General features: G+C 70.9%; 58 protein-coding genes, 2 tRNA genes and 1 pseudogene (1 of these 61 running past the window's edge). 31 read left to right on the forward strand and 30 right to left on the reverse strand.

Going from position 1 to position 54731, the window contains the following annotated elements; all coding sequences use genetic code 11:
- The 3 genes from FXF65_RS45245 to FXF65_RS12490 all read left to right on the forward strand — a co-directional run.
- Nucleotides 1-1728: MinD/ParA family ATP-binding protein (locus tag FXF65_RS45245; RefSeq protein ID WP_425458747.1), on the forward strand; the 1728-nt coding region annotated here is incomplete at its 5' end.
- A gap of 85 nt (nucleotides 1729-1813) precedes the next feature.
- A tRNA-Ser gene (locus FXF65_RS12485) sits at nucleotides 1814-1902 on the forward strand.
- Nucleotides 1903-2002: 100 nt separating this feature from the next.
- The gene (locus FXF65_RS12490) at nucleotides 2003-2167 is read left to right on the forward strand and encodes a hypothetical protein (protein WP_187412251.1); all 165 of its coding nucleotides are present in this window, start codon (nucleotides 2003-2005) and stop codon (nucleotides 2165-2167) included.
- Nucleotides 2168-2233: 66 nt separating this feature from the next.
- Here FXF65_RS12490 and FXF65_RS12495 read toward each other — a convergent pair whose 3' ends face one another.
- A complete protein-coding gene (locus FXF65_RS12495) occupies nucleotides 2234-2986 on the reverse strand; it encodes a M15 family metallopeptidase (protein ID WP_148349988.1) in 753 nt (250 codons plus the stop codon).
- A 161-nt stretch (nucleotides 2987-3147) separates the two neighbouring features.
- Between FXF65_RS12495 and FXF65_RS12500 the strand changes: the two genes are divergently transcribed.
- Nucleotides 3148-3564 (forward strand): hypothetical protein, encoded by a 417-nt coding sequence (locus FXF65_RS12500; RefSeq protein WP_148349990.1) that lies wholly within the window; start codon nucleotides 3148-3150, stop codon nucleotides 3562-3564.
- Nucleotides 3565-3600: 36 nt separating this feature from the next.
- Here FXF65_RS12500 and FXF65_RS12505 read toward each other — a convergent pair whose 3' ends face one another.
- Nucleotides 3601-4062, reverse strand: a complete 462-nt coding sequence (locus FXF65_RS12505) for a MarR family winged helix-turn-helix transcriptional regulator (protein ID WP_148349992.1) — start codon at nucleotides 4060-4062, stop codon at nucleotides 3601-3603.
- A gap of 162 nt (nucleotides 4063-4224) precedes the next feature.
- On the opposite strand from FXF65_RS12505, the gene FXF65_RS12510 reads away from it, so the two are divergent.
- The 3 genes from FXF65_RS12510 to FXF65_RS12520 all read left to right on the forward strand — a co-directional run bounded on the left by FXF65_RS12510 (nucleotide 4225) and on the right by FXF65_RS12520 (nucleotide 7615).
- On the forward strand, nucleotides 4225-5232 hold the full coding sequence (locus FXF65_RS12510; protein ID WP_148349994.1) for a pirin family protein: 1008 nt from the start codon (nucleotides 4225-4227) through the stop codon (nucleotides 5230-5232).
- A gap of 349 nt (nucleotides 5233-5581) precedes the next feature.
- Entirely contained in the window at nucleotides 5582-6769 is a 1188-nt protein-coding gene (locus FXF65_RS12515; RefSeq protein ID WP_425458749.1) for an ATP-binding protein, read from the forward strand.
- A 414-nt stretch (nucleotides 6770-7183) separates the two neighbouring features.
- Nucleotides 7184-7615, forward strand: coding sequence for a hypothetical protein (locus tag FXF65_RS12520; RefSeq protein WP_148349996.1), 432 nt, complete (start codon nucleotides 7184-7186; stop codon nucleotides 7613-7615).
- Here the strand turns inward: FXF65_RS12520 and FXF65_RS12525 are convergent.
- Nucleotides 7581-8438, reverse strand: a complete 858-nt coding sequence (locus tag FXF65_RS12525; RefSeq protein ID WP_148350589.1) for a MauE/DoxX family redox-associated membrane protein — start codon at nucleotides 8436-8438, stop codon at nucleotides 7581-7583. The genes FXF65_RS12520 and FXF65_RS12525 overlap by 35 nt on opposite strands.
- On the reverse strand, nucleotides 8432-9442 hold the full coding sequence (locus FXF65_RS43690) for a hypothetical protein (protein ID WP_246198529.1): 1011 nt from the start codon (nucleotides 9440-9442) through the stop codon (nucleotides 8432-8434). Before FXF65_RS43690 ends, FXF65_RS12525 begins: the two co-directional genes overlap by 7 nt.
- 280 nt (nucleotides 9443-9722) lie before the next feature.
- Here FXF65_RS43690 and FXF65_RS12530 point away from each other — a divergent pair, with 280 nt between their 5' ends.
- The 15 genes from FXF65_RS12530 (at nucleotide 9723) to FXF65_RS12600 (ending at nucleotide 25867) form a co-directional block, all read left to right on the forward strand.
- The gene (locus FXF65_RS12530) at nucleotides 9723-10223 is read left to right on the forward strand and encodes a SigE family RNA polymerase sigma factor (protein ID WP_246198531.1); all 501 of its coding nucleotides are present in this window, start codon (nucleotides 9723-9725) and stop codon (nucleotides 10221-10223) included.
- A 155-nt stretch (nucleotides 10224-10378) separates the two neighbouring features.
- A complete protein-coding gene (locus FXF65_RS12535; protein ID WP_187412252.1) occupies nucleotides 10379-11992 on the forward strand; it encodes an RNA polymerase sigma factor in 1614 nt (537 codons plus the stop codon).
- A gap of 237 nt (nucleotides 11993-12229) precedes the next feature.
- Entirely contained in the window at nucleotides 12230-13792 is a 1563-nt protein-coding gene (locus tag FXF65_RS12540) for an N-acyl-D-amino-acid deacylase family protein (RefSeq protein ID WP_187412253.1), read from the forward strand.
- Between the two features lie 79 nt (nucleotides 13793-13871).
- On the forward strand, nucleotides 13872-14927 hold the full coding sequence (locus FXF65_RS12545) for an ABC transporter substrate-binding protein (protein WP_148350002.1): 1056 nt from the start codon (nucleotides 13872-13874) through the stop codon (nucleotides 14925-14927).
- 2 nt (nucleotides 14928-14929) lie between these two features.
- Nucleotides 14930-16543 (forward strand): sugar ABC transporter ATP-binding protein, encoded by a 1614-nt coding sequence (locus FXF65_RS12550; RefSeq protein WP_148350004.1) that lies wholly within the window; start codon nucleotides 14930-14932, stop codon nucleotides 16541-16543.
- Nucleotides 16536-17480: an ABC transporter permease gene (locus tag FXF65_RS12555; RefSeq protein ID WP_148350006.1), complete on the forward strand. Its 945-nt coding sequence runs from the start codon at nucleotides 16536-16538 to the stop codon at nucleotides 17478-17480. Before FXF65_RS12550 ends, FXF65_RS12555 begins: the two co-directional genes overlap by 8 nt.
- Nucleotides 17480-18424 (forward strand): ABC transporter permease, encoded by a 945-nt coding sequence (locus FXF65_RS12560; protein ID WP_148350008.1) that lies wholly within the window; start codon nucleotides 17480-17482, stop codon nucleotides 18422-18424. Before FXF65_RS12555 ends, FXF65_RS12560 begins: the two co-directional genes overlap by 1 nt.
- Before the next feature lie 29 nt (nucleotides 18425-18453).
- Nucleotides 18454-19557 carry a M20 family metallopeptidase gene (locus tag FXF65_RS12565; RefSeq protein WP_187412254.1) on the forward strand — a complete coding sequence of 368 codons (1104 nt, stop codon included), beginning with the start codon at nucleotides 18454-18456 and terminating at the stop codon, nucleotides 19555-19557.
- Nucleotides 19554-20297 (forward strand): MBL fold metallo-hydrolase, encoded by a 744-nt coding sequence (locus tag FXF65_RS12570; protein WP_148350012.1) that lies wholly within the window; start codon nucleotides 19554-19556, stop codon nucleotides 20295-20297. Before FXF65_RS12565 ends, FXF65_RS12570 begins: the two co-directional genes overlap by 4 nt.
- Nucleotides 20294-21244 carry an IclR family transcriptional regulator gene (locus FXF65_RS12575; protein ID WP_148350013.1) on the forward strand — a complete coding sequence of 317 codons (951 nt, stop codon included), beginning with the start codon at nucleotides 20294-20296 and terminating at the stop codon, nucleotides 21242-21244. The genes FXF65_RS12570 and FXF65_RS12575 overlap by 4 nt, the downstream gene beginning before the upstream one ends.
- Nucleotides 21241-22461 carry an alanine racemase gene (locus tag FXF65_RS12580; protein ID WP_148350015.1) on the forward strand — a complete coding sequence of 407 codons (1221 nt, stop codon included), beginning with the start codon at nucleotides 21241-21243 and terminating at the stop codon, nucleotides 22459-22461. The genes FXF65_RS12575 and FXF65_RS12580 overlap by 4 nt, the downstream gene beginning before the upstream one ends.
- 46 nt (nucleotides 22462-22507) lie before the next feature.
- A complete protein-coding gene (locus FXF65_RS12585) occupies nucleotides 22508-23191 on the forward strand; it encodes a bifunctional 4-hydroxy-2-oxoglutarate aldolase/2-dehydro-3-deoxy-phosphogluconate aldolase (RefSeq protein ID WP_148350017.1) in 684 nt (227 codons plus the stop codon).
- A gap of 146 nt (nucleotides 23192-23337) precedes the next feature.
- Nucleotides 23338-24327 carry a sugar kinase gene (locus FXF65_RS12590; protein ID WP_148350019.1) on the forward strand — a complete coding sequence of 330 codons (990 nt, stop codon included), beginning with the start codon at nucleotides 23338-23340 and terminating at the stop codon, nucleotides 24325-24327.
- A gap of 8 nt (nucleotides 24328-24335) precedes the next feature.
- Nucleotides 24336-24719: a RidA family protein gene (locus tag FXF65_RS12595; protein ID WP_148350021.1), complete on the forward strand. Its 384-nt coding sequence runs from the start codon at nucleotides 24336-24338 to the stop codon at nucleotides 24717-24719.
- Nucleotides 24719-25867, forward strand: a complete 1149-nt coding sequence (locus FXF65_RS12600) for a hypothetical protein (RefSeq protein WP_148350023.1) — start codon at nucleotides 24719-24721, stop codon at nucleotides 25865-25867. The genes FXF65_RS12595 and FXF65_RS12600 overlap by 1 nt, the downstream gene beginning before the upstream one ends.
- 70 nt (nucleotides 25868-25937) lie before the next feature.
- Here the strand turns inward: FXF65_RS12600 and FXF65_RS12605 are convergent, their stop codons facing one another.
- The 5 genes from FXF65_RS12605 to FXF65_RS12625 all read right to left on the reverse strand — a co-directional run bounded on the left by FXF65_RS12605 (nucleotide 25938) and on the right by FXF65_RS12625 (nucleotide 29204).
- Nucleotides 25938-26399 carry a MarR family winged helix-turn-helix transcriptional regulator gene (locus FXF65_RS12605; RefSeq protein WP_148350025.1) on the reverse strand — a complete coding sequence of 154 codons (462 nt, stop codon included), beginning with the start codon at nucleotides 26397-26399 and terminating at the stop codon, nucleotides 25938-25940.
- A 67-nt stretch (nucleotides 26400-26466) separates the two neighbouring features.
- Nucleotides 26467-27426 (reverse strand): sigma-70 family RNA polymerase sigma factor, encoded by a 960-nt coding sequence (locus FXF65_RS12610; RefSeq protein WP_148350027.1) that lies wholly within the window; start codon nucleotides 27424-27426, stop codon nucleotides 26467-26469.
- Nucleotides 27427-27439: 13 nt separating this feature from the next.
- The gene (locus FXF65_RS12615; RefSeq protein WP_148350029.1) at nucleotides 27440-27823 is read right to left on the reverse strand and encodes an SgcJ/EcaC family oxidoreductase; all 384 of its coding nucleotides are present in this window, start codon (nucleotides 27821-27823) and stop codon (nucleotides 27440-27442) included.
- Nucleotides 27824-27876: 53 nt separating this feature from the next.
- On the reverse strand, nucleotides 27877-28233 hold the full coding sequence (locus tag FXF65_RS12620; protein WP_148350031.1) for an MmcQ/YjbR family DNA-binding protein: 357 nt from the start codon (nucleotides 28231-28233) through the stop codon (nucleotides 27877-27879).
- Nucleotides 28234-28286: 53 nt separating this feature from the next.
- The gene (locus FXF65_RS12625) at nucleotides 28287-29204 is read right to left on the reverse strand and encodes an RNA polymerase sigma-70 factor (RefSeq protein ID WP_148350033.1); all 918 of its coding nucleotides are present in this window, start codon (nucleotides 29202-29204) and stop codon (nucleotides 28287-28289) included.
- 172 nt (nucleotides 29205-29376) lie between these two features.
- Between FXF65_RS12625 and FXF65_RS12630 the strand changes: the two genes are divergently transcribed.
- Nucleotides 29377-29862 (forward strand): carboxymuconolactone decarboxylase family protein, encoded by a 486-nt coding sequence (locus tag FXF65_RS12630; RefSeq protein WP_148350034.1) that lies wholly within the window; start codon nucleotides 29377-29379, stop codon nucleotides 29860-29862.
- 19 nt (nucleotides 29863-29881) lie between these two features.
- Here the strand turns inward: FXF65_RS12630 and FXF65_RS12635 are convergent, their stop codons facing one another.
- On the reverse strand, nucleotides 29882-30409 hold the full coding sequence (locus tag FXF65_RS12635; RefSeq protein ID WP_148350035.1) for a DUF6624 domain-containing protein: 528 nt from the start codon (nucleotides 30407-30409) through the stop codon (nucleotides 29882-29884).
- A 32-nt stretch (nucleotides 30410-30441) separates the two neighbouring features.
- Entirely contained in the window at nucleotides 30442-30957 is a 516-nt protein-coding gene (locus FXF65_RS12640; protein WP_148350037.1) for a VOC family protein, read from the reverse strand.
- 49 nt (nucleotides 30958-31006) lie between these two features.
- Here FXF65_RS12640 and FXF65_RS12645 point away from each other — a divergent pair, with 49 nt between their 5' ends.
- Entirely contained in the window at nucleotides 31007-31687 is a 681-nt protein-coding gene (locus tag FXF65_RS12645; RefSeq protein WP_148350039.1) for a TetR/AcrR family transcriptional regulator, read from the forward strand.
- On the opposite strand, the gene FXF65_RS12650 is transcribed toward FXF65_RS12645, so the two are convergent.
- Nucleotides 31632-32042, reverse strand: a complete 411-nt coding sequence (locus FXF65_RS12650; protein WP_222868538.1) for a cupin domain-containing protein — start codon at nucleotides 32040-32042, stop codon at nucleotides 31632-31634. The two genes, FXF65_RS12645 and FXF65_RS12650, sit on opposite strands and share 56 nt — an antisense overlap.
- Before the next feature lie 23 nt (nucleotides 32043-32065).
- Here FXF65_RS12650 and FXF65_RS12655 point away from each other — a divergent pair, with 23 nt between their 5' ends.
- Nucleotides 32066-32659: a TetR/AcrR family transcriptional regulator gene (locus FXF65_RS12655; RefSeq protein WP_148350040.1), complete on the forward strand. Its 594-nt coding sequence runs from the start codon at nucleotides 32066-32068 to the stop codon at nucleotides 32657-32659.
- 17 nt (nucleotides 32660-32676) lie between these two features.
- On the opposite strand, the gene FXF65_RS12660 is transcribed toward FXF65_RS12655, so the two are convergent.
- The 4 genes from FXF65_RS12660 to FXF65_RS12675 all read right to left on the reverse strand — a co-directional run bounded on the left by FXF65_RS12660 (nucleotide 32677) and on the right by FXF65_RS12675 (nucleotide 37528).
- Nucleotides 32677-34536, reverse strand: coding sequence for an elongation factor G (locus FXF65_RS12660; protein ID WP_148350042.1), 1860 nt, complete (start codon nucleotides 34534-34536; stop codon nucleotides 32677-32679).
- A 218-nt stretch (nucleotides 34537-34754) separates the two neighbouring features.
- Nucleotides 34755-35804, reverse strand: coding sequence for an LLM class flavin-dependent oxidoreductase (locus FXF65_RS12665; RefSeq protein ID WP_148350044.1), 1050 nt, complete (start codon nucleotides 35802-35804; stop codon nucleotides 34755-34757).
- Nucleotides 35805-36130: 326 nt separating this feature from the next.
- Nucleotides 36131-37036, reverse strand: a complete 906-nt coding sequence (locus FXF65_RS12670; RefSeq protein ID WP_222868539.1) for an MFS transporter — start codon at nucleotides 37034-37036, stop codon at nucleotides 36131-36133.
- 72 nt (nucleotides 37037-37108) lie between these two features.
- The gene (locus FXF65_RS12675; protein ID WP_148350047.1) at nucleotides 37109-37528 is read right to left on the reverse strand and encodes a Dabb family protein; all 420 of its coding nucleotides are present in this window, start codon (nucleotides 37526-37528) and stop codon (nucleotides 37109-37111) included.
- 152 nt (nucleotides 37529-37680) lie between these two features.
- Between FXF65_RS12675 and FXF65_RS12680 the strand changes: the two genes are divergently transcribed.
- Nucleotides 37681-38304 carry a TetR/AcrR family transcriptional regulator gene (locus FXF65_RS12680; RefSeq protein WP_148350049.1) on the forward strand — a complete coding sequence of 208 codons (624 nt, stop codon included), beginning with the start codon at nucleotides 37681-37683 and terminating at the stop codon, nucleotides 38302-38304.
- A 77-nt stretch (nucleotides 38305-38381) separates the two neighbouring features.
- Here the strand turns inward: FXF65_RS12680 and thiL are convergent, their stop codons facing one another.
- Together thiL and FXF65_RS12690 are read right to left on the reverse strand one after the other, a co-directional pair.
- Nucleotides 38382-39455: a thiamine-phosphate kinase gene (gene thiL / locus FXF65_RS12685; protein WP_148350051.1), complete on the reverse strand. Its 1074-nt coding sequence runs from the start codon at nucleotides 39453-39455 to the stop codon at nucleotides 38382-38384.
- A gap of 33 nt (nucleotides 39456-39488) precedes the next feature.
- Complete coding sequence (locus FXF65_RS12690) at nucleotides 39489-40106, reverse strand: HIT family protein (protein ID WP_148350053.1); 618 nt, start codon at nucleotides 40104-40106, stop codon at nucleotides 39489-39491.
- A gap of 212 nt (nucleotides 40107-40318) precedes the next feature.
- Here FXF65_RS12690 and FXF65_RS12695 point away from each other — a divergent pair, with 212 nt between their 5' ends.
- Together FXF65_RS12695 and FXF65_RS12700 are read left to right on the forward strand one after the other, a co-directional pair.
- Nucleotides 40319-41086 (forward strand): hypothetical protein, encoded by a 768-nt coding sequence (locus FXF65_RS12695; RefSeq protein ID WP_148350055.1) that lies wholly within the window; start codon nucleotides 40319-40321, stop codon nucleotides 41084-41086.
- The gene (locus FXF65_RS12700) at nucleotides 41079-41714 is read left to right on the forward strand and encodes a class I SAM-dependent methyltransferase (protein WP_187412255.1); all 636 of its coding nucleotides are present in this window, start codon (nucleotides 41079-41081) and stop codon (nucleotides 41712-41714) included. The genes FXF65_RS12695 and FXF65_RS12700 overlap by 8 nt, the downstream gene beginning before the upstream one ends.
- Before the next feature lie 6 nt (nucleotides 41715-41720).
- On the opposite strand, the gene FXF65_RS12705 is transcribed toward FXF65_RS12700, so the two are convergent.
- From FXF65_RS12705 to FXF65_RS12720, 4 genes are all read right to left on the reverse strand, one after another.
- Nucleotides 41721-42233: an HIT family protein gene (locus tag FXF65_RS12705; RefSeq protein WP_222868540.1), complete on the reverse strand. Its 513-nt coding sequence runs from the start codon at nucleotides 42231-42233 to the stop codon at nucleotides 41721-41723.
- Nucleotides 42234-42564: 331 nt separating this feature from the next.
- The gene (locus FXF65_RS12710) at nucleotides 42565-44052 is read right to left on the reverse strand and encodes a hypothetical protein (RefSeq protein WP_148350059.1); all 1488 of its coding nucleotides are present in this window, start codon (nucleotides 44050-44052) and stop codon (nucleotides 42565-42567) included.
- Between the two features lie 823 nt (nucleotides 44053-44875).
- Nucleotides 44876-45538, reverse strand: a complete 663-nt coding sequence (locus FXF65_RS12715) for a response regulator (RefSeq protein ID WP_148350061.1) — start codon at nucleotides 45536-45538, stop codon at nucleotides 44876-44878.
- Nucleotides 45526-46689 carry a sensor histidine kinase gene (locus tag FXF65_RS12720; RefSeq protein WP_246198533.1) on the reverse strand — a complete coding sequence of 388 codons (1164 nt, stop codon included), beginning with the start codon at nucleotides 46687-46689 and terminating at the stop codon, nucleotides 45526-45528. Before FXF65_RS12720 ends, FXF65_RS12715 begins: the two co-directional genes overlap by 13 nt.
- Before the next feature lie 132 nt (nucleotides 46690-46821).
- On the opposite strand from FXF65_RS12720, the gene FXF65_RS12725 reads away from it, so the two are divergent.
- From FXF65_RS12725 to FXF65_RS12735, 3 genes and pseudogenes are all read left to right on the forward strand, one after another.
- The gene (locus FXF65_RS12725) at nucleotides 46822-47229 is read left to right on the forward strand and encodes a DUF6069 family protein (protein WP_148350063.1); all 408 of its coding nucleotides are present in this window, start codon (nucleotides 46822-46824) and stop codon (nucleotides 47227-47229) included.
- A gap of 139 nt (nucleotides 47230-47368) precedes the next feature.
- Nucleotides 47369-47488: pseudogene (locus FXF65_RS12730) on the forward strand (response regulator transcription factor); the annotation flags it as partial.
- 38 nt (nucleotides 47489-47526) lie between these two features.
- A complete protein-coding gene (locus tag FXF65_RS12735) occupies nucleotides 47527-48615 on the forward strand; it encodes a sensor histidine kinase (RefSeq protein WP_281288902.1) in 1089 nt (362 codons plus the stop codon).
- Nucleotides 48616-48755: 140 nt separating this feature from the next.
- Here FXF65_RS12735 and FXF65_RS12740 read toward each other — a convergent pair whose 3' ends face one another.
- The 8 genes from FXF65_RS12740 to FXF65_RS12775 form a co-directional block, all read right to left on the reverse strand.
- Nucleotides 48756-49886 carry a UDP-N-acetylglucosamine--N-acetylmuramyl-(pentapeptide) pyrophosphoryl-undecaprenol N-acetylglucosamine transferase gene (locus FXF65_RS12740; protein ID WP_148350065.1) on the reverse strand — a complete coding sequence of 377 codons (1131 nt, stop codon included), beginning with the start codon at nucleotides 49884-49886 and terminating at the stop codon, nucleotides 48756-48758.
- A complete protein-coding gene (locus FXF65_RS12745; protein ID WP_148350066.1) occupies nucleotides 49886-50494 on the reverse strand; it encodes a hypothetical protein in 609 nt (202 codons plus the stop codon). Before FXF65_RS12745 ends, FXF65_RS12740 begins: the two co-directional genes overlap by 1 nt.
- Before the next feature lie 34 nt (nucleotides 50495-50528).
- A complete protein-coding gene (gene vanX, locus FXF65_RS12750) occupies nucleotides 50529-51137 on the reverse strand; it encodes a D-Ala-D-Ala dipeptidase VanX (protein WP_148350068.1) in 609 nt (202 codons plus the stop codon).
- Nucleotides 51134-52174 (reverse strand): D-alanine--(R)-lactate ligase, encoded by a 1041-nt coding sequence (gene vanA / locus FXF65_RS12755; RefSeq protein WP_148350070.1) that lies wholly within the window; start codon nucleotides 52172-52174, stop codon nucleotides 51134-51136. Before vanA ends, vanX begins: the two co-directional genes overlap by 4 nt.
- Nucleotides 52171-53151 (reverse strand): D-isomer specific 2-hydroxyacid dehydrogenase family protein, encoded by a 981-nt coding sequence (locus FXF65_RS12760; RefSeq protein WP_148350595.1) that lies wholly within the window; start codon nucleotides 53149-53151, stop codon nucleotides 52171-52173. The genes vanA and FXF65_RS12760 overlap by 4 nt, the downstream gene beginning before the upstream one ends.
- A gap of 274 nt (nucleotides 53152-53425) precedes the next feature.
- Nucleotides 53426-54001: a GNAT family N-acetyltransferase gene (locus FXF65_RS12765; RefSeq protein WP_148350072.1), complete on the reverse strand. Its 576-nt coding sequence runs from the start codon at nucleotides 53999-54001 to the stop codon at nucleotides 53426-53428.
- A 337-nt stretch (nucleotides 54002-54338) separates the two neighbouring features.
- A tRNA-Ser gene (locus tag FXF65_RS12770) sits at nucleotides 54339-54430 on the reverse strand.
- Nucleotides 54431-54574: 144 nt separating this feature from the next.
- Nucleotides 54575-54731 carry the 3' portion of a hypothetical protein gene (locus FXF65_RS12775; protein ID WP_148350074.1) on the reverse strand. It continues 275 nt past the right edge of the window, so 157 of the gene's 432 nt are visible here — the last part of the coding sequence; the start codon falls outside the window, past its right edge; its stop codon occupies nucleotides 54575-54577.

The raw sequence follows: 54731 nt of genomic DNA on the forward strand, positions 1-54731 counted from the left end.
TTCCCGCCGATGGACCCGAACGCGGGCCAGCCGCCGTTCCAGCCCGGCGACCCGAACACCGGACAGCCGCAGTTCTCCCCGGGCGACCCGAACGCGGGACAGCCGCAATTCCCGCCGATGGACCCGAACGCGGGCCAGCCGCCGTTCCAGCCCGGCGACCCGAACACCGGACAGCCGCAGTTCTCCCCGGGCGACCCGAACGCGGGACAGCCGCAATTCCCGCCGATGGACCCGAGCGCGGGCCAGCCGCCGTTCTCGCCAGGCGACCCGAACGCCGGACAGCCGCAATTCCCGCAGGGTGATCCGAGCGCCGCCGGGCAGGCGTACCAGCCGCAGGACCCGAACGCGGGCATGCAGCCGTACCCGTTCGCCGACCCCAACACCGGCCAGCCCTACCCGCCGGTCGACCCCAACACGGGTCAGCTCTACCAGCACCACCCGAACTCCACAGCGGCCCAGCAGCAGCAGTTCCCGCCGATGCTGGACCCGGCCGCGGGCCCGCCCTACCAGCAGGACCCCAACGCCGCTCCGCAGCAGCAGTACGCCACCCCGATCGACCCCAACACCGGTCAGCCGTACCAGCAGGACCCGAACGCGGCCCCTCAGCAGCAGTACGGCCCCCCGATCGACCCGAGCACGGGCCAGCCGTACCAGCAGGTCGACCCCAACACCGGGCAGCCGTACCAGCCCGTCGACCCGAACACCGGGCAGCCGGCGCAGGGGTACGGGTACCCGCAGCAGCAGGGCTACCCCGGCCAGGCGCCGCAGCAGCCGCCGATGGACCCGCAGAACGCCGACAGCCTCAGTTCCGAGAACCTGCTCGGCGAGCGCCGCATCGCGCCGTCCTCGGGCTGGCGGCGGGCCGTCTACAAGGCGACGGCGGGCAACATCCACCCCGGCGAGTCGCAGGGCGACCTGCGCCGCAAGGACCTCATCGCCCGCGCCCGCACCGCCGTGGCGGGCGGCCACCACCGCGTCGCGGTCATGTCGCTGAAGGGCGGCGTCGGCAAGACGACCACGACGACCGGGCTCGGCTCGATGCTGGGCTCGCTGCGCGGCGACACCGTCATCGCCGTCGACGCGAACCCCGACCGCGGGACGCTCTCCGACAAGGTCAAGCTGGAGACCGCCGCGACCGTCCGCGACCTGCTGAACAACCGCGACCAGATCCACCGGTACGCCGACGTCCGGGCGTTCACGTCGCAGAACAACGCGCGGCTCGAAGTGCTCGCGTCCGACCGCGACCCGGCGGTCAGCGAGGCGTTCAGCGCCGAGGACTACGCCGCCGTGGCCGTCGTCCTGGAGCAGTACTACTCGATCTGCATCACCGACTGCGGGACGGGCCTTCTGCACTCCGCGATGGCGGGCGTGCTGAGCCTCGCCGACCAGCTCGTCCTGGTCAGCTCCCCGTCCGTGGACGGCGCCCGCTCCGCGAGCGCCACCCTGGACTGGCTGGAGGCGCACGACCACGGGCACCTCGTCCGCAACGGCGTGGTGGTGCTGTCGATGGTCCGCAACCGCACCCGCAGCCAGGTCGACCTGGACAAGCTCCAGGCGCACTTCGAGAGCCGCTGCCGCGCGGTCGTCCGCATCCCCTACGACGACCACCTGGAAGAGGGCGCGGAGGTCGACCTGGAGCAGCTCGCGCTCGCGACCCGCGAGGCGTACCTGAACCTGGCCGCCGTGGTCGGTGACGGATTCGCGTACCAGCGTCCTACATCGTCCTGAGTTCCGGCGGCCGAGGGCCGACCGAGCCGCGTTATGCGGTCGAACCCACCGCGCCGTGCCCGCTATCGTTGGCGATGGTCACCCTGGAGAGTTCGCATAGTGGACTAGTGCAGGCGCCTTGAAAGCGCCCAGGGCTGGGGACAGTCCTCGTGGGTTCGAATCCCACACTCTCCGCTCGAACGCGGTCGACCGCCGCCGCTTGAACGCCGGGGGCGGTATGTCCACCCGTCAAACCGCCCGTCTCGGACGAATGCCATCCGTTACCCTCGTCCGCATGTCAGAGACGCCCCAAGATCCGGCCGGTACCACGCACCAGTTCCAGAACTTCGCCAACCAGGCCCAGCCGCAGAAGTCCGGGCCGAACATGGCGGTCATTGTCGGCGTCGCCGCCGTGGTGGCCGTCGTCGTGATCCTCGTCGTCGCCATGGTCGCGCTCTAGCGTCCGGTTCGTACGCGGCCGGCGTCCCGGGCCGTCCGCGTCACGGGCCCCGCGTTCCCGCCCGCCCTAGCGGCCCGAGCTGGAGAAGTGCTGGTAGTCGCGGGCGCCGCTCCACACGCCGCCCCAGCCCCAACCGATCGAGGCGAACGCCTTGACGACCTTGTCGCCGCGATGGATGACGCCCGGGTCGTCGTTGCTGCGATCCTTGTATTTGGCGCATTTCTTGTGGGCGACGTGTCCGTCCGCGTAGACGTACGGGTTCTGGCACGGGTTGATGTCGATGGCCAGCCCGTAGGCGTGCTGGGAGAACGAGGTCGACCCCGTCGCGGGACGGCAGTTGAACGCCGACGTGTTGTTGGCCTCGATCGAGTCGAAGTCGCTGCCTTTGTACTTGTCGACCGGCTCCATGCGCTCGATCGGGTAGCGCATCTTGTACAGCTTGCGGAACACGGAGACGAGGTCGTCCGCGGCCTTCGCGTTGACGACGAGCCGCCCGCCCGTGTGGGTCTTGTCGTCCATGCCCCAGTAGGACATCTCGATCATCCGCAGCCCGGACGGCGAGACCGGGCAGCCGCGCCGCCACGAGTACTTCAGGTCGCCCGCCGTGACGCGCTTGACCGTCGCCTGGAGCTCCTGCTTCGTCGGCGTCGCGGACGGGCCGGACGGTGACGCGGCCGTCCCGGACGGGGTCGCGGGCGGCGACGACTCGCCGGGCTCGCCCCCGCCGCCGCAACCGGCTGCCGCACCCGCCACGACGAGGGCGAGCGCTACCGGCAGCGCACGGGGCGCGGGTCGGCGTTCAGGCGTTCTACCTGGCATATTCCCAAGCATGGCATGCCGTGCGCCGTGCGCGTGCGACCCTGGATTCGCTACCGTGCGTTTGACGGCGCGCCCGCCGGAAAGGGGCCGGGACGGACGGGCCGTGAACTCATCCGTCCGCCGGGCATGTCGCCCGCGGTGACCGGCCCCAGGGAGCCGGCATGGCGGAACGTCAGGAGCGGGACCTTCCTAGCCTCGAAGACGAGATCTTCGCCGTGGCGCACAACGTGGAGGTCGAGCAGGGGGCGGGCGCGCAGGCGGGCCCGGACTGGGCGCAGGCCGCCGCCGAGCGCGGCCGCGCGTTCCTCGGCCGCGACGTCCGGTCGCTGGTCGCGGGGTTCGGGATCTTCCTGCTGGTGGACGCGGTGATGATGTACGGGCCGCTGATGACGAGCAGCCGCCCGAGCCTGCTGCCGCAGTTCATCACGCTGATCATGCTGGCGTTCGGGCTCGGCGGCCTGCTGGTCTGGAAGGTCGGCGGCCGCTGGCGGACGTTCGGCCACGGCATGATGCTGGCCTGGGTGTTCCTGACCCTGGTGTCGGTGGGCTTCCTGACGGGGGTGACCGTCCCGCTGTGAGGGTCGGCCGCGCGCTACGGTCTCAGCTAGTCGGGCTCAGCTCGTCGGGCCGAGCCGTTTGAGGACGAGGTTGAACGCCCGTCCGATGGCGGCCAGGTCGTCGGGCTCGATGACGTCGATGAAGAAGTTCCGGACGGTCTCGACGTGGTCGCGGGCGGCCCGGTCGAGCGCCGCGAAGCCCTCGTCGGTGAGGTGCGCGTAGACGCCGCGCTTGTCGTTGGGGCAGCTGTCCCGTTTGACCAGGCCCTTGGACTCCAGGCGCGAGCAGGTGTGGGACAGCCTGCTGCGCGACTGGCTGGCGTTCTCGGCGAGCTCGGCCATGCGCAGCCGCCGCTCGGGCGCCTCGGAGAGCCGGACGAGGATCTCGTACTCCGAGACCGACAGGCCGTGCTTGGTCTTGAGGTCGCGGTCCATGATCTCGGTGAGCCGGACGCTGCCGTCGACGTATGCCCGCCAATCGCGCTGCTGGGTGGCATCGAGCCAGCGAGGTTCACTCATTCTCACGAGTATAGAGTATGTTGAACGTTCAACTAACTCTCGCTGTTTCCACGGTAGCAGGGGGTCGCGTACGCTCGTGGAAATAGTTGAAGCATCAACTATGTTGTGGGGTACGGCGCACCGCCCGACGCGCGGACGGGCGCCAGAGAGATGGAGGTCCCCATGCCCGCCGTGATGGCCGACCCGCTGACCCTTCCCCGCCTGCCCGTGCCGTCCGCCACGGACACCGACTGGCGCCGGGTGGCGAAGGTCGTGACCGCGAACCGCCAGCTCGAGGGCGAGGGCTTCGAGGTAAGGCGTCCGTTCCCCGGGATGGACCTGTCTCTGGCCGACCCGTTCCTGCTCCTCGACCACATGGGCGCCGTCGAGTACGCGCCCGGCGAGGCGCGCGGCACCCCCTGGCACCCGCACCGCGGGTTCGAGACCGTCACCTACATCATCGACGGCGCGTTCCAGCACCAGGACACCACGGGCGGCGGCGGGCTCATCTCCGACGGCGCGACCCAGTGGATGACGGCCGCGTCCGGTATCCAGCACATCGAGCAGCCGCCGCCGGAGCTGGTCGCCAAGGGCGGCCTGTTCCACGGCGTCCAGCTCTGGGTGAACCTGCCGCGCTCCCAGAAATGGGTGCCGCCGCGCTACCAGGACATCAAGGCGCAGGACGTCACGCTGCTGGCCTCGGACGACGGGTCGTCCCTGGTGCGCGTCATCGCCGGGTCGGTGGCCGGACACGACGGGCCGGGCGTCACCTACACGCCGATCAACTACCTGCACGCGACGGTCGCGCCGGGCGCGCGGCTCGCGCTGCCCTGGCCGCGCGACTTCAACGCGCTGGTGTACGTCCTGTCCGGGCGCGGGACGGCGGGCGTCGAGCAGGCCGGGCTGGACGAGGGGCAGCTCGCCGTCTTCGCCGGTTCGCACCATCGGGGCGAGACGGACGGGCTGGTCGTCCAGGCCGCCGAGCGCCAGCCGGTCGCGAGCGCGAACGGGTGGGAGATCCTCGTCCTCGGCGGGCTGCCGATCCGGGAGCCGATCGCGCGGTACGGGCCGTTCGTGATGAACACCCGGGACGAGATCGTCCAGGCGTTCGAGGACTTCCAGGCCGGACGCATGGGGACCGTCCCGGCGGAGCAGGTCCCGCACCGCTCGGCCGCCGACGAGAGCCTCTGAATCACGTCATGACGTGCGCGGACAGCCGCGCTCCCGGTCGGCTGCCGGGGGCGCGGTCCGCCGCGTCGCGGGATCGTCGCGGGTTCGTCGCGCGAAGTTCCGGGGTTCGGATGACGGGCGCGGAGCCATGCGCTAGTGTGTTCGAATAGTCGAACAGAAGTTCGACCGTTCGCTCGAACACGCGCTCGCCCGGGGAGGCGACATGGTCGCGACGATGGCCACGAGGGGGGTGCAGAGCCCCGCGCACCGCGTCCGGCGGCACGAGCCGCACGCGACACGCCGCAGCGGTTTCTACGCAAATCTACGGCCGCAGCTATATCGCCTCATAGAGTCCGACAGCGTGGACCCCGTGCGCAATCCCTACGCCCCTGGCGCCGGGCAGCGTCCCCCGGAGCTGGCCGGCCGCGACCGTGAGCTGCGGCAGTTCGAGGTCGTGCTCGAACGGGTGGCCCGCGGCCGCCCCGAGCGCAGCATGATCGTCACCGGGCTGCGCGGGGTGGGCAAGACCGTGCTGCTCAACGCGTTCCGGTCGATGGCGATCCAGCGCCTGTGGGGGACGGGCAAGATTGAGGCCCGGCCCGACCAGTCAATCCGGCGGCCGGTCGCGTCGGCGCTGCACCGGGCCGTCCGCGAGCTCGCACCCCGGCACCGCGCGCCCGACCGCATCGAGGAGTTCCTCGGCGTGCTCAAGGCGTTCGCGCAGTCCGAGCCCGAGCCGCCGTCCGGCAAGGCGAAGGCGCGCGCGCACCGCTGGCAGCCCGGCATCGACGTGCCCGCCTCGCGGGGCCGCGCCGACTCCGGCGACCTGGAGATCGACCTCACCGAGCTGTTCGTCGACGCCGCGTCCGTCGCCACCGACGTGGGCGCCGGCATCGCCCTCTTCGTCGACGAGATGCAGGACGTCCCGGCCGACGACGTGTCCGCGCTGTGCGCCGCGTGCCACGAGCTGTCGCAGGTCGGCGGCCCGCTGATCGTGGTCGGCGCCGGGCTGCCGCACCTCCCGGCGGTCCTGTCGGCCAGCAAGTCCTACTCCGAGCGGCTGTTCCGCTACGCCCGCATCGACCGGCTCGACCGCGAGTCCGCCGACCACGCGCTGCTCGCCCCCGCCGAACGCGAAGAGGTCACCTTCACCGAGGAGGCCCTCGACGCGCTGTACGGCGCGGCCGACGGATATCCGTACTTCGTGCAGGCGTACGCCAAGGTCGTCTGGGACGTCGCGCCCGACACCCCGATCACCGCCGACGACATCAAGGTCGCCGCCCCCGAGGCGGAGAGCGAGCTAGCGGTCGGCTTCTTCGGCAGCCGCTACGAACGCGCCACCCCCGCCGAACGCGACTACATGCGCGCCATGGCCATGCTCGGCGACGACCCGGTCCCGACCGCCTCGGTCGCGGACGAGTTGGGCCGCAAACCGTCCAGCCTGTCGCCCGCCCGCGACGGCCTCATCAAGAAGGGCCTCATCTACAGCGCCGAACGCGGCATGGTCGCCTTCACCGTCCCACACTTCGGCAAGTTCCTTCGTTCCCAACCCGCCTAACCCATTTCAGCCCACTCCAGGGCCCGGCTCTCCGCCGATGCCCGCCCAACGTCCGCCGTCCACCTGTCTGCCGTCCGCCTGTCTGCTCGTCCGTTCGACGGGCGTTGGCCAGCGCGTTCGGCCGTCGCGCGGGCTGCGCTTTGGTTTTCTGGGACTGTCTAGCGTGATGGCTAGAGAGTCGTAGAGAAGCGCATGCGGACGTGATGTCCGCCGAGTATTCGGCTTTCTAGCCGTGATTCTAGAAAGCCGTAGATTTCACTTGCCTGTCTTCTGGGGCTTTCTATTTCTCTCTAGGATTTTTGGTAGAGAGTTGTAGAGAGGTGAAGCCGGTGTCCTCGGGGCCATCTGGGTATGACCGGTCCGGCGCGTCCGGACGGACGTGACTCCGACTCGGACTCCGTTCTCGGGGGAGAGATGAGCGACGACGACCGCTTCCGTGGCCAGGACGTCTACGACGAGCACGGCGACGACGATGACGATCTGTCCGCGATGCAGCAGGACCAGGGCGGACGAGTGCCCGACCGCGAGTCCGGCCCCGACTACGCCTACACCCCCGGCTGGGAGGACCACCCCTCCGACGTGGGCGGCGGCGCGCCGCCCCCGCGTCCCGAAGAAGACCCCGAAGACGCCGACCTCGATGCCGAGGACGAACTCGCCATCTACGACGACCAGTTCCCAGAGGACGACGCCCCCCGACTCCGACTGGTGACCCGGCCCCGTCTCAGGAGGCGGAGGAAGGGCCGTCTCCGCGGCGAGGACGGCCAAGCGGACGGTCTTGGTCCCCGAACCCAACTGGTGAACCGGGCCGCCTCTACGAGGTGGACGAAAGGGCCGTCTCTGCGGTGAGGACGGATGAGCGGACGGTTCTGTCGCGGTCGGCGGTGGAGACGGCGAACACGATCTCTACGTCGCGTTCGTCCAGGCGGGCCGGGAAGACCACGAAGCGCCAGCAGCCTTCGCGCCACACGTCCAGCGGCACGGCGCTCGCGATGAGGTTCTCGTGTTCGGTCCACGCCTGGCTGTCGTAGAGCGTCGCGTAGGTCTCCTGGATGGGGCTGCGCCGCCGCTCGCACGGCGTCGCCGGACGTCCCGGCCCGTGCGGCAGGCCGCCCCCGCCGAGCAGCCCGCGCCGCCGCAGCAGCGTCGACAGCTCCGGGGACAGCGCCGCGAACAGGCCGAGTTCCACCACGAGGACGAGGCCCACCTGCGCCTGGACGTCAAGCAGCACGTCGAACCCGGCGAGCGGCGCGCCGAGCGACCCGACGGCGGCGGCGGTGAACAGCAGGGCGCGGAGCACGCTGCGCCGCCCGACCTTCTTGCCGCTCAGCCCGCCGAAACAGCCGCACCCTGCGTCGGGGCGACGCACCCGCAGCTCGCTGACCACCCACGTCGCCGCCGCGAACACGACCGTCGTCGCCAGCCGCACCGACAGGTGCGAGGTCAGCAGCAGCGCGAGGCCGAGCATCCCCTCGCCGACCCCGACCCCGACCGTCATCCGGCGGCCGCCGTGCGCCGTCGTCAGCCGGGCCAGCCCGGCGGGCACCGGCACGCCGTGCACGTGGTCGGGCGCGCCCGGCACCTCCTCCCGGACGGTCAGCTTCGCGAGGCACGCGATCAGCAGCACGGCCGCGAGCAGCAGCACCTGCGTGTTCTGGAACACGGTCACCATGACACGGCCCTCCCAGCCGTCCCGACCGGCCGGACGGCGGCGTTGAAGCACCCGGACTCCAGGTCGCCGCCGAGCCCCGCGAACGCGGCGGGGGTCAACTCGACGATCCGCCCGCGCGGCGTGGCGTCGCAGTCGGCGCACCGGTCGCAGAAGCGGGCCGCCGCGCAGCCGCACTCGACGACCGGCACCGCGGCGGCGCGCCCGCCGCACTCGTTGTGCACGACGATCTCGCTGCCGATGGACAGGTACGGGAACGCGACGCAGCCGGACGGGGCGTCCGCGCAGCCCCCGGCGTCCCCCTCCGGGTCGACCGCCGGGTAGGCCGCGCCGTCCGCCGGGTCCGGGACGTCCGTTCCCCGCTCGTCCGCGCCGCCGAACCAGGTCGCCGTGCCGCGCAGCACCTCGGGCACCGGCGCGGTGACCTCCGGCGCGGCGAGGTCGTCGGCCCGGTAGCCGGGCTGGGACGTGCCGGGACGCACCGCCCGCGGCCCGTCCGGCGACCCGACGCAGATCACGTCGATCAGGTAACCGGGCTCCAACCGCGGATGCCGAACGAGAACCCGTTCCAGGGCGTTCGGGGGGATCGCGACCCGGGTGCGGCCGCGGTGCGGCCCCATGTCGACGTCGACGGAGTCTCGCCCGCACGCCAGGATCGTCCCGGTCACGCGGCTGATGCCCAGCCAAACCCGATCAGCCCCGTACCCACCACCCCCGGCGTCGCCGGTGGCTTTCAGACGGACTATCGCCGGGCGCCCCGGCCGGAGGGCGGCCAGACCGGTGCGGCCGCCGTGCCAGACGGCCGTCGCGTCGCTCATCGCGACGCGCGTCTCGCCGCCGCCGGGGGCGCCCAGGACGAGCAGATGCGGGCTCGCGTCCAGGACGATTCCTGTCACGACGCGCAGTGGACGTCCGGCGCCGTCGGGGATCCCGCCGCCCGCGGACGCGCCGAGCACGGCCGTCCGGTATCTGCGGCGGTTCGCTCCACGGCGGTGGGGTGGCTGCATCGCGGGGGCTCCGGGGATCGATCATCACTCAGGGCGACTGCTGTTAGGACAGTGAGTCAAGAGTCACGCGCGGTGACCAGAGCTGTCGACGGATTTGTCGCGATAAGTCAGCCGGTGGAGGAAGTTCGATGCACCTCGGTTGAGGATTATAAACTGGTTGACCCGGAAATATTCAATCTGTAGGACCGAAATTACGATCCGCATGCGATCGTCGAACGTATCGGAGTGCGCTCGGCTCGCCGGTCCGGAGCGGCTCCCGACCCCTGGTTCCGGTGGTGAGGTGAACGCGACACGGCAGGAAGAGTTCCACGCGTACGTCGCGGAACGCCGTCCCGTGCTGCTGCGCGCCGCGCGGCGGCTGACCGGCGACCGGGCCGAGGCGGAGGCCGAGGACCTGCTCCAGGCCGCGCTGGCCAAGACCTACCTCGCCTGGGACCGCATCGAGGACCGCGCCGCCGTCGACGGCTATGTCCGCCGCGCCATGGTCAACACGCAGATCTCCTGGTGGCGGCGGCAGAAGCTGGACGTCTACCCGACCGACCGGCTGCCCGACCGTCCCGCCGACGACGACCACGCCGGCCGCAGCGAGACCCGCGACGTGCTCACCCGCGCGCTGCGCCGCCTCCCCGAGCGGCAGCGCCTCGCCGTCATGCTCCGCTACTACGAGGACATGTCCGAGCGCGAGATCGCCGAGACGCTCGGCGTCAGCGTCGGCACGGTCAAGTCCACCGTCTCCAGGGCGATGACGAAACTTCGGGAGTTCCTCGCCATCACCCCCTGATGCCCGCACCTCCCCCCAATTCGGGCGTTCAACTGGTGCGGACGGGGTCCGGGGGTGTATGCAAGGTGGGCTGAATGTCCGGACGATCCCATGGTGGCGGACGCCCCATGCCGGTGCCGGGAGCGTGGATGCCAAGGTTGTCGCCCTCCGCACACGTGGCCGACCGAAAGCTGGTCAAAGGGCTGAACGAGGGGGACGAGGCGGCGCTCGCCGCGCTCTATGACGAGTACGGTGAGCGCATTCACGACTACGTTCTGTCAATGTCCGGCGATGAGAAGGTCGCCGCGGACATCGTGCACGACACGTTCATCGACGCCGCCCGGCGCGCGCCTCGGATGCGCGACCACCTGCAGCTCGGCTCGTGGCTGTACGGGGCGGCGCGGCGGCGCTGCGTCCGGCGCGGCCGGGTCAAGATCCTCTTCTGGGACCGGAGCGCCGAGTTCTCCGACGTCCCGTTCCTGAGCCGCGGGGAGCCGGAGGGGCCCGTCGGAGACTGGCCGCCGTCCGACGAGCTGCACGGCCTGCTGCGCGCGGGCCTGGCCCGGCTGGAGCCGGTCGACCAGGAGGTGTCGCTGCTGGCGTTCCGGCACGGGCTGCGCCCGTCCCGGCTCGGCGCGGCGCTCGGGCTGTCCCCCCGGCGGGCCGCGCTGCGGGTGCGGCGGGCCCGGACGGAGCTGGAGACCGCGCTCCAGAAGGAGGTCGACCGCGCGAACCGGGCGTGCGCGGTGTCGGGCGCGTCCGACGCCTCGGGGGCGACCGCGTCGTCGGGCGAGCGGGAGGACGCGCGGTCCACGGCGGTCGCCGTCCTCGCGGCCCGTCCCCCGACGCGCGGCGACCGGGAGGAGCCGCTCGACCCGCCCCCGCCGGAGCGGCCCATCGAACGGACGCTCCCGCGCCTCCTGCGTCGGCGCGCGGAGGCCGTGCCGGTCGACCCGGCCACGGAGCGGCATGCCGCGGGCTGCCCGGCCTGCGTCCGGCGCGGCCGGGTGACGGCCGCCGCGCTGCTCGGCCGCGCGCCCGCCCCGATGCTGCCCGCCGCGCTGCGGCACCGCGTCATGCACACCGCGACGGACCCGGAGCTCGCGGGCTACCGGGCCGACATCGCCGCGCGCGGCGGCGCGCTCACCCCGGCCGGGCTGCCGAGCCAGCCGGACGTGCCGTCCGCGTTCACCCGCCGCTGGCTGGTCACCGGCGGCGTGATGGCGGCCGCGCTGGCCACCGCGATCGTCGCCGTCCTGATGATGAGCCCCGGCCTCGGCGCCTGGACGCCGTTCCGCCCCGCCCCGCAGCCCGACGTCACGCACGAGCGGCCGCCGGACGCGCAGGGCCGCGGCGGCGACCCGACCGGCGGGCCGGGCGGCGGCGGCGGAGGCACGCCGGGACATCCCGGCCAGCCGCCCGTCGTCCCGCAGACGGACGACCGCACGAAGAACCCGTCGCACTCGCCGCGGCCGCCGTCGTCGCAGGCCCCGGCGGGGCCGGGCACGCTCGTCGTGAACCCGGCGAAGGTCGAGCTGTACGGGACGAAGACCGCCCAGGTCACCCTCGCGGCGAAGAGCGGGCCGGTGACGTGGACGGCGGTGACGTCGACGAACCAGCTCGCCCTGTCCGAGACGCGGGGCGACATGCGCCCGGACGGCACGACCACGCTGACGCTCACGCTCCGCACCGCGATCATCGGCCTGCCCGGCAAGGGCAGCCTCACGTTCACCGACTCCGAGGGCGCCCGGCACACGGTGAACGTCGTCTGGGGCACGACGATCCTCTAGCCGCTCGCCCCGATCCTCCGGCCGCTCACCCTCTGATCGTTTCGCGGGGCGGCTCCGCGCTGCCTGGACACGCGCCGCTCCGCCCCTTGGACAAGGCGCTCACCTGCGGATATACGCTGGTTGTGCAATGCAAAATCATGTGTTGCAAAACTGGCGCCGGTCTTGGGAGTCCGCATAACCTCCGGGGCAACCGGCATGGATGTCCGGTTACCTGCTCTGTGGGGTTAATGAGGTCCAATGTACGATCTGCTGGTTCGCGGGGGGACGGTGCTGGACGGCGCCGGCGGTCCCGCGCGCCGTGCGGACGTCGCGGTCTCCGGGTCCCGGATCGCCGCGGTCGACGTCCTGCCGGACGCGGCGGCGGCCACGGTGATCGACGCGACCGGCCGGTACGTCATGCCGGGCTTCATCGACACCCACGTGCACGGCGACGCCGCCGTCCTGGACGCCGACGTGCAGCTCGCGGCCCTGCGGCAGGGCGTCACGACGTTCGTCCTCGGGCAGGACGGCGTCTCCTACGCACCCGCGAGCCCCGCGACCCTCCGGTACGTCAGCCGGTACTTCGCGCCCGTCAACGGCACCCACCCGGGGCTGGACGGCGGGCCGGTGTCGGTCGCCGACCTGCTCGGCACCTACGACCGCCGGACCGCGCTCAACACCGTCTACCTGCTCCCCCACGGGACGATCCGGCACGGCGTCATGAGCACCGACCGCCGCGCGCCCGAGCGGGACGAGCTCGACGCGATGCGCGCACTGGTCGAGCGGGGCCTGGCCGAGGGCGCGGCCGGGCTGTCGACCGGCCTGGAGTACGTGCCCGGCGCCTACGCCAAGGCCGACGAGGTCGCGGCGCTCTGCGCGCCGGTCGGCGCGGCCGGGCTGCCCTACGTCACGCACATGCGCGGCTACGAGTCGCTGGCCGCGACCGCGATGGCCGAGGTTCTGCGGATCGCCCGCGCCGCGGGCGTCGCCCCGCACGTCTCGCACTACCACGGCCCCGGCGAGGAGCTGGTCGCGCTCGTCGACGGAGCCCGCGCCGAAGGCATCGACCTGACCTTCGACAGCTACCCCTACCTGCGCGGATCGAGCACGCTGACGCTGGTCACGCTGCCGTCCTGGCTGCCGATCGCCGACCTCGACGCGACGCTGGACGCGCTCGCCGACCCCGGCATCCGGGGACGGCTGGAGCGCGAGTGGGACGAGGCGCCGATCTGGCACCGGATCACGCTGTCGCACGTCCCGGCCGACGAGTACCGCTGGACGGAGGGCCTGACGCTGCCCGCCGCCGCCGAGCGGGCCGGGCAGCATCCCGCCGAGTTCTGCTGCGACCTCCTCGTCGCCACCCGGCTCGAGGCGGGCTGCGTGTTCGCGCAGCCGCCGACCAACAGCGAGGAGTCGGTCCGGGCGCTGCTCAGGCACCCCGCGCAGACGACCGGCTCCGACGCCATCTACCAGGGCGGACACCCACACCCGCGCGGCTGGGGCGCGTTCGCCAGGATGCTCGGCCGGCACGTCCGCGACCTCGGGGACTGGACGTGGGAGCAGGCCGCCGTCCACCTCTCCGGCCGCGCCGCCGACCGGTTCCGGCTGCGCGACCGCGGCCGGGTCGAGCCGGGCCGCGCCGCCGACCTGGTCGTCCTCGATCCCGAGACGGTCACCGACCGGGCCACCTACGAACGTCCGCGGACGCCCGCGGACGGCGTCGGGCACGTCGTCGTCAACGGCGTGCCCGTCCTCAGCGGCGGCGCCCTCACCGAGGACGCCACGCACCATCCTCCGGGCCGGGCGCTCAAACCCGCCTGACCTCGAAGGACACCGAACTCCCCCCGCCCATCTCGCCGGAGCCCGCCCCGGGTTCCGGACAGTCACAAGGAGAACCCCCATGAACGGTAGGTTCACGCGCGCCGTCGTGGCCATCACGGCGGTGGGCGCGCTGGCCGCGACCGCAGCGTGCGGCGTCGACTCCGGCGACGGCAAGTCCGACGACAAGTCGGGCGGCAAGGCCAAGGCGCTCAAGGTCGGCTGGTCCACGATCTACCTGACCCCGTCCTGGATGCAGCAGACCGACAAGATGATCAAGGACGACGTCGCGAAGCTGAAGGGCGAGGGCAAGGTCGCCGACTACCAGGTGTTCAACGCCAACGGCGACACGTCCCAGCAGATCGCCCAGATCAGGGCCATGATCCAGCAGAAGTACGACGTGATCCTGGTGGACGCGGGCTCCTCCACGGCGCTGAACCCGGCGCTGGAGCAGGCCGTCAACGCGGGCATCACCGTCGCCAACTTCGACAGCCTGGTCACCTCCGAGAAGGTCGTGCGCGTCGGCACCGACCAGAAGGAGTGGGGCCGGATGATGGGCGAGTGGCTCGGCGAGAAGCTGGGCGGCAAGGGCAAGATCATCGCCTTCAACGGCCCGGCCGGCGTCGCGGTCAGCGAGGAGCGCTGGCAGGGCGCCCAGGAGGGGCTGAAGAAGTACCCGGGCATCAAGGTCGCCGCGAACGTGCACAGCGAGTACAACCTCGCCCCGGCCGCGCAGGCGTTCGCCTCGGCGTACTCCGCGAACCCCGACATCGACGGCGTGTTCTCGCAGGGCGGCGCCCTCTCGGCCGCCGCGCTGCAGACGCTGATCAAGCAGAAGAAGAAGCTCGTCCCGATCACCGGCGAGAACTACAACGGGTTCCTGAAGCTGTGGAAGGACAACAAGGCGGGCGGGTTCTCGTCGCTGTCCACCGCGCAGCCGAACTACCTCGGCGTGATCGCGCTGCGCGCGGCCGTCGCCAAGGCCGGCGGCGACACGGTGCCGAACCAGATCACGGTCCCGCTGCCCAAGATCACGGACGACACCCTGGACCAGTACGTCAAGCCGGACCAGCCGGACGACTCCTACCCGATCCAGGATCTGCCGCAGTCCGAGATCGACAAGCTGATCGGCAAGTAGCGATGACGCTCCTGGCCGTCGAGCGGGTCTCGAAGTCCTTCGCGGGCAACCGGGTCCTCAACGAGGTGAGCTTCGACGTCCGCGCGGGCGAGGTGCTCGCCCTCGTCGGGGAGAACGGCGCGGGCAAGAGCACGGTGCTCGGGCTGATCACCGGTTTGCTGGCGCCCGATTCCGGACGTGTCGTGTATGACGGAGACCCCGTCACGTCCTGGTCGCCGCACCGCGCCCGCGAGGTCGGGATCGGCTCGGTGCACCAGGAGCTCAGCCTCAACCCGCACCAGACCGTCGCCGAGAACGTGTTCCTCGGCCAGTGGCCGTCGCGGCGCGGGTTCGTCCTGCGCCGCGACCTCGCCCGGCGGGCGCGGCCGCTGCTGGAGCGCGTCGGGCTGGACGTCGACCCGATGACCCGGGCCGGACGCCTCCCGCTCGGCCGCCAGCAGCTCGTCGAGCTGGCCAAGGCGCTGGCCTCGAAACCGCGCCTGCTGATCCTGGACGAGGCGACGTCCGCGCTGGACGACGACCAGGTGAAGGGCGTCTTCACGGTCGTGGACGAGCTGCGCGCGGCCGGCTCGTCCGTGATCATCGTGAGCCACCGGATGGGCGAGCTGTTCGCCGTCTCCGACCGGCTCACCGTGCTCAAGGACGGCGAGGTCATGGCGACCCGCGAACGCGCGGAGACGGGCCACGACGACATCGTCCACCTGATGATCGGGCGCGAGCTGTCCGACCTGTTCCCGCCGAAGGCGGGCGAGGTCGCGGCGCCGGTGGAGGGCGAGGACGCGCTCGCCATCCCGTCCGAGGAGGCCATCGCCTCCGACAAGGCCGCCGCCGAGGAGACCCCCGCGGCGCCGCCCGTCCCGGCGGGCAGGCCGGTGTTGAGCGCGCGGGGGCTGACCGTCCCCGGCGCCTGCGCCGACGTCGACCTGGACCTGGAGCCCGGCCGGATCATCGGCCTCGGCGGGCTCCAGGGGCAGGGCCAGCGGGCCGTGCTCCGCGCCCTGTTCGGCCTGGTCAAGCACACCGGGCGGATCGAGCTCGACGGCCGTCCCGCGCGCCTGGCGTCCCCGCGCGAGGCGATCCGCTCGAAGATCGCCTACGTGCCCGAGGACCGCAAGGTCGAGGGGCTGCACGTGGCGCAGACCGTCCGGGCGAACCTGTCCCTCACCAACCTGGACGTCGTCACGCCCGCGAGGCGGCTGACCACCGTCGACCGCGGCGCGGAGGCGCGGCTCGTCGACGACCTCGTCGAGCGGATGCGGATCAAGGTGACCGGCCCGGACCAGGAGGCGCGCCGGCTGTCCGGCGGCAACCAGCAGAAGGTCGCGCTGGCCCGCTGGCTGCCGTCCAGGCCGCGCGTGCTGCTGCTCGCCGAGCCGACCCGCGGCATCGACGTCGGCACCAAGCGGGAGATCTACCACCTGCTCCGCAGGCTCGCCGACAGCGGCGTCGCGGTGCTGGTCACGTCGGGAGACACCATGGAACTTGTCGGCCTCTGCGACGAGGTCGCCGTAATGTACGAGGGCGCCGTCGTCGACCGGCTGGCGGGCGCCGACCTCACCGAGGAGCGGCTCGTCCGCGCCTCCGTCACCGGCACGGAGGCGGGAACGAATGTCTGAACGCCTGACCGGCGCTCTGCGCGGAAACCTTGACGTGGCGGGCCTCGGCGCGCTGCTGGTCGTCCTGCTCGCCGCGTACAGCCACTACGACTCGGAGCTGTTCACCCCGGCGTCGATCACGATCCTGTCGGCGCAGTTCCTGCCGCTGATCCTGGCCGCGATGGGGCAGAGCACCGTCATGCTGGCGGGCGGCATCGACCTGTCGCTCGGCTCGGTGCTGGCGCTCGCGATGGCGGTGTTCGCCGTCCGCGCCGAGGACGGCGTCGTCGTCGCCGGTGCGCTCGCGCTGGCAGCCGCCGCCTCGACGGGCGCCGCGAACGGCGTGCTCGTCGCCTATGCCGGGCTGCCGCCGATCATCGTGACGCTGGCGGCGTCGTTCCTGTGGGGCGGGGTCACGCTGGTGGTCCTGCCGCAGCCGGGCGGGCACGTCCCGTCCGGGCTGGTCGACGCCTACAACAACGGGTGGAACGGGCTCGCGCTGCCCGTCCTCGTGATCGTGGCCGTCCTGGTGCTGTGGAAGGCGGTCCGGACGACCCGGTTCGGCCTCTCGCTGTACGCGGTCGGCGGCAACGAGCACGGCGCGTACGCGAGCGGCATCGGCACCCGCAAGGTGAAGATCGCGGCCTACGCGCTGGCGGGCGTGTTCGTCGGCCTCGCCGGGATCGGCCTCGCGATCCAGACCGGGTCCGGGGACGCGACGATCGGCGCCCCGTACACGCTCAACTCGATCGCCGCGTCCGTGCTCGCCGGGGTCAGCTTCTTCGGCGGCGTCGGGCAGATGCGCGCGACCGTGCTGGCCGCGCTGCTGATCGGGCTGCTGACGAACCTGCTGCTGTTCACCGGCCTGTCGCCGTTCTACCAGCTCATCCTGCAAGGGGCGGTGCTGATCGTGGCGATCGCCGTCAAGACGTTCGCGACGCGGGAGAGGACGGACTGATGACCGCGATCACCCTGCCGCGGGGGCTCCGCGACAACCGGGCCGCCTGGGCGTTCGGCGTCCTGCTCGTGACGTGGATCGGCGCGATCCTGTTCGCGAAGGGCTTCGACAGCGTGTCGAGCGTCCGGTACCTGGTGCAGACGGCCGCGTTCCTCGGCATCGTCGGCGTCGGGCAGACGCTCGTCGTCATGATGAGCGGGATCGACCTGTCGGTGTCCGGCGTCGTCGCCTTGTCGGCGGTGGTGTGCGCGCAGGTCGCGTCCGGCTCCGGCGGGACGACCGGCGTCGTCGTCGCGCTCGTCGCGAGCGTCCTCGTCGGCATCGCGAACGCGGCCGGGGTGACCTGGCTGCGGGTCCCGCCCATGGTCATGACGCTCGCCACCGGGACGATCGTCGCGGGCGCGCTGCTCGTCTACACGAACGGGTCGCCGAAGTCGGCGAAGGTGCCGCTGCTGGCGTCGCTCGCCAACGACCGCGTGGTCGGGATCCCGCTCGCGTTCCTGCTCTGGCTCGGGATCACCGCGGTCGCCGTGTGGCTGCTGCACGCCTCCCGGATCGGCCGGTACGTGTTCGCGCTCGGCAACGGGGAGCGGGCGTCGCGGGCGTCCGGCGTGCCGCTCGCGCGGACCGCGTTCGTCGCCTACGGGGCGTGCTCGCTGCTCGCCGGGGTGGCCGGGCTGGTGCTGCTCGGGTTCACGTCCACCAGCTCGCTCACGATGGGCAACCCGTACCAGTTGCTGTCGATCGCGTCGGTGGTGCTCGGCGGGACGTCCATCCTCGGCGGGCGCGGCCACGTGCTCGGCACGGTCGCGGGCGCGCTGATGCTGACGCTGCTCACGGCTCTGCTGGCGTCGTGGAACATCTCCGAGGGCGTGCGGCAGATCGTGCTGGGCCTGCTGATCATCGGACTGCTGCTCGCCTACGCGCGGGAACGGCGGTCCTGATGTCGAACTCGGGGGAGCTTCTCAGGGACATGATCGGCATTCCCAGCATTAACCCGCGGGGCGGGTCGGGTGCTGGGGAGGCTGCGGTCGCCGCTTATGTGCGCGACTGGTTCGGCGGGCGCGGTATCAAGGCCGAGGTTCGGGAGGTGTCGCCGGGGCGTCCCAACGTGGTCGCGACCGTGCCGGGGCGCGACCCGCGCTTCGTCCTGCTGGAGTCGCATCTCGACACCGTCGAGACCGACGGCATGACCGTCGACCCGTTCGCCGGGACGGTCCGCGACGGCCGCCTGTACGGGCGCGGCGCGTGCGACGCGAAGGGGCCGCTGGCGGCGTTCATGCTGGCGGCGGCCGAGCTGGCGGCCGGTCCGCCGCCGCCGTTCGGGGTCGTCGTCGCCGGGGTGATGGACGAGGAGCACGCCTACCAGGGCGTCCTCGGCCTGATCTCCGACCTCGCCGACGCGGACGTCGTGGGCGCGATCGTCGGGGAGCCGACCGGGCTCGTCCCGGCGACGGCGCACAAGGGGTGCGTGCGGTACACCGTCCGGACGCTGGGGAGGGCCGGGCACAGCTCGCGTCCGGACGAGGCCGTCAACGCGGTCACCCTCATGTCCCGCGTGATCGACCACATCGCCGGGACGCCGCCGGACGCCGGGCCGCATCCGCTGCTCGGCCCGGCGACCCGCTGCGTCACCCGGATCAGGGGCGGCGAGGGGCCGAACACCGTCCCGGGCCGCTGCGAGATCGACGTCGACCGCCGCACCCTGCCCGGGGAGGACCCCCTGGAGGTGTGGCGCCGCGACCGCGCCGAGCTGACCGCCGTCCTGCCGGGCCAGGTCGAGGTGGACGACCCGTTCACCGTCGACTACGCGCTCGACACCCCGGCGACGAGCCCGGTGCCCGCCGCGCTCCGCGCCGTGCTTGAGGCGGCGGGACGGCCTTCGTCCGTCCAGGGGATGCCGTTCGGGACGGACGCGAGCAAGCTCGCCCGCGCGGGCATCCCGTCGGTCGTGTTCGGGCCCGGCTCGATCGCCGACGCGCACTCGGCGGCCGAGTCCGTGGCGCTCGCCGACGTGGACGCCGCCGCCCGGTTGGTCGTCGACACCGTCCGCTCCCTCGCCGGGGGGACGGCATGAGGCTGACGCAACACGTGGAACTCGTCGGCAGCGGAGCGGCCGGGTTCGACCTCACCGACCCGCTGGACTGCCACGTCTACCTGGTGCGCGGGTCGCGGGGCGCGGCGCTGGTCGACGCGGGCGCCGGGACGTCCGCCGGGCTGCTGGCGCGGCGGCTGCGCACCGCCGCCGGACCGGCGGGGGAGCGGCACCTGCTGCTCACCCACGGGCACGCCGACCACGCGGGCGGCGCCGCCGCCGTCGCGCGGGACGTGGAGGGGATCGCCGTTCGCGCGGGGGCACCGGCGAGCGACTGGATCGCGTCCGGCGCGGAGGACAAGCTCAGCGTCGACCGGGGCAAGGCGGCCGGGGTGTACCCGCCGGAGTACGCCTTCCCGGCGTGCCCGGCGGTGCGCCCCATCGCGGACGGGGAGAGGGTCGACCTCGGCGGCGGGGTCGTCCTCACCGCGATCGCCACGCCGGGGCACGCCGACGGGCACATCTGCTACCTGCTCGACGCGCCCGAGGGCCGCGCCCTGTTCTCCGGCGACTGCGTGTTCACCGCCGGGCGGATCTCGCTGCAGAACCTGCACGACGCGCGCGTCCCCGAATACGCCGCCAGCCTGGCGCGCCTCGCCGCGCTGGAGATCGACATACTGCTGCCGGGCCACCACGAGATCTCGCTCGCCCGCGCCGGGCGGCACCTCGCGGCGGCCCGCGACGTTATCACCCGTGGACTGCTTCCGGGGAGCACGACATGAGCATCGACGAGACCGCGGAACCCGCGGCCGAGGCCACGACCAAGGCGACGACCAAGGCGGGTGCCAAGGCGGGGGCGAAGCCCGCGCGGAACCAGTCGTCGTCGCTGCGCCGGGCGCTCGCGGTGCTCGACCACGTCCGCGACCACGCCGACGCGCGCGGCGTGTCCCTCACCCAGATCGCCGACGACCTCGGCCTGAGCAAGAGCACCGTGCTGCGGCTCGCCGCCCCGCTGATCGACGGCGACCTGCTCACCCGCGACCGCGAGACGGGCTGGTTCCGGCTCGGGCACGGCGCGCTGCGGCTCGGGCAGGCGTACCTGTCGTCGCTGGACATGCGGTCCGTCGCCGCCGACCCGCTGCGCCGCCTCCAGCACGTCGTGGGGGAGACGTGCCACCTCGTCGTCTACGACGCGCCCGAGGTCGTCTACATCGACAAGGTGGAGAACGAGCACAACGTCCGGATGGCGTCCCGCGTCGGGATGCGGATGCCCGCCTACCGGACCGCCGTCGGCAAGGCCATCCTCGCCTGGCTCGGCGACGACGACTTCCAGCTCGTGGTCGCCGCCGGGCTCACCCCGCGCACCGAGCGGACGATCACCGACCCGGCCCGGCTCGCGACCGAGCTGGAGCGCGTCCGGCTCTCCGGGTACGCCGTGGACGACCGGGAGAACGAGCCCGAGGTGCGCTGCGTCGCCGCGCCGATCTTCGACCACACCGACCGGGCCGTGGGCGCGCTCAGCGTGTCCGGGCTGACGTCCCGGATGACGCCGGCGCGGGTGCGGGAGGTCGGGCCGATGGTGGAGCGGACCGGGCTGGAGATCTCCCGCGTGCTGGGCTCGTCCCGGCAACCGCGCCGCCGCCCCGACCGGGCACTCGACCGGGCGTTCGACCGTCCCGCCGAGCGCAGCGGTACCGACCGTGATCCGCATGGAGGGAACCAGCCGTGAACCTCACGATTCCGGACGAGTACGTCGACTGGCGGACGAAGGGCTTCTGGCAGCCCGGCCCGGCCGTCCCGTTCGCGGAGTTCGCCGCCGCCCGGCACCCGCTGTTCGGCGGCCCGTTCACCTGGCCGCTCATGATCCTGCGCAGATCGGCGCTGGAGCACAACATCGCCGAGCTGGCCGCGTTCTGCGCCCGGCACGACCTGACCTTCGCGCCGCACGGCAAGACGACCATGGCGCCGTCGCTGTTCCAGACCCAGCTCGACGCGGGCGCCTGGGGCATCACCGCCGCGACCGCGAACCAGGTGCTCGCCTACCGGACGTTCGGCGTCCCGCGGATCCTGCTGGCCAACGAGCTGCTCGACCCGACCGCGCTGCGCTGGCTCGGCGCCGAGGTCGACCGCGGCATGGAGTTCCTGCTGTACGCGGACTCGCTCGAAGGCGTCGCCGCGCTCTCCGCCGCCGCCGGGCCCCGCCCGTTCCGGGTGCTCGTCGAGTTCGGCCACCCGAACGGGCGCACCGGCTGCCGCACCGTCGAGGAGCTGACCAGCGTCGCCCGCGCCGTCGCCGCCTCCCCCGGCACCGAGCTCGCGGGCGTCGCGGGATACGAGGGCGGGCTGCCGGACGTCGCGGCCGCGGGCGCCTACCTCGGGACGCTCCGCGACGCGACCGCCGCCCTGTCCGAGACCGGGCTGCTGCCCCGCGAGGTCGTCGTCACCGCGGGCGGCAGCGCCTACTTCGACCAGGTCGCGGAGCGGCTGGCCGGGGACTGGCTGCCCGGCCACGAGCTGACCGTGATCCTGCGCAGCGGCGCGTACGTGACGCACGACGACGGCATCTACACCGAGCGGACGCCGTTCACCCGGCTGCCCGGCTCGCTGGACGCCGCGCTGGAGATCTGGGCGCAGGTCACGTCCGTCCCGGAGGACGGGCTCGCGATCGTCGGGATGGGCAAGCGGGAGGCGCCCTACGACGCGGGGCTGCCCGTCCCGCTGCGCGTCCGGCGGCGGGACGGGACCGTGCTGCCCGCGGACGGCCTGCGCGTCACCGACACCAACGACCACCACGCCTACGTGGCGGTGGAGGGGCCGTCCCCGCGGCCGGGCGACCTGATCTGCTTCGGGATCTCCCACCCCTGCACGGCCTTCGACAAATGGCAGGTCATCCCGGTCGTCGACGACGACCACACGGTGACCGACCTGATCCGCACCTACTTCTGACCCGTTGGGCTTCTGACACAGTGAAACCCCCTTCGAGAGGACGACCATGACCCCCCGCTTGGCGCCGGGAGGCGCGCTGACGGCCACCGGCGTCGTCGCGGTCGTGCGCGGCACCGACCACGCCCGCGTGACCGGCGTCCTGGACACCCTGGTCGCCGCCGGCATCCGCTGCCTGGAGATCACCCTCAACACTCCGGGCGCGCTGGACGCGCTGCGCGCCGCCCGCGACCGGTACCCCGACGACGTCGAACTCGGCGCCGGGACGGTCCGGTCCGCCGACGACGCGTCCGCCGCCGTCGACGCGGGCGCGTCCTTCCTGGTGGCGCCCGACACCGACCCGGCGGTCGCCGGGAAGGCCCACGAACTGGGCGTCCCCTACTACCCGGGCGCGCTCACGCCCGGCGAGGTCGCGCGTGCGTGGGACCTCGGCGCGACCGCCGTGAAGGTCTTCCCCGCGCACCTGTTCGGACCCACCTACCTGCGCGACCTCGCCGAGCCGTTCCGGGACATCGCGCTCCTGCCGACCGGCGGCGTCCGTCCCGGTCACGCGGGCGACTACATCCGCGCGGGCGCGATCGGCGTCGGGCTCGGCGGCTCCCTGATCGGCGACGCCCTCGACGGCGGCTCGCTGACCGCCATGGCCGACCGCGCCTACCGCGTCCTGAACGGCGTCCGCACGGCCCGCCTCCAGGCCGCCGCCCCGCCTCCCCCGGAAGCCCAGCCCCGATGACCGCAGCGGAGCGAGGATCATCGGGGCGCCCCTCGGGGGTCCGGGGGTCGTCCCCCGGAAAAGAGGGCCCGATGACCGCAGCGGAGCGAGGATCATCGGGGCTGCCCTCGGGGGTCCGGGGGTCGTCCCCCGGAGAAGAGGGCCCGATGACCGCAGCGGAGCGAGAATCACCGGGGCGGCCCGCGACGAGGGTCGATCTTGTGACGTTCGGGGAGACGATGGCGCGGCTGGAGAACCCGGTCGTGGGGCCGATGCGGCACGCCCGGACGCTCGACCTCGGGATCGGCGGCGCCGAGTCGAACACGGCCATCGGCCTGCGCCGCCTCGGCGCCACCGCCGCCTGGTTCGGACGCGTCGGCGACGACGAGTTCGGCCGTCTCATCACGACGGCGCTCGCGGGCGAGGGAGTCCGCATCGACCACGCCGTCACCGACGCGTCGGCCCCGACCGCGCTCCTGTTCAAGGAGCGCCGGTCGGGGACGCTCACCCGCGTCCAGTACTACCGGACGGGCAGCGCGGGCTCCCGGCTCGGCCCGGCGGACGTCCCGCACGCGCTGATCAGGTCGGCGCGCGTCCTGCACGTCACCGGGATCACGGCGGCGATCAGCCGGACCGCCCGCGCGGCGCTGGACGACGCCGTCGAGACGGCCCGGGACGCGGGCGTCCCCGTGTCCCTCGACCTGAACTACCGCAGCGCCCTGTGGTCCCCCGACGAGGCCGGTGAATCCCTGCGCGACCTGGTGAAACGCGCCGACCTCGTGTTCGCGACCGAGGCCGAGGCGCGGCTCGTCGTGGCCGCCGACGACCCGGCGGGGCTCGCCACCGGGCTCGCCGCGCTCGGCCCGAGCGACGTGCTGGTCAAACGGGGCGCGGCCGGGGTGGTCGCGTCCTGCGCGGGAACGTTGCATGTCCAGCCCGCGCACCGGGTCCCGGTGATCGACCCGGTCGGGGCGGGGGACGCGTTCGCCGCCGGATACCTCGCGGAGTTCGTGCGGGGCCGTCCGGTCGCCGAGCGGCTCGCCACCGCGACGGCCGCGGGCGCGTACGCGGTCACCGTCCGCGGCGACTGGGAGGGTCTCCCGAGCCGCCGTGATCTCGAACTGCTGAAATCGACCGAAGACACCGTCACCCGATGAGGAGAGCCATGAGCAAGCGCGAACTTCGCAGCGCGGCGGCGCCCGCGCCCCTCGGCACCTACTCGCAGGCCCTCGTGGTCGGCGACTTCGTGTACACGTCCGGGATGGGTCCGATCGACCCGAAGACCGGCGAGGTCGTCGGGGACGACGTCGCGGCGCAGACCCGGCAGACCCTCGCGAACCTGACCGCCGTCCTCGCCGAGCACGGCCTCGGCCTGGACGACGTCGTGAAGTCGACCGTCCATCTCCAGGAGCTGCACCGCGACTTCGCCGCCTACGACGAGGTGTACCGGGCGCACTTCAACGAGCCGTACCCGGTGCGCACGACCGTGGGCTCCGACCTGATGAACATCCTGGTCGAGATCGACTTCGTCGCCTACAAGAAGAGCTGATGGATTCATCCCTCTACGTCCTGGTCGAGGACCTGCGCGGCGACGGTGACGACGTCGCGCGGGTCCTCTCCCACGGTGTCACGTCCATCACGATCGGGGCCGCCTACCACCGCGCCCGCGACGTGACGCCCCACGGCCGCACCCGCGTGACCATGCGCCACGACGGGGTTCACTTCCCCCTGGACGACGCTTTCGACGGCCTCCGCCTGACCCCGCCCGTGCAGAAGGGCGCGGAACGCGAACCCGTGCGGGCTCTCCGGGAGCAGACACGCGAGCTGGGCGTGCCCCTCCACGGATGGGGCGTCTTCCTGCACAACACCACGCTCGGCCTCGCTTTCCCGGACGTGACGCAGGAGAACTGTTTCGGCGACCGCGCCGCACCCGCCGACCTGTGCCCGTCCAACCCGGACGTGCGCGCGTACGCGGTCGCGCTCGGCCGCGCCATCGCCCGGCAGGGCATGGACTCCGTGGTCGCCGAGTCCCTCCATTTCGGGACGTTCCAGCACGGCTACCACCACGAGCGCTCCTTCGTGGAGCTCGGACCGGCGGCCGAGTTCGCGCTGGGCCTGTGCTTCTGCGCGCACTGCCGCGAGCGCGTCCCGGCCGCCGACGCCGCGCACGACGCCGCGTCCTGCCTGGTCGCGTCCGTCCTGGACGGCGGCCCGCCGATCGACGCGATCCCGGACGTGCTCATCAACTACGCGCACGCCCGCACCCCGGTCGTGACGTCGCTCGCCGCCGACGTCGCCGCGGCCGTGGCGGACGAGGGCTCCCGGCTGACCTTCCTCGACCTGACCGGCGCCGTTAAGGGCTACGCGGACGGACGCCCCACCGGCGACCCGGCCGCCGCGTCCGCCTGGCGGATCGGCGTCGACCCGTCCGGCGTGGGCAAGGTCGTCCCGTCGTACGCGGTGCTCTGCTACGCCTCCGACGAGGCCCGCGTAGCCGAGGACGTCACCGCCTACCGCACCGCGCTGGGCACGGACACGGCCCTGCGAGCCGTCCTCCGCCCCGGCATCCCGGACACGACCTCAGCCGCCCACCTCGCCGCCAAGGCGACCGCCGCCCGAACCTCCGGCGCCGACACCGTCGACTACTACCAATACGGCTTGGCGCCCCTCCCCGTCCTGGACCGCATCCCCCGTTAACGCTCAGCCCCTGGCCCGCCTCCGTCCCAACGCGGATCCGACGGCCGCGTGCGGCGTTGCGCGGGGGTGGTCAGGCGAGGGTTTGGGCGGCGGAGTCCAGGCGTTGGGTCAGGTCGCGTAGGACGTTGTGCAGGTCGGCCAACTCCGCCGGAGTGAGGCCGGTCGCCGCCAGGACTCGGCGGGGGACGTCGACCGCCCGTGCGCGTAGGGCGGCGCCGCGGCCGGTCAGGTGCACCGACACCGAGCGTTCGTCCTCGCGGCCGCGGCGGCGGGCCACGAGTCCGGCCGTCTCCAGGCGGGTGAGCAGCGGCGACAGGGTGCCCGAGTCGAGGCGGAGGCGCTCGCCGAGCCGCTTCACCGTGGGGCCGTCCTCCTCCCAGAGGACGATCATGACGAGGTACTGCGGGTAGGTCAGGCCGAGGTCGCGGAGCTCCGCCCGGTAGAGCGCGTCGAAGGCCCGTGAGGTCGCGTGCAGGACGAAGCAGACCTGCCCGTCCAGCGTCAAGGCGTCGTCGTCGGCGGTCCCCGTCATGCCCCCATCCTACGGGCGCGCGCCGTTCGGTTGTCCGCAACCGAATCCCTCCGTTCGCATGGTCGGCTCAGGGCTCCGGAAGGGTCGGGGCGAGGCCGAACGACGAGAGGACCCGCGCCTCGGAGAAGACGACGTTCCGCGTGATCCGGTCGCCCTCCACAGTGAGAACCTGCAGCGTGTGGAGCCGGTAGACGCCGTCGTCGAGGAGGTAGGCGACGAGTGCGGGCTGGCCGTTGGCGGTCGTCCGGACCATGCGCCAGCCGGTGCCGCGCCACTCGAAAAGGCGCACCATGAAGAGCCCGTAGGAGTGCCTTCCCCTGTACCAATGCGGGACGGGCGGCATCTCCAGCGCCGCGTCGTCGGTCAGCAGCGTCACCAGGGCGCCGACGTCCGCCGTCTCGAACGACCGGATGTACCTGTCGAGGAGATCGTTGACGGCGGCGTCGTCCGGCTCGGCGACCTCGTCCTCCGTCACCCCGACGTTGGACAGCCCGGCCCGCGCCCGCTGCAGCGCGCTGTTCACGGCGGCCGTCGACGTCTCCAGCAGCTCCGCCGTCTCGGCCGCGCTGAACTCCAGGACGTCCCGCAGGATCAGCACCGCCCGCTGCTTCGGCGGCAGCACCTGCATCGCCGCGATCAGCGCCAGCCGCAGGCTCCCGCGCCGCGCGACCCGCGAGGCCGGATCGTCGAGCATGGCGTCCGGGAAGGGCTGCAGCCACGGCACGTCCAGCGCGGGGGCGAGCGGGAACTCCGCCTCGCCCGGCTCCGGCCCGCTGACCATGGACGGCAGCGGCCGCCGCGCCCTCCCCTGCAACGCCGTCAGGCACGCGTTCGTCGCGATCTTGTACAGCCAGGTCCGGACGGACGCCCGCCGCGCGTCGTACCGGTCCCAGGCCCGCCAGGCGCGCAGCATCGTCTCCTGGACGAGGTCCTCCGCCTCGTGCACCGAACCGAGCATCCGGTAGCAGTGCACCAGAAGCTCCTTCCGGTACGCCCCCGCCGCCGACTCGAAGTCGTCGTCGATCACGTGCCCCCTCCGCCTAGTGCGCGGGCGTGTTGGAGTAGGCGGACACGAGCCACCGCCCGTCCCGCTTCGACAGCACCCACGTGGCGAGCCGTTCCCCCTCGGCCGGAACCTCGCTCGCCCCCGCCATCAGGATGCCCGCCCGGCTGACGATCACCGCCGTGTCGCCGTGGACGCGCACGTCCTGCGGCTCGTCCACGGCGCTCGACCCCTTCAGCGGACCGGCGAACCCCGCCGCCATGGACTCGCGGACCGCGTCCCGCCCCTGGTGGAACACGCCGGGCATCACGACGGTCGCGTCGTCGGTGTAGTGGTCGGCGAACGCGGCGGCGTCGCCGTCCGCCCAAGCCTTGTACATCTTGTCGAACATGGCGCGGAGTTCGGACTCGGTGCTGTTCATCGAAACGCTCCTTCTGATCGGTCAGCGGTATGTACCGCCCGATCACCCCCGACTCATCGGTCACCGCCAGAAATTTCTTCGAGCACGCTCGCGGCGAGGCGTTTCGGTGCGGACAGCCGCCACCCCTCGATGACCAGTTCGGCTAGCTGACCTGCGTCGACGCTGGGCAGCTTGATCTCCACCCAGGCGAAGCGTCCGCTCGTCCAGGACGGGGAGAAGGTGTCGGAATCGTCCGCGATGAGGGCGGCCTGCTCCTCCCGCGTCGCCTTCACCATGATCGACTGCTTGGCCTCGCTGAGGTAGCAGAAGCCCTTGCCGCGCACGCGGAAGCCCGTCATCTCCCCGAAGGACTCGCGCTCGGTCACCTCCGGCAGCCCGAGCACCAGCTCCAGGAACTCCTCGACGCTCATGCCCCAAGGCGTACCACCCGCCTCGGACGTTCCCGGCCCGGCGTCCCTCCGGATCAGCGGCTGACCGGCGTCTCCCGCCCCAGCCGCGCCAGCTTCTCCGGGTTCCGGACGACATAGAGCCCGGTCACCAGCCCGTCGTCGATCCGGACCGCCACGACGTCGTCGATCTCCCCGCCGATCCGGACGATCAGCGCCGGCCACCCGTTGACCTGCGCCACCTCGACCGTCGCGATCCCGCCGAGCTTGGGCAGCCCGACCGACAGCAGGCGCGCCACCTTCGCGGCCCCGACGACCGGCTGCGGCACGGCCTGCACGACCCCGCCGCCGTCCCCGAGGAGGACGACGTCCGGCGCGAGGACGTCGAGCAGCCCCCGCAGGTCGCCCGTCTCGATCGCCACCTGGAACGCCGCGAGCGCGCCGCGCGTCTCGGCCGCCGACACGTCCCCGCGCGGCCGCCGCTCGGCGACGTGCGCCCGCGCCCGGTGCGCGATCTGGCGGACGGCCGCCGCGTTCTTCCCGACCGCCTCCGCGATCTCGTCGTATCCGAGGTCGAACACCTCGCGCAGCACGAACACCGCCCGCTCGGTCGGCTTCAACGTCTCCAGGACGAGCAGCATCGCCATCGAGACGCTGTCGGCCAGTTCGACGTCGTCCGCCACGTCGGGCGTCGTCAGCAGCGGCTCCGGCAGCCACGGCCCGACATAGGACTCCTTGCGGCGGCCGAGCGTGCGCAGCCGCGACAGCGCCTGCCGGGTGGTGATCCGCACCAGGTAGGCGCGCTGGTCCCGCACCGTCGCGAGGTCGACGCCCGCCCAGCGCAGCCAGGTCTCCTGGAGGACGTCCTCGGCGTCGGCGGCCGACCCGAGCATCTCGTACGCGACGGTGAAGAGCAGATTCCGGTGGGCGACGAACGCCTCGGTGGCGGCGTCCATCCGACCGTCCTGGACGGACCCCTCTGTCCCTTCGCTCATGGCCTGCTCCCCCCACTCGTCATTCAACACGCCGCACACAAGATGCTCGGTCCTCCCGTTTTGTGACAGCCAGGGGCCGGTGACACACGGCACACATCCGGGCCGTCACAAGGACGAGACCGGCGGCATCTTGTGGTCGTCCAGCAGGAACCACCCAAGTGAGGACGACGTCATGGAACCGCGGATCGACATGATGACGAACGAGATCGGCGCCAAGATCGCCAGGCGGATGGCGGGCGCGCACGCGGTGATCGAGGGCTCGCCGCTGCCGAAGGCCGTGCAGGACCTGGTCATGCTGCGGGCCAGCCAGATCAACGGCTGCGGCCTCTGCGTCGACCTCCACACCAAGGAGGCGGCGGCCGCCGGGGAGACGGCGGTCCGGCTCAGCCTGGTCGCCGCGTGGCGCGAGACCACCGTGTTCACCGAGGCGGAGCGCGCCGCGCTGGCGCTCGCCGAGGAGGGCACGCGCCTCGCGGACGCCCACCACGGCGTGTCCGACGCGACGTGGGAAAAGGCGCGCGAGCACTACGACGACGACCAGATCTCGGCGCTCGTCTCACTGGTCGCCCTGATCAACGCCGCCAACCGGATGAACGTCATCGTGCGCAACCAGGGCGGCTCCTACGAGCCCGGAATGTTCGACGCCGCGGTGAGCTGAAAGGCCGTCCGGCGCGCCGTCATGTGCCGCGCCCTGGCCAGGAGTCGAGAAGGCCGCGCATTTCCGCGTCGTATTCGTCCATGGGCGGCAGGCCCATTTCGGCGCGCCGCTCGTCCAGGCCGTCGGGGTCTTCGATCGGCTGCGGCCCGAACCCCGACTCGGTCTCCGTGTACTGGGTTCCGTATCGCTGCGGACGACCGGCGTTGACCCGGACACGGTCCTCCAGATAGGCGAGGCGTTTCCGATCGGCGTCGCCGCGCGCGACCGCGTCCCGCAGGGCCAGCAGGAAGCGGCGTTGCGCGCGGCGCCGCCGGTCCGCGTGCTGGGCGAGCAGCCAGGCGGCGTCGGCGGCCTGCTCCCCGACCAGCGCGTTCCCCGGCCAGCCGTGCCGCCGGACGACGCGGTCCAGCCAGGCCGCGTTCCTGTCGTCCACCCAGAGGAAACGCAATGCCCGGAAGGGGGACCGGTAATGGCGGGGCGTCGACGTCCGGACCCTCTGGTCGCGGGCGGCCCGGCGTAACAGATCGGCTCGCAGTGTCCCGTTCACCGCTCCACTATCGCCCCTGAACCCCGTCCGGCCTATGGGGTCTCGCCCGCCGCGGCGGCGCGTCGGGCGGCCGTTTCGCGTGGGTCGTCGACACGCAGCGAATCGGGCCCCGTTTCGGTGTGATGGGCCGTGGTGTAGAAGCGGACCTCGTGCCCGTCGGGGTCGTGCAGCTCCGGCAATATCCAGCCGATGGTCGCGAAATGCACCCCCGCGTGGGATTCGCCGAGCGCGGTCAGCCGCGCCGCGAGTTCCTCGATCGCGGCTTTGTCGGGGACGCCGATGGCGAAGTAGTCGAACCCCGCCGCGGCGACGGCCCGCTCGGGGTCGAGGCGAAGGGCCAGCACCGGCCCACCCGCCGGATGCCGCAGCGCGTACCCCATCAACGTGCCCTGCTCGACGAACTCGATGTCGACCTCGTATCCGAGCCTGGAGCGGTACCACTCCAGGGATCGGGCCAGGTCGGCGACCGGGAGCTTCAGGTGGTGGACGCCGTCCAGCCGGGGCGGGCCCGAGCCGTCCGCCGGAGAGGTGGCGCTGCGATCCCCCATCGCGATCTCCTTGCAGTAGGAGTGCATTGATGCAGTTATACTGCAATGCATGTCCGACCCCGTCAAGCCCGATCTGCGGGCCGCCCGTGTCGCCGAGACCGAGGAGAAGATCCTCGGCGCCGCCGTCGAACTGTTCGTCCGACATGGCTACGCCGGGACCACGCTGGCCGCCGTCGCCGACCGCGCCCGGGTCGGGGCGCGCACGGTCTACGTCCGGTTCGGCACCAAGGCGGCCCTGCTCAAACGCGCCGTCGACGTCGCCTTCGCCGGGGACACCGCGCCGGTCGACGTCCGCCACCGCGACTGGTTCACCCGCGCCGAGACCGCCCCGAGCGCCGCCGAACGCCTCGCCGCGCTCGCGACGGGGAGCAGCCGGATGCTGGCCCGCGCCGGGGACGTCCTGGCCGTCGCTCTGGAGGCCGCCGCGACCGAACCGGAACTCGCCGCCGCCGCCCAGGCGGGCCGCGAGGCCACCCGCGCCAACATCGCCGCCTTCTGGGCCAAGATGGCGGACGACGGCCTGCTACCCGGCGGCCGTGACCTCGACCTCGACTGGCTGACCGACACGGCTGCGCTGCTCGTCCACGCCGAGACCTACCTGCTGGCCCGCAGCATGATGGGCTGGACGCCCGCCGCCCACGAGCGCTGGCTCACCGCGTCCCTCCACGCGCTGATCAGCGCGGACCCAGCGAGCCCTCCGCCGCCGACCCGCCCGGCCGAGGCTCCTTGAGCTCGACGAAGATCGAGTGCGTGGCGGTGTCGCCGATGTTCTCCCCGGCGTGCTCCTGGGCGTCCAGCCACCGCGCCTGCCCGGCCGGCAGTTCGAGCTCCACCTGACGTCCGCCGGACGTGAGCCGCCGCTTGAACGAGCTCAACGTGACCATGACGCTGTCGGGATGACCGTGCGGGCTGGTCCGATCGCCCGGCCCGTCCCGGTACTCCAGGACGCGGACGCGCTCGTTCTCGAAGATCACCGTGTAGAGCCCGGGATCGGTGACGGTGGGGTCCCGCTGCATGTCCTGGTGCGTGTCCTGGTGCATGGCCGCCTCGCTCGGCTCGCCGGTCAGGAGGGGCCGAAGCCCCATGGGACGACGGTACCATCATGGCAATGTCAGTACCATATGAGTCGACCGGACGCCGCGAGCAGAAGTCCCGCACCCGCGAGGCACTGGTCGCGTCCACCCGCGCCCTCATGGCCCAGGGACTGACCCCGACCGTCGAGGAGGCCGCCGCCGCGGCGCGCATCTCCCGGACGACGGCCTACCGGTACTTCCCGAACCAGCGCGCCCTGCTGCTCGGCGCGCATCCGGAGACCCGGCAGGCGTCGCTGCTCCCCGACGACGCGCCGACCGATCCGCGGGCACGCCTCGACCTGGCGATGCGCGCCTTCACCGACCTCACCGTCGAGTGGGAGCCCCAACTGCGCGCTTCGCTGCGGCTTTCGCTGGAGCCCGGCGCGGAGCAGCCGCCGCTCCGCCAGGGCCGCGCGGTCACCTGGATCGAGGACGCCCTCGCCCCGCTCCGCGAGTCCCGTCCCGACGTGGACGTCCATCGGCTGGCCGTGGCGATCCGCTCGGCGACCGGCATCGAGGCGCTGATCTGGCTCACCGACATCGCCGGGCTCTCCCGCGAAGAAGCGGTCGCCCTGATGCGCCGCTCAGCGCACGCCCTCCTCCAAGCCGCGCTGACCGAACAGCCCTGACCAGCCGGAACGCCCGATCAGCCGTGCCCGCGAAGACGGGAGGGCCGCGGACGCGACGGCGGCGAACCCGTGACGGGCTGCTCCCCGGACGGTCCCGACCACCAGGCGCCCTCGCCGCCGGTGAGCGCGGGCAGCGCCGCTTCCGCCTCGGCGGCCCGCGCGGCCGGGATCTGGCCCTTGATCGTCCAGCCGTCCGCGCCGGGCGCGGGCTCGACCGCCGTGGCGCCGACCGCGCCGAGCGCCCCGAGCACAGAACTGAGCGCGTCCCCCGGAACCTCCGCTTCGAACGCATGGCACGGCTCGTGGACGCGGGTCCCCGCGCGGGCCAAGGCGTCCATCAGAACCAGCGGGGTGAGGCCCCGAAAGTCACCGGCCGTGCTGATCGGCGCGGCGAACCCGGACCGGATCAACGTCACGGCGCAGTCGGTGACCGGCCACCCCCGCAACCCCTCTTCGAGAGTGCCGTGGACGGTCTCCTCGATCGCCCGGTCGAGGGCGTGCGGCAGCGCGCCCGGCTCGGTCTCGCGCCGGAACGTGTTCCCGGCGCCGCGCGGCGCCGGTTCGACGCGCAGGCCGATCGTCGCCCAGAAGTCCGGCACGCGGCGCCGCCAGTTCATCTCCGCCACGGCCTCGCCCACCCCGGCGGGACGTTCGATGTAGACGGTCCGGCTCTCCTCGAACACCGCCTCGATCCCGGACTCGGCGCGCAGCCGCGCGGCGACGACCTCCTTCTGCACCTCCCCGTACAGCAGGACGGACGTCGCGCCGGACGGCGCGGGCCGCGCCCGGAGCAGCGGGTCCTCGTCGGCGAGGTCGAGGAGCGCGGCGCGCAGCCGTCCCGCGTCGGCCGGACGGCGGGCGCGCACGATCGTCTCCAGCGAGGGCGGCGGGAACGGCGGCACGTCCCGGCCGGGCGGCCCGATCCGGTCCCCGACCCGCGCCTCGGCGAGCCCCCGCACCCGCGCGATGTTCCCGGCGGTCAGGACGTCGTCGCCGGGCGCTCCGGCGACGTCCAGGCCGGTGATCCGCCCGCCGCGCCCGTCCGCGAAGGCGACGCGCTCGCGCGGCCGCAGTTCGCCGGAGAACAGCCGCAGCCAGGCGACCCGTTCGCCGGACGCGGCGCGCTCGACGGCGAAGACGGAGCCGCACGTCCCGCCGTCGCCCGCCCTGGCCGGGGGCAGCAGCGAGCCGAGCCCGCGCAGCAGGTCGGGGACGCCGTCGCCGGTCCGCGCCGAGCCGAAGTACAGCGGCTGGACGGCGCCCGCGGCGGTCTGCGCGCGCAGCGACGCCGCCAGGATGCCCGGCGGCGTCGCGCGGTCGTGGACGAAGTCGGCGAGCACGCGCTCGTCGCCGTCCGCCAGGATCTCGGCCGCGGGTTCGCGCGGCTCGACCCGTCCGGCCAGCACGCGGTTCAGCGGGACGGGCCGCGCCGGAAGCCTGCGCTTGATGGCGGCGAGCACGGCGTCCGGGTCCGCGCCCGGCAGGTCGATCTTGTTCACGAAGATCAGGGTGGGCAGCGCCAGCGCGCGGAGGGCGCGCATCAGCACGCGAGTCCGCGCCTGGACGCCGTCGGTCGCGGACAGCACCAGCACCGCGCCGTCCAGCACCCCGAGCGCCCGTTCGACCTCGGCGCCGAAGTCGGCGTGGCCCGGGGTGTCGATCAGGTTGACCCGCAGCGCCCCCAGCCGGAACGACACGACGGCGGACCTGATGGTGATGCCGCGCTCGCGTTCCAGCTCGCCGCGGTCGGTCTGGGTGTCACCGGCGTCGACGCTGCCGAGCCTGCCTATCGCGCCGGTGTCGTACAGCAGCCGTTCGGTCAGGCTGGTCTTTCCCGCGTCAACATGCGCGAGGATGCCGAGGTTGAGGATGGGCATGGGCGGAGGTGTCCTCGAAAGCTCTCGTCCGGAATGGGCGCTGTGAGTTTTCGAAGACCTGGCGCATCTCGCCTCCGCTGCTCGACCGGCACGGCTCCGCCGTGATCACCGCCATGCTGCCAGCGCGCCCGCGCGCCGCCCACCCATTTTTCGACCGCCGCGCGGAAAGAGGGAACGGGCCGGGCGCGCTCGACGCACCCGGCCCGTTCTCGGCAGTCCTACTTGAACGCGGGCATCAGATGCTCGTGGATCAGCCGGAGCTGGCCGTCCACGCCGGGGACGCCGGTGAGCTCGCGTCCGGTGAACGTCTTCACCAGCCCGGGGTCGGTGATCGCGCAGATCATGTGGTTGACGCCGGTCGGCGCGATGTCGCTCTCGATCCTGGCGCGCACCTCCGCCGGCGTGCCCGCCAGCGACAGCTTCTCGGTGATCTCGGGCGTCGTCAGCTCGATCGCCTTGGCGAGGTCGCCGTTGGTGATGGCCTGGACGATCGGGATCATGTCGGCCGGGTCGACGCCGTTGCGCTCCAACTGCTCGGCGGGCATCGCCGACGCGTACAGCCCGACCATGCTGCGGGCCGCCTCCTTCGCGGCGGCCGAGTCGGGACCGACCGCGAACACGACCCAGGCGCCGATGTCGAGCGTCCGCCAGTCCTTGCCCGCGCGCTCGGCGCCCTTCCTGACGTGCTCGACCGCGTACTCGTACGCGCGGCGCGAGTAGCTGAGCGCGTGGTGCACACCGTCGGACAGCTCACCGGCCGCCTCGAACGACTTCGGCCCGCGCATCGCACCGATCTTGACCGGCAGCCGCTCCTGGACGGGACGCGCGAACGTGAACAGCCCGTCGTAGGAGTAGAACTCCCCGTCGCGGGTGATGGCGCCCTCGTCCAGCAGGGTCCGGACGACCGCGACGGCCTCCTTCACCCTGGTGAGCGGCTTGGTCGTCGTCCAGTCGATCTTGTACTGGGCGAGCACGCCGAAGTTCCCGCTGCCGAGCACGACCTCGGCGCGGCCGCCGGTCAGCTCGTCGAGCGTCGCCGCGGCCTGCGCGATCAGCGACGGCTCGCGCAGCGTCACCGCCGACACCGACGGGCCGAGCCGGATCCGCGAGGTGCTCGCCGCGGCGGCCGCGAACAGCAGCCAGAGGTCCTTGTGCCACGGCTCGTCGGCCGCGTAGACCGCGTGGAAGCCGAGCTCGTCGGCCAGCGCGATGGATGCCAGCGACTCGGAGAGGGGGTAGTCGGGGAGCATGGCGTAGCTGAACTTCACAGGGAAACGTCTCCTTGTGTGCGCCCCTTCGCGCACGGTATCCGGGGATACGGGAGATCGTAGGTGCTCCGGAGTGACCGGAGCCTCACTTCTGGTGACGTTGATCGTGTTTCGTCCGCGCACACGAACCGCGCTGGGAGACCGGACCGTGCGGGGCACCCCGCGGGGGTGACGGCCCGGCCCCACTGCTCTCCATGATGAGCCCGGACGGGCCCGTCCGGCGCGTCCGGAACCGGCCTATCGTCAGGCTGGACGGCTCCCGTCCGCCAGCTCACCAGGGAGAACGGTGCGGTATCGCGCCCTTCGTCGAGCCGCGGCGCACCGGTTCACCCCTTGCGGTCCGGGACGAGTTCTGTAGCGGACGCGCCCCGCGAAGAGCACCCGGCGCCCCGCCTCCCCGGCACGGCGAGCGCCGCCGCGACAGCCGCAACGGAGACCCCGGCGACCAACTGGGCGCGAGATCCGAAGACGCGCTCGACACGTCCGCTGACCAGCCCGGACACGAACATCGCGGCCAGCATCGGGAGGAGCAGCAGCCCGGCTTGGGTCACGGTCGAGCCGAAGCCGTAACCGGCGTCCGGGGACGTCTGGACGAACTGCGGCAGGAACGCGAACACGGCGAACTGCCCGGCGCCGAACAGGAGCGCGACGAGGTTGGTCGTCCAGACGACGGGCGACCGCATCATCCGCATGGCGATGAACGGGCGCGCCGCCACGACGTCCACGACCAGGAACGCCGCGACCGCCGTCCCCGCGCCGAAGATCGCGGGAAACCAGAACAGCCAGGCGTAGCCGAGGACGTCGACGACCGGCCCGGCCAGCACGAGTCCGAGCCCGCCGCCCGCCGCGATGACCGCCGAGATCGCGCCCACGCCCGACGCGACCCGCGCCGGCGGGAACTCGTCCCGGATGATCCCGTAGGAGAGCGGGAACACCGCCCCGGCCGCGCCCTGGACGGCGCGCGCCGCGAGGAGCACGCCGATGTTCGGCGCGACGGCGGCCAGCGCGCTGCCCGCCGCCAGTGCCAGCAGCACCGCGACCAGCGCGCGGTGCTTGCCCGCCGCGTCGCCGACCCGTCCGGCCAGCGGGGTGAAGATCGCCGCCGACAGCAGGTTGGCGGTCAGCACCCAGGTCACAGTGTTCTGGGAGGTGTGGAACTCGGTCTGGATGGTGGGCAGGACCGGCGTGACCAGCGACTGGTGGAGGGCGAAGCTCGCGCTGCCGGCCGTCAACACAGCGAAGGTCGCTCGGGGAGATCCCATCGAGACGTCCCTAGCCGCCGGACGCCGCGGGCCGCGACCGCCTCACGCGGACTCGCCCTTGGCCGGCACACCGCTGCCCTGGTACGAGCCGAGATCCTCGACGAGTTCGAGCAGCTCAGGGTGGTCGGCGAACCGGTCGGCGTGCACCTGGGCGATCTTGGCGCCGATCTCCGGGTCCGGGTCGTCGGTGAGGTCCTGGGAGATCATGTCGGCGACCAGCGGCAGCCCGACGGCGTCGATCCGGCGGTGCAGCGGCGCGTACATGTAGGTGCGGTAGGCGTCGACGTCCTTGAGCGCGTACATCGCGCCGTAGTCGAACTCGCCGCCGATGTCCCGGCCGACGAGGAAGAACTCGACGGCGTCCAGTTCGCGGCCCAGCTGGCGCAGCAGGTCCAGCGCGTGCTCGACCTTGTCGGCGGGAACGTCCGGCTTCATGGCGATCCGGATCTGGTGGTAGATCACGACGACTCTCCTCGGTCCTTGACGCGACTAGCAGTTGCGTTAAGCACTGTAGGTCGACCCGCGCGCCAAAAGCAACAACCCGATGCATTAAGGCCCGCTCTTAACGCGCCAACGGGTTGCGTCTAGCTCTGGGAGCGCTCTAACCTGCCGGAATGGCAGGAGATCCGCTCCACGAGGTCGAGCACCTGCGCGTCGACGCCGCCACGGCCCGCCCCGGCGGCCGGACGGCCCGCGTCGGCGAGGCGGTCATCGACGCGACCATCGCCGAACTCGGCGAGGTCGGCTACACCGCGCTCCGCATCGACGCGGTCGCCGAGCGCGCGGGCGTCAACAAGAGCACGATCTACCGCCGCTGGGGGACGAAGGCGGGCCTCGTGTCCACCGCGATCATCGAGCGCCGCGGCGAGATGGCCCCGGCGGCCGACACCGGCCGCCTGCGCGGCGACGTCGTCGAACTGCTCAAGCAGATCAGGCTCAGCTTCCAGACGCCGTGGATCGCCGCGCTGATCCGCGAGTCCCGGCCGCGCTCCGCCGACAGCGCCGAGATGTACGAACTCCTCGACAAGTTCTGGCCCGCGCGTTTCCGCGCCTCCGGCGCCATCATCGAACGCGCCGTCGAGCGCGGCGAGTTGCCCGCCGACACCGACGCCCATTTCCTCTTGGAAATGATTTCGGGACCGCTCTACTTCCACCTGTTGATGCTCGGCCGTCCCCTCGACGACGCCTTTCTCGAAAGGACGGCCGACTTCGTCCTCAAGGGCGCCGAAGCCCAGTAAGAGGCTTCGCAAGCCGCCCTCACGGTCGAAAGCCCCGCCCGGTCAGGGTCGTCGGCGCGGCTCGGACTTCGGCCGGGTCAGGTGGCGTGGCGCCATGGAGCGCCGGGAAGCTCTTCCTCCCGGCCGTCCGCGCGCCTCAGCCGTACCTCGCGTTCCGCGGTGGCGCAGCCGATGTCGAAGAACTGGAGGCCCGCGTCCGCGAAGATCTTGGAGAGCCGTGACGCCTCGTCTTCAGTGACGGTGAAGACCAGTTGGAAGTCCACCGAGTCGCCCAGGATGACCGAGGTCAGATCACCATCGGTCAGCTGTGCGACCTCGGCCACGATGCCGGCGACGGGGAGTGCGCTCTCCTCGACCACGAAGCCGACGCCGCTCGCGGCCGCCAGCGACTGGACGCCGGCTTTCAACCCATCAGAGGTGTCCTGGCAGCTCGTCACCACGCGGCTCGTGCTCATGCAGCGCCCTTGTCGTACGAGTGCCTGGGGGCGCCGCCACGCGGAGATCAGCGCCTCCTCCTCGGCCGGCCGGAGCTTCGAGGAGTCGGGGGCGAGAGCGCCGAAGTAGCGCTGGGCAGACGCCGCCACCCCTGTCGGCCCGGTGACACAGAGGCGGTCTCCCGCGTGGGCGCCGGTCCGCAGCAGTGATCCGCCTCGCTCGACGATGCCCACGGCGGACGCGGACAAGATGATCCTTTCCGCGCTGCCGATATCGCCTCCGACGTTCGGCGCGCCGACCTGTCGGCAGGCGTCGCGGATCCCTTCCATGAGGGCCGTGAAGTCCGCGTCCGGCAGGGACCGCGGATAGCGGACGACAGTCAGAAGCGCGATCGGAAGCGCACCCATGGCGGCGATATCGCTGAGATTCGCCATCGCCAGGTAGTAGCCGATGTCGTAATTCGACAGGTAGCCGAGTTCGTATAGCTGGAATTTCGGTCCGCGCACGTAGTCCGAGCCCACAACGATTTCCATGGGTCCGTCGATTCCGAAGACCGCGCAGTCGTCCTGGGCGTCGGCGCCCGCGACGAGTTCGGCCTGGACTCCGTCGTGCAGCCGCTGCGACCATCCTGACTGCCCGCTGAACATGGGCGCGATGATGTCGGCCAGCCGTGTCGGCTCGTCGGAGGCCGTGGCGGCGCTCTGCGTGGGACCCATCCCATCCTCAACTTTCCGCGGGGAGTCAGTGGACTAAGGCAGCGAAAGCCTCCAGTGCGCAGCTTCTTTCATCGTCGCCAGCAGAACGTTTTTCCGGACGACGACCGCGTAGTCCCACTCAGGGTCTGCGATACCCAGAAGTCTCCCTGCCACTGATCGGAGATATTGGCGGGGCCTTGCCTGCACCGCAGCGTACACCTGGTGCTCGGTGGCGTCTCCGCAATAGAAGTACGGGAGATCGTCATGCCCGAACTGTTCTAGATCGGCGATGCCACCCAAGGCGGTCGGTACCAGGCCGTCCCGCGCCATCAGCATATTGACCTCCTTGAACGGCAGGGGAAGGAGGTGGATATGAGCGTGGGTGACGCATGCCGACCCCTCCATCCGTATTGTGGAGCCGTGCTCAAGGAAGACGGGCTCGCCGAAACTCGCCCAGTACGGTGGAACTATCTGCTTTAGTGCCGTTGTCACCTCTTCGGCGTGCTCGCACATCACGGCGCCGAAGCTGACATAGTGAGCATTGGGTACCAGGAGAAGATGTCCCCACGTCAGCGGCGACATATCCGCGAGCAGCGCGAGGGCGCTGCCGCGTCCGATGATCCGCCCTGCTGGAGAGCCACCGTAGACGCGATGGAAGGTGACGTCCTCCACCCCCGCGAGCTCCTGGCAGAAGTCGGACCCGACGCAAGAGCCCCGTTCGGCCACGGATCACCTCGACCGCAATTTGGACTGGCTTATTCACTCTCGCATGACAGACCGAAATATGACCCAGCGAAGTCGGCAGCCATATTGTTACTCGTCCCGGGTATGGTTCGGCAAGGCCAGGGCCGGATTGCGATGTGCCGAGCGGGGATGAGCGGCAGATGAAGATGTCGGCGGCGCGTGCCATAGACCGCTTAATCGTGCTGGCAGCGACCGTGACGCTTGCCAGCAAGCAGTACGGCTTCCCTTCGGACAAATTGTGGAAAGACGTCGAGCACGAATACTCGTACACCTTGGTCGCCTTGATTCTTGTCGCTGGCTTCTTCGGAGTCGCGGCCCCTTCCGAGTCGTGGTATCAGCGGCTGCGCGTCGAGCGCCGGCTGGTCATGCGGAGACATGTCCTCACCGCATTCGGGCAACTGATCGAAGTCTGTGCGGTCGTCACGCCCGCTATTGCGGTGAGCGATCTGGGGTTGCACGTCTGGCACAGGGGACGCAATTACCGGCATCCGCTGCGCGGCGAGCTCACACGGGTGGCCACTTACCGCCTCGGAGCCTCGCCGGTGACTCGCAAGATTCGTCCGACGCCGGGCGTCGGCGTTGTGGGACTATGTTGGGAGCTCGATCAGGAAGTGAGCGTCGATGTAGCGCGCCTTGCCCGAGACCTGGTCGACGAGGACGCATTCACCTCATTCCGGGCACGGGAAGGCGCGGCTGCCGTGATGGGGTTCAGTTGGGGGGAATTCCAGCGCTACCGTCATCGTGGCGCGGTCTTCGCCACTCCGATCAGGAACGGTCGTTCCAAGTTCGTGGGCTGCGTCAGCTTCGATGTCTCGCATGGCTACGATGACCTCAATGTGCAACGTATCTGGCACATCCTGAATTCATTGAGCTTCGTGGTCGGGGAGGATGGGTTTGAGAATGTCTGAGGTGGGTGAGATCACCCGTGAGACCTGTGGCCGCTATGACGCCAATGCGAGCTCCTACGGCGAAGCCTCCGAGGACTACGACAGGTTTCCGGGATTGCGCGCAGAGGTCGTCGAGTTCGCGCGGCTCGCCCCTCGCCCATTGCCCGTCCTGGACCTTGGATGCGGCGGCGGCAGGGACGCCCGGCTGCTGGCATCGCTCGGCCGCACGGTGATCGCGGGTGACTATGCCCCGGCCATGCTCGAATGGGCCCGCGACCGGTCCCGGGGGCGGGAGGAGGGGCGCACCCTCGGTTTCCTGCGGCTGAACACCTTGGCGCTTCCACTCCGGGACGCCTCATTGGCCGGGGTGTGGGCCTCGGGAAGCCTGCTCCACATCCCATCGGTCGGAATGGAACGCGCGCTGGCCGAGATCTACCGGGTGCTGGCTCCGGCGGGGATCGCGGCGATAAGCATGCGGATCGGGGACGGCGAGGGCTGGAAGAAGGGCGGATCGCTGGACGGGCGGCGCTGGTTCACGTTCGTCGATCCGGACGCGTTCACGAACCGCTTGGAAGCAGCCGGTTTCACCGGCGTCAGGATCCGTTTCGCGGGGCGTGCGGGCTGGTTCATCGCGGTCGGAACGCGATAGGCCAGCTCATTGCCAGGCGTCCGGGTCGGAGTTCGGAGCGGCCCGCCGAATTCCCCCGCGGGGGTCGGTGACATCGCCATGGTGCCGGGGAATCAGATGGATGTGCAAATGGTCGATGCTGCGTCCGGCCGCCTTGCCGTCGTTGATGCCGATCGTGTACGCCTCGGGAAAGTACTTCTCGTTGATGAGATCCCGTGCCGTGCGCATCAAGGTGTAGGCGCTGAGGACCTCCTGATCGTCCAGCTCGAAGAATGAGACGACGTGCCTTCTGGGGACGATCTCGATATGTCCGGGGTTGGCGGGAAAGTTGTCAAATCGCGCGTAGAATAAGTCGTTTTCACAGAGGATCGTGTTGAGTGATGGGTCCCCCGCCTGACAGAAGAGGCAGCCGATATCCATTCCAAAGGAGCCGGCCGATGGCGCGCCCTCCTCGTGTCTACGGCGCCCCAGGACGAGATCAATGAGAGGTCGAATTCTCTTACTTCGCCCCTCTCCCGGCGTATGCCCGATGCTGAGCATTGTGATTCAATTCCCCCCGGTCCGCCCTACGAATGGGTATGCGAAAAACAATGATCACGTGCATGTCAGGGTGCGCGCGGCCATGACTTCGCAGATGGTAGCGGCTGGCGTCGCAGTCCGAAGGAAAATGGTCACAGGAGTCATAGGAGCCACGGTAGATCCTGACGGTTGACTACGTCACAAATGTCGAATCCGCCCACTAGGCCACGTTACGACTCTGACGTTTCGGACTCAAGGTTCTCTGCGCGAGAATGATCGCTAACAGGTGTCCGGCCGGTGACGGTCGGTCAGTGTGATCGGTAGTGCAGGTGGTCAGGCGGGTTCACCTTTGTCAGTGCCGCGGGTTGAGGCTGTGGATCTCTTCCAAGGACCAGTCTCCGTTGCCACCGGTGACCTGGAGGAGGGTGTGGGAGCGGAGCTGGATTTCGGTGTCGCCGTACGGAAGCGCGAGCGTCTGAACAGGGGTCAGAGTGGCGTCAAGGTGGACGAGGCCGAAAGCCTCTCCGCTGCGGAAAAGCACGGGCCCCGGCGGGCCCAGGTAACGCACCACCGCGGTCCGGTCGCCCGCTATGAAGTGCTCGAACGGCCGGACGTGGCCGGTGGGCGGCACGTCGTCCTGGTCTTCGCCTTGGGTGTCGTCCACGTTGGCCCGTTCCAGGGGCGTCACGTCGATTCGCCAGTCCGCTCCGGACGTGGTTCTCACCTGGATTAGCGCGTGCGCCGCAACGGCGAACGTGCTCCGGTTGGGCGGGGACTCGCCGCTCGGAAGCGGGCCGTGCGCGCCGGTGGACGCGACCGGATCGCAGCCATGCCGTGCGACCAGGTCAGGCCCATAAAGGTGGACCTGATGGGCTTGTCCGCTCGGACATGTCACGACGGCGATTCCGGGCGGCCCCTGGTAGTCGAGCACTTCGGTTCCGCTGCCGGTGGCCGAGCCGGTGAATCCGCGTGCGCGATCCGGCCCGCTGATATTGACGGTCCAGCGTCCTTCGGACTCGACGTACAGGAACCTCTTCGTGAGCGCCTTCCCGGAAATGGACCGGTCGTTCAGGACGGTCATGACGGGCGGGGCACCGGGCCCGGCCGTCACGACCGGCGTGCCTTCGCCGAACTCGGTGCGGCGAAGCCAGGCACGCAGCGCTCCCGGGCCCTCGTTCGTGAATTCGGCCAGCACCGGCTGGGGAAGCGGTCCCTTGATCTTGACGCGCGTTCCGCCGACGCCGCGGTGTGTGATGACCTTGCCGTAATGGGCGTGATCGACCGGCGCCGACTCGTTCAGGGCGAGGTGTTCGTCCTCCGCCAGCCAGCGGTCGAGGTCGGCGGCCACCCTGCGCGGCTCCTTCACCCGCATACGCAACCAGCGGACGGGACGGCCCCGCTGGGGAATACCCGTTCCCAGTTCCAGGCCCTGAAAAGCCAAGGCCAACCAGAACCAGTTCCCCGACCGCAGCCGACGCGCGGGAAGAGGAACGCTATCCCGCAGCCGCAGGGTGAGGTTGAGTTGTTCCCGGAACGGCGTCAAATGGGCCACGCTCTCCTCGATCCGGCCCTGCCCCGACTCCTCGCCGTAGTGGATCGCCGCTATCGCGGTGCGCGGGATCCTCAGCGGTTTCCAGAGCAGCAGCCCGTCCCGGATGACGATTTCCTCATCGGTCACCCGCAGCCGGGGCCGTACCGCCACCAGCCTGAACGTCTGGATCGCGACGCCCACGAGAACGACCGCGAAAAGCGGCGCCCACAAGCCCGCGGCCAACTCGGCAAGAGTGGTCTCCTTGTTGAACTTCACCCAGATCAGACCGAACAGCGGCAGCGTCGCCACCAATGAGAGCAGGCCGACCGTCCCGGCCAGGGTCCCCCCAATGGACCTGGCCATCTTCACCCGGACCGTGGACGATCTGGGCCGCGCCGTCCGGCTCGACCGGTCTCGTTCGGCGAGGGCTCCCAATGCGGAACGCCCGCGTCCCACCGCCGCCTCCCGTCCGCGCGACGCGCGAGAAGATGTCCGGATGACATACCGCGCCACGCTGCCGGTCAACGCCGCCCCGAAACCCCCGCTGAAAGCCGCCCAGATCCCGGCGCCGATCGCCGGCCACCACTCGGGCGACCCGCCTTCCAAATGGACGAAGCGCCCCGAACCGACGTCGAGTGCGGGGACCACGTCCCCGTAATCGAGGGAATGGCCGCCGTCCCCTCTCAACTCGACTCCCTCTCGGGTCAACTGGAAGACGCTGCCGGTCGTGAACGTGCCGGACCAGGTGCATCTGCCCTTCGGGCACGACTTCGATTGCACGGTGAACGTCCCAGGAACGCCCTCGCTCCTCGCGGCGCGACTGGTGGCCGTTCCCTCGTCCACCGCGAAGCCGAAGGCGAAGGTCCAAGCCATCAGAAACCCGACGCCGAGCAGAAGCTGGGCGACCGGCCAACCCGAGAGGTCGTTGGAGGCGTACTTCTTCGCGACCCGGTCGACCTCGCGTCTTCCGCGCATCCCCGCCCCGTCCCAGCCGCGTCCCCGCCGCCGTCCCGCCGAGCCGGACGGCACATTCCCCACCAAAAATGATCATACGGCGAAGCGGGAAACTCGAATGCGTTAATGACGCCGCCGCATTCGCCATTTTCATGGCCGCCCGGGTCGCGCGGAGCGGTCAGGCGAGCCCGGCGTCGTGCGCGAGCAGCGCTATCTGGGTGCGGTTGCCGAGGTCGAGCTTGGTCAGGATGTGCGACACATGGGACTTGACGGTCGCCAGGGTCATGTCCAGTGCGGCGGCGATCTCGGCGTTGTTGAGGCCCTGTCCGATCTCCACCACGACGTCGTGCTCGCGCGGACTGAGCACCGCGAGGGTCGCTTTCGCCCGAGCGTACGCCCCGGCTTGAACGGCGGCTCGGTCCATCAACCGGCGGGTGATCTGCGGCGAGAGGATCGGTTCGCCCGCCACGACCTGCCGGACCGCCTCGACGATCCGGGCTGGCGGGGTGTCCTTCAACAGGAAGCCGCTGGCCCCGGCGCGCAGCGCGTGCAGGATGTTCTCGTCGGTGTCGAACGTGGTCAGGACGATGACCTCGGGCGGCCGCGGGCGCGCCCGCAGGCGGCGGGTGGCGGTGATGCCGTCCACCCGGGGCATGCGCAAGTCCATCAGCACGACGTCGGGGGCGTGCGCGTCGACCGCGGCCGAGGCCCCGTCGCCGTCGTCGGCCTCGCCGACCACCGCGATGCCCGCCGCGCCGTCGAGCATCATGGTCAGCCCGGCGCGGACGAGCGCGTCGTCGTCGACGACGAGGACGCGCACCGGGGGATTCACGCAGGCCATGGTATCGACGCGTGCAGCCGGAACTCACCGTCGACCGTCTCGTGGTCGAGCCGTCCGCCCGCCAGGTGCACCCGCTCGGTGAGCCCGACCAGCCCGGCGCCCCCGGACCAGCCGGGCGCCGCGAACTCCGCCGCCAGCGCGTTCCGGACGTCGATCTCCAGCCCCGCGCCCGGCCCGCCGCGCAGATCGACCCGAACCAGCTGGCCGACCGCGTGCTTGCGCGCGTTGGTCAGCCCCTCCTGGACGACCCGGTACGCCGTCCGGGCCACCGCGGGCGGCGCCTCGGCCGGAACGTCCACCGCCTCGCGCAGCAGCACCTCGGTACCGGCGCCGCGCGACTCCTCGACCAGGCGCGGGACGTCGGCCAGCACCGGCTGCGGCCGGTCGCCGTCCCCGTCCTTGGGGTCGTCGTCGCGGAGCAGCGAGATCACGTCCCGCAGTTCCTCGAGCGCCTGATGCACACCGTCCCGGACGACCCCCGCGGCGTGGGACAACTTCTCCGGCGAGGCGTCCGGGCGATACTCCATCGCACCCGCGAACGTGGCCAGCAGCGACAGGCGATGCGCGAGGACGTCATGCATCTCCCACGCGATCCGGCGGCGTTCCAGCATGCGCGCCTCGGCCACCCGGCGCCCCTGCTCCGCCTCAGCTCGCCGGGCCCGCTCCCGCAGCGACCGGACCAGCGCGGCGCGAGCCTGCGCCCACGCGCCCCACCCGAGCAGCGCACCGTAGCCGACCGTCATGAGAACCAGCCACCAGCCGTACGGCATCTCTCCGCCGGGCCGCCAGAGACCTTGGACCGCGTGTGCGACGACCCCGGCCGCCGCCACCGCGATCGCGACCGGGAAGCGCCGCCGCCACGCCACCTGCAGCGCCCCGATCGTGGCGGGCGGGGTGGCCGCCGGCGACACCGCCGCCAGCACGGTGAGCACCCCCGTGACGACGACCGACCGCCGCAACGTCAACGGCGTCAACACCCAACTCAGCACCCCCGCCACGACATCGACCACCAGCAACGGCCCGGCCGCGCGCCCACCCCACCAGGCGAAGACCGTCATCGCCACCAGCAGGCCGGACACACCCAGAACCGCCGCCTGAACACCCACGCTGGGGCGGTCGCCGTCGGGCGTCCCAAGGAAGAACCTGTTCACCCGCCGAGGCTAACCGGCAGATATCGGACACCGACACCTTCCAAAGTTGGTGGTCACCACCCTCCTAGGCGGGCATCCCCACACCCCACAGACCGATGTGCCACCCCCACCCACACCGCGATTCTTCTCGCCATGACGAACAAAACGCACCAGCCCCGAACCACCGCCCGCCGCACAGGCCGCGCGATCACCGTCGCCGCCGGAGCAGCCGGCTCCCTCCTCCTGTGGGCCGTCAACGACCCCTGGGCCGGTACCGACCTAACCGTCCGCCAAGGCGGCGAGATCGCCCCGGCCGCCATCGTGACCGCCGCCCTAATCGCCGGCCTGGCAGCCTGGGCCCTACTCGCCCTCCTCGAACGCACCGTCCGCAATCCCACCCGAACGTTCCGCATAATCGCCCTGACCACCCTGGCGATCTCCCTAATAGGCCCCCTGAGCAGCGGCACCGACCTAACCAGCCGCCTGGTGCTACTCGGCATGCACCTCACAGTCGGCACAGCCCTGATCATCGGCCTCCCGTGCCCCCGCCCCTGCCGCTAACCCCCGAGCGTGCTCCGAGGACGAACGATCCACCCCGCCGCCGCCCTCAGGTACCTGTCGCGCCGCGGACCGCGTCTTGCCAGCCTTCACGCGGTGTGCGATACGTCGGCGATATCCCCCCGCTCGTACGATCGAGAGCATGCGTGTGCTGGTTGCCGAGGATGAGCCCTACATGGCCGAGGCCATCCACACGGGACTGCGTCTGGAAGCACGATGCCTGGCGTCGGCCATTGCCTCGACCCAGGACCGGGCGCTGGAAGCGAGGGAGGGCAGGCGAACATGAACAGGGCACCGGGGTTGAGCGTCCGCCTCAAGCTCACTCTCAGCTATGCCGGATTCCTCATGTTCGCGGGGGCCTTGCTGCTCGCCGCCGTGTGGGTGTTCCTCCTACGAGGAAGCTTGAACGGCCGCCTGTACATCCCGGATCGGTCCGACTTCCTACGCGTCTTCAGCCCAAGCAATTTCGGCCCGGTCGTCTTCGTTCCGGCCGCGATACTGGCGCTGGCGTTCCTGCTGGTGTTCGGTCTCGCCGGAGGATGGATTCTCGCTGGACGGATGCTGACCCCGCTGAACCTCATCACCGATGCCACGCGCACGGCGGCGAGCGGGTCGCTCTCTCACCGGATCGAGTTGGAGGGGCGCCAGGACGAGTTCCGAGAGCTCGCCGACGCCTTCGACGGCATGCTCGCGCGGCTCGAAGCGCATGTCGCCGAACAGCAGCGCTTCGCAGCCAACGCTTCCCATGAGCTGCGTACTCCACTTGCGATCACGCGGACCTTGCTGGACGTCGCTCGCAACGATCCGAGCCGGGAAAGCAGCGAGCTCGATGAACGCCTCCGCGTCGTCAACGCCCGCGCGATCGACCTCACCGAGGCATTGCTGCTGCTCAGCCGCACTGACCAGCGCTCCTTCGCCCGAGATGACGTCGATCTGTCTCTCATCGCGGAAGAAGCCACCGAAACGCTCCTCCCGCTTGCCGAGAAGAGCGGCGTCGTCATCGAGACCCTCGGGGACGTCACCCCGACCAGCGGGTCCCATGCGCTCCTGCTGCAGTTGACCACGAATCTCCTGCACAACGCGATCGTCCACAACCTGCCCGAACACGGCACCGTCCGGATCAGCACCGCCGCCGCTCCCGAGGCCGCCGTACTCACGGTCGAGAACACCGGCGACACGCTCGACCCGCACGCGGTGTCCACTCTCACCGAGCCGTTCCAGCGCGGCACCGAACGCATCCGCGGCGACCACGCGGGCGTCGGCCTCGGGCTGGCGATCGCCAAGAGCATCACCCAAGCGCACGACGGAACGCTCTCGCTCAGTCCGCGCGCGGACGGCGGTCTCCGCGTCACGGTACGACTGCCCGCGACGACCCGGCGGGTCTCGTAACCGCCGCGCCAGCCGGTCGTCGACCAGGACTGGAGCCGAGCGTCTGCCGCTGCTCGGTCAGCCCGGGACGGCCCCGGCTGACCGAGCGATTCGTTGGCTGCTTCGGCGTCAGCGCTGCGCGCTGGTCGTGTCAGGACAGTTCATTTCGAACCTCGTGGGGCGATACCGCGTTGCTCCGCGACCGCGTTGAGCACGTGCCGGGCCAGGACGACGTCCGCGTCCGGTGCGCCGACCGCCGACGCGTGGGCCGACATCGCCGCGATCCGGCCGGGCTCGGTGAGCACTGGGATCAGGGTGGTCTCGATCCAGGTCGGATCGAGGTCGGCGTCGTCGACGAGCAGTGCCCCACCGGCCGCGATGACCGGCTCGGCGTTCAGCCGCTGCTCACCGCCGCGCAGCGGTAGCGGGACGTACGCGGCCGGCAGGCCGACGGCGGCCAGTTCGGCGCACGTCATCGCTCCCGAGCGACAGATCACGAAGTCGGCCGCGGCGTAGGCGTACCGCATGTCGTCCACGTAGGGCACGATGACGTAGGGAGGGTCGGCGGCGTCGCGGTCCGGAGGTTCGACCACGTGCTGCCGCCCGGTGATGTGCAGCACCTGCACGCCGGTCGCTCGCAACGCCGCGGCCGCGCCGGACACCGCGGCGTTGATCGACCGGGCGCCCTGCGAACCGCCGGTGACCATCAGTACCGGCCCGTCGGGTCGAAGACCGAACCGCCGCCGGGCGGCGTCGCGCAGCACTGGCCGGTCGAGCCCGGTGATCGTCGGCCGCAGCGGAATCCCGATGGCGGTGGCGTGCGCCAGCCGGACACTCGGCGCGGCGGTGAACACCCGCGTCGTCATCCGGGCCCCCAGCCGGTTGGCCACTCCGGGCCGGGCGTTCGCCTCGTGGATGACGATCGGCAGGCCCTGCCGGTGGGCGGCGAAGTAGGCCGGCATGGCCACATAGCCGCCGAAGCCCACCACGACGTCGGCCCGGACACGGTCGAGCACGGCCTCGGCCGCCCGCACCGAGTCGCGCAGCCTGCCCGGCGTTTGCAGCAGGGCCCGGTTCAGTCTGCGCGGCAGCGGCGCCGGCGGGATGAGTTCGAGCGGGTAGCCGCGGGCGGGGATGAGCGTGGTGTCCAGGCCGCGGACGGTGCCGAGGGCGGTGATCTCGGCCGTGGGCTCCAGCCGGCGCAGGGCGTCGGCGAAGTTCATCGCGGGCTCGATGTGCCCGGCCGAATGGCCGCCGGCGACGACGACGCGCGGTGGCGGCTCGCCCGGCATCACGATGCCCCTCTGATCAGGACTCCGCGGTCCGCGTGAAACCGCTCGAATACCCGCATGGGCAATGACGCGGAGTCTGAATTGTGCGAGTAGCCCGACGGGTTATGGAACCGGACCACACCGTCATCAGCCGCATAGACCAGCACGAGGTGGCCTCCTCGTCGGGGATCGTGAGTGTTCGGGTCGCGAATCTCAGGTGACACTGACGCGATCAGGACCTGCCCGGGTCGCACCTCTCGGCTGGATATGTGGATGGGCGTGCGCTCGACCAGCTCGCAGTGAAATCCGAACTGTGAACTGACCCAGGCCATGAACGGCCGGTAGATGAGTCCTTGGACGTTGCCGGAGGGCTCCACCACGAAGCAGCTCCAGTCGAGGGCCAGCGCGAGGAGTTCGCCCATCGACAACCGGATGTCGGTCCAGCCCCGGAGCAGCGACTGTAGGCACGCCAAGCCGCAGACCCTGCGGGACCAGAACAGGTATTCCTCGCTCGAGCGGTATCCGTCGGAGGCCCAGTCGTGCAGCCGCGATGGATCGGTACCACCCAAGAAGACCTCCACCCCCGACAGGTCGGTGCGCCGCATGACGACGTCGTCGTTGCGATCCAAACGTCCCCACTGCGAAAAGCAACGGAGAGTTCGATCAGGTGATGGGAAAGTCGAAGTAGACATCAGGATGGGGCTCGTTTCTCAGCGTGTAGTGCCACCATTCGCAGTTGTACCGATCGAATCCGCAGCCCTCCATGATGGAACGGAGATGCTCACGGTTTTCGGCCTCGGCCGGGGTAATCTCGGCGGCTTGGTGGTGTGAGATCGGATCCATGAGGTCGTGGCCGCCCCCCATGGGAACAAGCTCACCGGTGGCAAGGTGATAGAGGGTCAGGTCGACGGCACTGCCCCTGCTGTGGCCCGACTTCGCGACCACATATCCGTTCTCGACCATCTGGGGACGGTCGATGTTCGGATAGTGCCGCGGTTTGGTCCGGCCGTCCTCGGGCTGTTCCGCCCAGCGCAGGAAGCAGTCGACGGCGCGTTGGGGGCGATACCCGTCCCAGAGAAGCAGCCCGAAACCACGAGAGGCCGCCTCCTCGCATGCTTGCTCCAGGGCCGCGCACAGGGACCGGGTGCCGACGACGCGATTCGCGAGATAGCCGTCCACCGGCTTGCCGGTGAAGTTGTCCCAGGTGGCGTACTTGGCATCCCAGCGGACGCCCGGCACCAGATCGTCGACGTAGACGAAGTCGTCGTTCATCGCTCTTTCCCGTGCAGCGCCGTCGAGATGAGCCGGTCGATCACGTCGGACAGCGACAATCCCGCGGCGGCCATCATCCGCGGATAGCGGCTGTAGGACGTCAGTCCGGGCATGGTGTTGACCTCGTTGAGCACCACCTGTCCGTCCTCGGTGAGGAACATGTCGACGCGGGCGATGCCCTTGCAGCCCAGGGCGCGATAAATGGTCTTGGCGGTCTCTTGGACGAGCCGACGCGAGTCGTCGGAGATGTCGGCGGGAACGATGAACGTCGAGTTCTCCGATCCCGTCTCGGGTGAGTCCTCCTGGTGGATTCTGAAGAATCCGTGCGAGAGGTCGACACGGTCCACCTCGCCGGTGACCAGGCCGAACCGTTCTTCGAGGACCGCGCAGCCGATCTCGCTGCCGACTACGGCGTCCTCGATCAGGGCCTTCGAGTCGTACTGGTGCGCCGCGCTCAGCGCACTCGCCAATTCGTTCTTGTCGGCGACTTTGCTGACGCCGAACGAGGAGCCCGAACGGGCCGGCTTCACGAAGACGGGGTACCGAAGACGGTCGGAATCGACCTTCTCGTTCTCCGCGACGACCCGGAAGTTCGGCGTGGCGATCCCCGCGCTCTTGGCGACGGTATAAGTCAGGGACTTGTCCATGCACACGGCCGAGCCCTGGATGTCGCAGCCGATGTAGGGGATGCCGGAGAGTTCCAACAAGCCTTGGATCGCGCCGTCTTCGCCGAGCTTCCCGTGAAGTACGGGGAAGACGAGGTCGAGGCTCACCGTCTCGTAGCCTCCCTGCCCCATGACCAGCAGACCGTGCACGTTTCGGTCAGGTGACAGCGTGACGGGACGAGCGCTGCCGTTCTCCCAGTCCGCGGCGGGGCCGTCGCACAGTTTCCAAACGCCGTCGGCCGTGATGCCGATCCAGAGCGGCTCGTACTTCTCGGTGTCGAGGTTCCTCGCCACCTCGCGCGCCGACTTGACGGAGACGAGATGCTCCTCGCAAGCGCCTCCGAAGATGACTCCGACCTTCAATCTGCTCATGCTGTTCTCCCGCTCTCGAAGTTCAGGCAGTTGATGAGGGTGTTCTCGACGATGTCCTTCAGGGCGTGTTCGGTGTCATAGGCGAAGTGCGGACTGATCAGCACATTCGGCAGGCGCTGCAGTCGCACTAGGGCCTCGTTCTCGAAATGCCTGTTTCGGCAGTCGGCGTAGAAGATGCCTTCCTCGCCTTCGAGGACGTCCAGTGCCGCGCCGCCCAACCTGCCGCTCTCCAATGCGGCGAGAAGTGCCTCGGTATCGAGCAGCGGTCCGCGACCCGTGTTGACGATGTACGCGCCGGGCTTCATTCGCTCGATGCGATGGCGATCGAGGAGATGGTGGGTGTCCGCGGTGAGCGGAGTGTGGAGCGTCACGATGTCGCTCAGTTCGATCAGTTCGTCGAACGACACATCGCTGTGAGAACGGTTGTCGTGGGTCAGCACGCGGCAGCCGAAGCCTCGCAGGCGGTCGATGACCGCTGTGCCGATACGGCCCGTGCCGATCACCCCGACGGTCAGGTCCCGCAGTTCCTTGCCGCGGGTGTCGTTCAGCCGATAGTCATGAGCGTCGGTGCGGCGGATGGTGGATTTCGCGTGGCGCACGGCCATCAGCATCAGCATCAACGTGTAGTCGGCCACGCTGTCCGGTGAATAGGCGACGTTGCCGACCGAGATGCCGACGCGCTCGGCGTACTCCAGGTCGATGTGGTTGTAGCCGATGCTTCTGGTGGAGACGTATTCCACGCCGGCTTTGCTGAGCGCCAGAAGCGAGGGATTGGTGACCGGGGTCTTGTGGTTCACACTGACGCATCGGTTGCCAATTGCCAGTTCAGCGTTGGTCTCGCAGACGGCAGCCTCGATGATGGTGGGCGACACTCCGAGGTGTGCCCCCATCTCCTGGAACAAGGCGGCCTCGTCCTGGCCGCACCCGAAGACCGTGAGTCCTGTCGTCGGAAGAGATGGGGAAGATGGCTCTGCCATCGTTCGGCCGCGATGGCCCGTGGCCGCTTCGCCGTTCGAACCCAATTCGCTGGAGGGCATGTCTCAAGTCAAGACAGCGCCTTGTTGTCAGCACGTATGCGATTCGCGATACGCGGACGATATGCCGCTCTAAGAGGGCGTAAAAGAATCAGCGGACGACGTGGCGCCGGCCGATGATGGCTGCGGCCAGGTCATGAACGCCGGCGAGCAGCCGCCGGTACGCGCACAGCGTGATCTCCGTCCCGGCGGGGGCTCCCGAGCGTCTCCGCCGTCGTCACTCGTGGGCGGGCCACTCCTCGGCCAGGAGCGCGTATGAGAGACCGTCGAGCCATCCCTTGGTGCGGTGGAGTGAGTCTTTCACCGTGTGCTGTTCGCGGCGCATCCCGACCCGCTCCATCAGCCGCCACGAGGCTCCGTTGTCGTAGAAGCAGTCCGCGTGCAGGCGGCGCAGGCCGAGCCTGGTGAAGGAGATGTCGATGAGGGCGCGTACCGCTTCGGTGGCGTAGCCCTTACCGCCATAGGAGGGATCGATCGTCCACCCGAGCTCTGCTTGGACGCTTTTCGCCTGGTCGGCGACCTCTTCCTGAGCCCAAGCGTCCTGGACCTTCAGCATCAGGTCGCCGATCACCCGACCGTCCAGCTCGACGAGGAGCATGTCTACGAGCTGCTCCTCGCGGAGGAAACGCTCACGGTAATCGTCATAGGTCACTGTGGCGGCCGTGATCCATTCGTAGGTCTCCGGCAGCTGCCGGAAGGCCCAGGTCGCGTCCAGGTCGTCGGGGGCGGCCCGGCGCAGCAGCAGTCGCTCGGTGGAAATCGGCCAGTCCAGCGTGTCAAGAGGGTGACGCATGGACCTCATGCTGCCAGCGAGCTGCGGTGATACCAAAACGGATTACTGCCGACGACATCTCCGACAACAACGCGCCGACCGCCCCACAGGAACCGACAGGACACCAAAGCGACCAGCGCCCCTGGAAACCCTCGTCCTCTACCGAACCGATCGACTCCGAGGCGGCGACCGGCGTCGCCGAGTAGGTCTCGAGCCAGGAGAATCAGCACCGCGACCACCCGCACGCATCAGGCCCGACAACACGAGGCGGCGGGCACGGGTGGCAGATGCGCGCACGCTTGAGTGAGATACGCCAACGGCCCTGTCCAGACCGCAATCTTGGACAGGGCCGTTCTGATGGCGGAGGATCGGGGATTTGAACCCCGGATGGGCTTGCACCCAAACCGCATTAGCAGTGCGGCGCCATAGACCGGACTAGGCGAATCCTCCAGAGCCTTCAGGCCCAGACAGGCTACCGGTTCAGCACACCAACCGGCAAAGCCCGACGAGCAGCATAGTCCGAGTGGCCACCGCGACGCGACGACCTTTACCGAACGTCCCGCCCCTGGGGCCGCAGGAGCGGTTCGCCGGACGTCAGCCCAGGCGGAACGAGCTGAACCCGCAGGCCTTGGCGAGGTCGTTCCCGTGCCGCTGCATGGCCGCGGTGTCGGGCTGTCCGATGGACGACGTGTCGCCGGAGCTCAGTTTCCGCAGCATCTGCGCCGTGTTGTCGAGGTCCCCGGCGAACGCG

The sequence above is a fragment of the Actinomadura syzygii genome (assembly GCF_008085905.1).
In the GTDB taxonomy this organism is placed as follows: domain Bacteria; phylum Actinomycetota; class Actinomycetes; order Streptosporangiales; family Streptosporangiaceae; genus Spirillospora; species Spirillospora syzygii.

Coding starts and splice junctions, on each gene's coding strand:
- FXF65_RS12510 (WP_148349994.1), top strand. CDS start 4,225: ATGCCCGCCGTGATGGCCGACCCGCTGACCCTTCCCCGCCTGCCCGTG.
- FXF65_RS12760 (WP_148350595.1), bottom strand. CDS start 53,151: ATGGCAGAGCCATCTTCCCCATCTCTTCCGACGACAGGACTCACGGTC.
- FXF65_RS12705 (WP_222868540.1), bottom strand. CDS start 42,233: ATGCTCAGCATCGGGCATACGCCGGGAGAGGGGCGAAGTAAGAGAATT.
- FXF65_RS12700 (WP_187412255.1), top strand. CDS start 41,079: ATGTCTGAGGTGGGTGAGATCACCCGTGAGACCTGTGGCCGCTATGAC.
- FXF65_RS12505 (WP_148349992.1), bottom strand. CDS start 4,062: ATGAGTGAACCTCGCTGGCTCGATGCCACCCAGCAGCGCGATTGGCGG.
- FXF65_RS12680 (WP_148350049.1), top strand. CDS start 37,681: ATGGCAGGAGATCCGCTCCACGAGGTCGAGCACCTGCGCGTCGACGCC.
- FXF65_RS12560 (WP_148350008.1), top strand. CDS start 17,480: ATGACCGCGATCACCCTGCCGCGGGGGCTCCGCGACAACCGGGCCGCC.
- FXF65_RS12575 (WP_148350013.1), top strand. CDS start 20,294: ATGAGCATCGACGAGACCGCGGAACCCGCGGCCGAGGCCACGACCAAG.
- vanA (WP_148350070.1), bottom strand. CDS start 52,174: ATGAGCAGATTGAAGGTCGGAGTCATCTTCGGAGGCGCTTGCGAGGAG.
- thiL (WP_148350051.1), bottom strand. CDS start 39,455: ATGGGTCCCACGCAGAGCGCCGCCACGGCCTCCGACGAGCCGACACGG.
- FXF65_RS12585 (WP_148350017.1), top strand. CDS start 22,508: ATGACCCCCCGCTTGGCGCCGGGAGGCGCGCTGACGGCCACCGGCGTC.
- vanX (WP_148350068.1), bottom strand. CDS start 51,137: ATGAACGACGACTTCGTCTACGTCGACGATCTGGTGCCGGGCGTCCGC.
- FXF65_RS12605 (WP_148350025.1), bottom strand. CDS start 26,399: ATGACGGGGACCGCCGACGACGACGCCTTGACGCTGGACGGGCAGGTC.
- FXF65_RS12625 (WP_148350033.1), bottom strand. CDS start 29,204: ATGAGCGAAGGGACAGAGGGGTCCGTCCAGGACGGTCGGATGGACGCC.
- FXF65_RS12590 (WP_148350019.1), top strand. CDS start 23,338: ATGACCGCAGCGGAGCGAGAATCACCGGGGCGGCCCGCGACGAGGGTC.
- FXF65_RS12725 (WP_148350063.1), top strand. CDS start 46,822: ATGACGAACAAAACGCACCAGCCCCGAACCACCGCCCGCCGCACAGGC.
- FXF65_RS12525 (WP_148350589.1), bottom strand. CDS start 8,438: ATGGTGACCGTGTTCCAGAACACGCAGGTGCTGCTGCTCGCGGCCGTG.
- FXF65_RS12495 (WP_148349988.1), bottom strand. CDS start 2,986: ATGCCAGGTAGAACGCCTGAACGCCGACCCGCGCCCCGTGCGCTGCCG.
- FXF65_RS12595 (WP_148350021.1), top strand. CDS start 24,336: ATGAGCAAGCGCGAACTTCGCAGCGCGGCGGCGCCCGCGCCCCTCGGC.
- FXF65_RS12645 (WP_148350039.1), top strand. CDS start 31,007: ATGTCCGACCCCGTCAAGCCCGATCTGCGGGCCGCCCGTGTCGCCGAG.
- FXF65_RS12545 (WP_148350002.1), top strand. CDS start 13,872: ATGAACGGTAGGTTCACGCGCGCCGTCGTGGCCATCACGGCGGTGGGC.
- FXF65_RS12640 (WP_148350037.1), bottom strand. CDS start 30,957: ATGGGGGATCGCAGCGCCACCTCTCCGGCGGACGGCTCGGGCCCGCCC.
- FXF65_RS12550 (WP_148350004.1), top strand. CDS start 14,930: ATGACGCTCCTGGCCGTCGAGCGGGTCTCGAAGTCCTTCGCGGGCAAC.
- FXF65_RS12630 (WP_148350034.1), top strand. CDS start 29,377: ATGGAACCGCGGATCGACATGATGACGAACGAGATCGGCGCCAAGATC.
- FXF65_RS12740 (WP_148350065.1), bottom strand. CDS start 49,886: ATGCCGGGCGAGCCGCCACCGCGCGTCGTCGTCGCCGGCGGCCATTCG.
- FXF65_RS12555 (WP_148350006.1), top strand. CDS start 16,536: ATGTCTGAACGCCTGACCGGCGCTCTGCGCGGAAACCTTGACGTGGCG.
- FXF65_RS12655 (WP_148350040.1), top strand. CDS start 32,066: ATGTCAGTACCATATGAGTCGACCGGACGCCGCGAGCAGAAGTCCCGC.
- FXF65_RS12650 (WP_222868538.1), bottom strand. CDS start 32,042: ATGGGGCTTCGGCCCCTCCTGACCGGCGAGCCGAGCGAGGCGGCCATG.
- FXF65_RS12490 (WP_187412251.1), top strand. CDS start 2,003: ATGTCAGAGACGCCCCAAGATCCGGCCGGTACCACGCACCAGTTCCAG.
- FXF65_RS12660 (WP_148350042.1), bottom strand. CDS start 34,536: ATGCCCATCCTCAACCTCGGCATCCTCGCGCATGTTGACGCGGGAAAG.
- FXF65_RS12715 (WP_148350061.1), bottom strand. CDS start 45,538: ATGGCCTGCGTGAATCCCCCGGTGCGCGTCCTCGTCGTCGACGACGAC.
- FXF65_RS12520 (WP_148349996.1), top strand. CDS start 7,184: ATGAGCGACGACGACCGCTTCCGTGGCCAGGACGTCTACGACGAGCAC.
- FXF65_RS12570 (WP_148350012.1), top strand. CDS start 19,554: ATGAGGCTGACGCAACACGTGGAACTCGTCGGCAGCGGAGCGGCCGGG.
- FXF65_RS43690 (WP_246198529.1), bottom strand. CDS start 9,442: ATGCAGCCACCCCACCGCCGTGGAGCGAACCGCCGCAGATACCGGACG.
- FXF65_RS12600 (WP_148350023.1), top strand. CDS start 24,719: ATGGATTCATCCCTCTACGTCCTGGTCGAGGACCTGCGCGGCGACGGT.
- FXF65_RS12615 (WP_148350029.1), bottom strand. CDS start 27,823: ATGAACAGCACCGAGTCCGAACTCCGCGCCATGTTCGACAAGATGTAC.
- FXF65_RS12765 (WP_148350072.1), bottom strand. CDS start 54,001: ATGCGTCACCCTCTTGACACGCTGGACTGGCCGATTTCCACCGAGCGA.
- FXF65_RS12565 (WP_187412254.1), top strand. CDS start 18,454: ATGATCGGCATTCCCAGCATTAACCCGCGGGGCGGGTCGGGTGCTGGG.
- FXF65_RS12500 (WP_148349990.1), top strand. CDS start 3,148: ATGGCGGAACGTCAGGAGCGGGACCTTCCTAGCCTCGAAGACGAGATC.
- FXF65_RS12695 (WP_148350055.1), top strand. CDS start 40,319: ATGAAGATGTCGGCGGCGCGTGCCATAGACCGCTTAATCGTGCTGGCA.
- FXF65_RS12540 (WP_187412253.1), top strand. CDS start 12,230: ATGTACGATCTGCTGGTTCGCGGGGGGACGGTGCTGGACGGCGCCGGC.
- FXF65_RS12620 (WP_148350031.1), bottom strand. CDS start 28,233: ATGAGCGTCGAGGAGTTCCTGGAGCTGGTGCTCGGGCTGCCGGAGGTG.